Source organism: Shewanella sp. SP2S2-4 (assembly GCF_031932025.1).
Classification (GTDB): domain Bacteria; phylum Pseudomonadota; class Gammaproteobacteria; order Enterobacterales; family Shewanellaceae; genus Shewanella; species Shewanella baltica.
In genome coordinates this window covers 1-57,671 of sequence record NZ_JAUOER010000018.1, presented here as the reverse complement: position 1 = coordinate 57,671, position 57,671 = coordinate 1, and the positions used below count along the sequence as shown (strand labels likewise).

43 protein-coding genes and 1 pseudogene (1 of these 44 running past the window's edge) are annotated in these 57,671 nt (G+C 46.6%); 23 read left to right on the top strand and 21 right to left on the bottom strand.

Translation table 11 applies throughout. The features are described from left to right. The 3 genes in view from Q4Q54_RS14720 to Q4Q54_RS14710 are tightly spaced (at most 1 nt apart) and all read right to left on the bottom strand, a layout consistent with a single transcriptional unit that may run on beyond the window. Nucleotides 1-1,311, bottom strand: partial view of an MlaD family protein gene (locus Q4Q54_RS14720; protein WP_311988812.1) — the beginning only. The gene continues 1,329 nt to the left of window position 1, outside the view; only the first 1,311 of its 2,640 coding nucleotides appear in the window; the start codon lies at nt 1,309-1,311; the stop codon falls past the left edge of the window. Next, a complete protein-coding gene (locus Q4Q54_RS14715; protein ID WP_006086274.1) occupies nt 1,298-1,915 on the bottom strand; it encodes a paraquat-inducible protein A in 618 nt (205 codons plus the stop codon). The genes Q4Q54_RS14720 and Q4Q54_RS14715 overlap by 14 nt, the downstream gene beginning before the upstream one ends. A gap of 1 nt (nt 1,916) precedes the next feature. Then, on the bottom strand, nt 1,917-2,549 hold the full coding sequence (locus Q4Q54_RS14710) for a paraquat-inducible protein A (RefSeq protein ID WP_311988811.1): 633 nt from the start codon (nt 2,547-2,549) through the stop codon (nt 1,917-1,919). Nucleotides 2,550-2,756: 207 nt separating this feature from the next. Here Q4Q54_RS14710 and Q4Q54_RS14705 point away from each other — a divergent pair, with 207 nt between their 5' ends. The 14 genes from Q4Q54_RS14705 (at nt 2,757) to Q4Q54_RS14640 (ending at nt 24,748) form a co-directional block, all read left to right on the top strand. Further along, on the top strand, nt 2,757-3,056 hold the full coding sequence (locus Q4Q54_RS14705; RefSeq protein WP_006081913.1) for a YebG family protein: 300 nt from the start codon (nt 2,757-2,759) through the stop codon (nt 3,054-3,056). Between the two features lie 17 nt (nt 3,057-3,073). Further along, entirely contained in the window at nt 3,074-3,532 is a 459-nt protein-coding gene (locus tag Q4Q54_RS14700; protein WP_311988810.1) for a GAF domain-containing protein, read from the top strand. Between the two features lie 282 nt (nt 3,533-3,814). Further along, complete coding sequence (gene proQ, locus Q4Q54_RS14695; protein WP_006081911.1) at nt 3,815-4,444, top strand: RNA chaperone ProQ; 630 nt, start codon at nt 3,815-3,817, stop codon at nt 4,442-4,444. 28 nt (nt 4,445-4,472) lie between these two features. Continuing rightward, nucleotides 4,473-6,518 (top strand): carboxy terminal-processing peptidase, encoded by a 2,046-nt coding sequence (prc, locus tag Q4Q54_RS14690; RefSeq protein WP_311988809.1) that lies wholly within the window; start codon nt 4,473-4,475, stop codon nt 6,516-6,518. A gap of 84 nt (nt 6,519-6,602) precedes the next feature. Continuing rightward, nucleotides 6,603-9,152: an aminopeptidase N gene (gene pepN, locus Q4Q54_RS14685; protein WP_311988808.1), complete on the top strand. Its 2,550-nt coding sequence runs from the start codon at nt 6,603-6,605 to the stop codon at nt 9,150-9,152. A gap of 43 nt (nt 9,153-9,195) precedes the next feature. Further along, the gene (locus tag Q4Q54_RS14680) at nt 9,196-9,411 is read left to right on the top strand and encodes a DUF2835 domain-containing protein (RefSeq protein ID WP_006086278.1); all 216 of its coding nucleotides are present in this window, start codon (nt 9,196-9,198) and stop codon (nt 9,409-9,411) included. Nucleotides 9,412-9,749: 338 nt separating this feature from the next. Next, on the top strand, nt 9,750-11,792 hold the full coding sequence (locus tag Q4Q54_RS14675; protein WP_311988807.1) for a DUF1302 domain-containing protein: 2,043 nt from the start codon (nt 9,750-9,752) through the stop codon (nt 11,790-11,792). A 13-nt stretch (nt 11,793-11,805) separates the two neighbouring features. Then, nucleotides 11,806-13,170 carry a DUF1329 domain-containing protein gene (locus Q4Q54_RS14670; protein ID WP_311988806.1) on the top strand — a complete coding sequence of 455 codons (1,365 nt, stop codon included), beginning with the start codon at nt 11,806-11,808 and terminating at the stop codon, nt 13,168-13,170. Between the two features lie 54 nt (nt 13,171-13,224). Then, entirely contained in the window at nt 13,225-14,241 is a 1,017-nt protein-coding gene (locus tag Q4Q54_RS14665) for a YCF48-related protein (RefSeq protein WP_311988805.1), read from the top strand. 32 nt (nt 14,242-14,273) lie between these two features. Beyond that, nucleotides 14,274-16,589: an MMPL family transporter gene (locus tag Q4Q54_RS14660; RefSeq protein WP_311988804.1), complete on the top strand. Its 2,316-nt coding sequence runs from the start codon at nt 14,274-14,276 to the stop codon at nt 16,587-16,589. A 264-nt stretch (nt 16,590-16,853) separates the two neighbouring features. After that, entirely contained in the window at nt 16,854-21,698 is a 4,845-nt protein-coding gene (locus Q4Q54_RS14655; RefSeq protein WP_011846980.1) for an NAD-glutamate dehydrogenase, read from the top strand. Nucleotides 21,699-21,761: 63 nt separating this feature from the next. Continuing rightward, nucleotides 21,762-22,781, top strand: a complete 1,020-nt coding sequence (gene pyrD / locus Q4Q54_RS14650; protein ID WP_311988803.1) for a quinone-dependent dihydroorotate dehydrogenase — start codon at nt 21,762-21,764, stop codon at nt 22,779-22,781. Nucleotides 22,782-22,981: 200 nt separating this feature from the next. Beyond that, nucleotides 22,982-23,515 carry a cell division protein ZapC gene (locus Q4Q54_RS14645; protein ID WP_011846978.1) on the top strand — a complete coding sequence of 178 codons (534 nt, stop codon included), beginning with the start codon at nt 22,982-22,984 and terminating at the stop codon, nt 23,513-23,515. A gap of 609 nt (nt 23,516-24,124) precedes the next feature. Next, nucleotides 24,125-24,748 (top strand): hypothetical protein, encoded by a 624-nt coding sequence (locus Q4Q54_RS14640; RefSeq protein WP_259522649.1) that lies wholly within the window; start codon nt 24,125-24,127, stop codon nt 24,746-24,748. Between the two features lie 175 nt (nt 24,749-24,923). Here Q4Q54_RS14640 and Q4Q54_RS14635 read toward each other — a convergent pair whose 3' ends face one another. From Q4Q54_RS14635 to hisG, 12 genes are all read right to left on the bottom strand, one after another. Beyond that, nucleotides 24,924-25,259 carry a YdbL family protein gene (locus tag Q4Q54_RS14635; RefSeq protein WP_006081899.1) on the bottom strand — a complete coding sequence of 112 codons (336 nt, stop codon included), beginning with the start codon at nt 25,257-25,259 and terminating at the stop codon, nt 24,924-24,926. Between the two features lie 24 nt (nt 25,260-25,283). Then, complete coding sequence (locus Q4Q54_RS14630) at nt 25,284-25,502, bottom strand: YnbE family lipoprotein (RefSeq protein WP_006081898.1); 219 nt, start codon at nt 25,500-25,502, stop codon at nt 25,284-25,286. A 13-nt stretch (nt 25,503-25,515) separates the two neighbouring features. Beyond that, nucleotides 25,516-28,956, bottom strand: coding sequence for a YdbH domain-containing protein (locus tag Q4Q54_RS14625; protein WP_311988802.1), 3,441 nt, complete (start codon nt 28,954-28,956; stop codon nt 25,516-25,518). Nucleotides 28,957-29,282: 326 nt separating this feature from the next. Continuing rightward, on the bottom strand, nt 29,283-30,470 hold the full coding sequence (locus Q4Q54_RS14620; RefSeq protein WP_311988801.1) for an aromatic amino acid transport family protein: 1,188 nt from the start codon (nt 30,468-30,470) through the stop codon (nt 29,283-29,285). A gap of 543 nt (nt 30,471-31,013) precedes the next feature. After that, the gene (gene hisIE / locus Q4Q54_RS14615; RefSeq protein WP_311988800.1) at nt 31,014-31,655 is read right to left on the bottom strand and encodes a bifunctional phosphoribosyl-AMP cyclohydrolase/phosphoribosyl-ATP diphosphatase HisIE; all 642 of its coding nucleotides are present in this window, start codon (nt 31,653-31,655) and stop codon (nt 31,014-31,016) included. 134 nt (nt 31,656-31,789) lie between these two features. Beyond that, complete coding sequence (hisF, locus tag Q4Q54_RS14610; RefSeq protein ID WP_006081894.1) at nt 31,790-32,563, bottom strand: imidazole glycerol phosphate synthase subunit HisF; 774 nt, start codon at nt 32,561-32,563, stop codon at nt 31,790-31,792. Continuing rightward, a complete protein-coding gene (gene hisA / locus Q4Q54_RS14605) occupies nt 32,545-33,282 on the bottom strand; it encodes a 1-(5-phosphoribosyl)-5-[(5-phosphoribosylamino)methylideneamino]imidazole-4-carboxamide isomerase (RefSeq protein WP_259212399.1) in 738 nt (245 codons plus the stop codon). Before hisA ends, hisF begins: the two co-directional genes overlap by 19 nt. A gap of 70 nt (nt 33,283-33,352) precedes the next feature. Further along, nucleotides 33,353-34,132: an imidazole glycerol phosphate synthase subunit HisH gene (gene hisH / locus Q4Q54_RS14600; protein ID WP_311988798.1), complete on the bottom strand. Its 780-nt coding sequence runs from the start codon at nt 34,130-34,132 to the stop codon at nt 33,353-33,355. 31 nt (nt 34,133-34,163) lie between these two features. Next, a complete protein-coding gene (hisB, locus tag Q4Q54_RS14595; RefSeq protein ID WP_226058467.1) occupies nt 34,164-35,255 on the bottom strand; it encodes a bifunctional histidinol-phosphatase/imidazoleglycerol-phosphate dehydratase HisB in 1,092 nt (363 codons plus the stop codon). Between the two features lie 91 nt (nt 35,256-35,346). Then, complete coding sequence (hisC, locus tag Q4Q54_RS14590) at nt 35,347-36,546, bottom strand: histidinol-phosphate transaminase (RefSeq protein WP_311988797.1); 1,200 nt, start codon at nt 36,544-36,546, stop codon at nt 35,347-35,349. Nucleotides 36,547-36,590: 44 nt separating this feature from the next. Beyond that, entirely contained in the window at nt 36,591-37,892 is a 1,302-nt protein-coding gene (gene hisD, locus Q4Q54_RS14585; protein ID WP_311988796.1) for a histidinol dehydrogenase, read from the bottom strand. 3 nt (nt 37,893-37,895) lie between these two features. Then, nucleotides 37,896-38,795 (bottom strand): ATP phosphoribosyltransferase, encoded by a 900-nt coding sequence (gene hisG / locus Q4Q54_RS14580; protein WP_006086295.1) that lies wholly within the window; start codon nt 38,793-38,795, stop codon nt 37,896-37,898. A 1,103-nt stretch (nt 38,796-39,898) separates the two neighbouring features. Between hisG and Q4Q54_RS14575 the strand changes: the two genes are divergently transcribed. Further along, a complete protein-coding gene (locus Q4Q54_RS14575) occupies nt 39,899-41,908 on the top strand; it encodes an ATP-dependent DNA helicase (RefSeq protein WP_311988795.1) in 2,010 nt (669 codons plus the stop codon). A gap of 155 nt (nt 41,909-42,063) precedes the next feature. Here the strand turns inward: Q4Q54_RS14575 and Q4Q54_RS14570 are convergent, their stop codons facing one another. Then, nucleotides 42,064-44,052: a TonB-dependent receptor domain-containing protein gene (locus tag Q4Q54_RS14570; protein ID WP_311988794.1), complete on the bottom strand. Its 1,989-nt coding sequence runs from the start codon at nt 44,050-44,052 to the stop codon at nt 42,064-42,066. A gap of 431 nt (nt 44,053-44,483) precedes the next feature. Here Q4Q54_RS14570 and Q4Q54_RS14565 point away from each other — a divergent pair, with 431 nt between their 5' ends. Next, a complete protein-coding gene (locus Q4Q54_RS14565; protein WP_311905985.1) occupies nt 44,484-45,062 on the top strand; it encodes a DUF4440 domain-containing protein in 579 nt (192 codons plus the stop codon). A 15-nt stretch (nt 45,063-45,077) separates the two neighbouring features. On the opposite strand, the gene Q4Q54_RS14560 is transcribed toward Q4Q54_RS14565, so the two are convergent. Beyond that, nucleotides 45,078-45,743 carry a DUF938 domain-containing protein gene (locus Q4Q54_RS14560; RefSeq protein ID WP_311988793.1) on the bottom strand — a complete coding sequence of 222 codons (666 nt, stop codon included), beginning with the start codon at nt 45,741-45,743 and terminating at the stop codon, nt 45,078-45,080. A gap of 505 nt (nt 45,744-46,248) precedes the next feature. On the opposite strand from Q4Q54_RS14560, the gene Q4Q54_RS14555 reads away from it, so the two are divergent. Continuing rightward, nucleotides 46,249-47,538, top strand: a complete 1,290-nt coding sequence (locus Q4Q54_RS14555) for an FAD-binding oxidoreductase (protein ID WP_311988792.1) — start codon at nt 46,249-46,251, stop codon at nt 47,536-47,538. Nucleotides 47,539-47,695: 157 nt separating this feature from the next. Here the strand turns inward: Q4Q54_RS14555 and Q4Q54_RS14550 are convergent, their stop codons facing one another. Then, the gene (locus Q4Q54_RS14550; RefSeq protein WP_006081881.1) at nt 47,696-48,574 is read right to left on the bottom strand and encodes a LysR family transcriptional regulator; all 879 of its coding nucleotides are present in this window, start codon (nt 48,572-48,574) and stop codon (nt 47,696-47,698) included. A gap of 215 nt (nt 48,575-48,789) precedes the next feature. Here Q4Q54_RS14550 and Q4Q54_RS14545 point away from each other — a divergent pair, with 215 nt between their 5' ends. Both Q4Q54_RS14545 and fghA read left to right on the top strand, forming a co-directional pair. After that, nucleotides 48,790-49,929 (top strand): S-(hydroxymethyl)glutathione dehydrogenase/class III alcohol dehydrogenase, encoded by a 1,140-nt coding sequence (locus Q4Q54_RS14545; RefSeq protein WP_006081880.1) that lies wholly within the window; start codon nt 48,790-48,792, stop codon nt 49,927-49,929. A gap of 143 nt (nt 49,930-50,072) precedes the next feature. Continuing rightward, a complete protein-coding gene (fghA, locus tag Q4Q54_RS14540) occupies nt 50,073-50,915 on the top strand; it encodes an S-formylglutathione hydrolase (RefSeq protein WP_311988791.1) in 843 nt (280 codons plus the stop codon). Between the two features lie 125 nt (nt 50,916-51,040). Here fghA and Q4Q54_RS14535 read toward each other — a convergent pair whose 3' ends face one another. Beyond that, nucleotides 51,041-52,417, bottom strand: a complete 1,377-nt coding sequence (locus Q4Q54_RS14535; protein WP_106650679.1) for an L-serine ammonia-lyase — start codon at nt 52,415-52,417, stop codon at nt 51,041-51,043. A 385-nt stretch (nt 52,418-52,802) separates the two neighbouring features. Between Q4Q54_RS14535 and nagZ the strand changes: the two genes are divergently transcribed. Then, nucleotides 52,803-53,831: a beta-N-acetylhexosaminidase gene (gene nagZ / locus Q4Q54_RS14530; protein WP_311988790.1), complete on the top strand. Its 1,029-nt coding sequence runs from the start codon at nt 52,803-52,805 to the stop codon at nt 53,829-53,831. Nucleotides 53,832-53,910: 79 nt separating this feature from the next. Beyond that, nucleotides 53,911-54,450, top strand: coding sequence for an alpha/beta hydrolase YcfP (gene ycfP, locus Q4Q54_RS14525; protein WP_311988789.1), 540 nt, complete (start codon nt 53,911-53,913; stop codon nt 54,448-54,450). Between the two features lie 570 nt (nt 54,451-55,020). Here ycfP and Q4Q54_RS14520 read toward each other — a convergent pair. After that, nucleotides 55,021-56,046: a transposase gene (locus tag Q4Q54_RS14520; RefSeq protein WP_259212345.1), complete on the bottom strand. Its 1,026-nt coding sequence runs from the start codon at nt 56,044-56,046 to the stop codon at nt 55,021-55,023. Between the two features lie 93 nt (nt 56,047-56,139). On the opposite strand from Q4Q54_RS14520, the pseudogene Q4Q54_RS14515 reads away from it, so the two are divergent. Beyond that, nucleotides 56,140-56,400 (top strand): annotated as a pseudogene (locus Q4Q54_RS14515) (YqiA/YcfP family alpha/beta fold hydrolase); the annotation flags it as partial. A 261-nt stretch (nt 56,401-56,661) separates the two neighbouring features. Here Q4Q54_RS14515 and Q4Q54_RS14510 read toward each other — a convergent pair. Beyond that, nucleotides 56,662-56,814, bottom strand: coding sequence for a hypothetical protein (locus Q4Q54_RS14510; protein ID WP_311988832.1), 153 nt, complete (start codon nt 56,812-56,814; stop codon nt 56,662-56,664). A 354-nt stretch (nt 56,815-57,168) separates the two neighbouring features. Here Q4Q54_RS14510 and Q4Q54_RS14505 point away from each other — a divergent pair. Continuing rightward, nucleotides 57,169-57,671, top strand: a 503-nt coding sequence (locus tag Q4Q54_RS14505; protein ID WP_311988788.1) for a restriction endonuclease, incomplete at its 3' end; no start/stop codon positions are given.

Here is a 57,671-nt window from a genome sequence, read left to right as displayed (position 1 = left end):
CTCAGGTTGTAACTCGAGTTGGTATTCCACCGCCGATAAATCTTTGGTTAACTTAACCGCAAGCATTGAGCCAATAGGGATTTGCTTAAAGCGAACTTCGGCGCCCGCTGAAATGCCCATATTTTCGGCTGAGGTTAAGGTCAAGAAACGCTTCTTTGATTGCAGTAAATCAGGCGCTTTGGCTTGTAAGGCAAAACTGCTTGGCATCGCCGTTTTTGTATTAATGCCCGGCAGGAAGTTGATCACGCTGCCCGTCAGTAAACGCTCTGGATTTTTAATGCCTGAGAGGGAAATATCGGCACCTTCAAGCCAAAACACGCCGTCGTTAGTTAACAGTGAACCGTATTGAGGTTCAAACTTAGCCACAGCTATTACGCCATTGGCGGTGAGTTGCTTGCTTAAAATGCTGCCGATATTGATGCCGCGATAAACGATGCGAGTGCCTTTGTCTACACCGTTAGCATCAGCCATGGTCAGGTTTATTTCTATGCCGCCAAGGGCTGTGGTTTCTGAATCATAAAGCGAAAAAATGTCACCGTTTTTGGCAATATCCGCTTTATCATCAGAGCTAAAACTCACGCCGCCAGCCAGAATGGATGCCAAACTCTCAGAGCTGACTTTAACTCCAGTCAGTGATGCATCAATTTTTACGCCGGAGACATTCCAAAAGTGAGAGTTTTTCTTCACTAATCGCGCGTATTGCTCTTGAATGAAGGCGCTGATGATGACTCTTTGATTGCCATCTAAACGATAGCTGACCACACTGCCCACGGGGATTTGGCGGAAAAATATTGGCGAGCCAACATCCAACGAACCGAGTTTGTCTGAGGTCAGTTCGACCATTACACCTTCTGAGCCGATTTGCATCGGCGGCGGTTGGCGTTCAGCCTCGAAGAAGGTTGACGCATTACCTTTGCCCGGTTGAATCGCGATGTAGTTACCTGAGAACAACGCATCTAAACCTTCAACACCTGTAATACTGGCCTTAGGGGTGACAAGCCAGAAGAGGGTCTCCTTATTTAAGAAAGGCTTAGCGCGGTAGTCCATCATGACTTTAACGTTTACGCCCTTGAGATCTTCATCTATTCCTATGTCTTTGACTTTACCGACAGTCAAGCCTTGGTATTTGACTAAGGTTTTACCTACGTCAATCCCAGTTGCACTCGGAAAGTGAATTTGAATTTCAACGCCCGATTCTTTAATACTCTTAATGCCCAGCCACGCACCCAATGCCAACGCGACAATAGGCAGCAGCCAAATGGGCGAAAAGAGTTTTTTCTTTACAACTTTCGGCGATTCAATTTGTGTCATCTTGAGGTTCCAATCGATCCCAGAGTAAACGAGTGTCTAACACTTTTGCGGCTAACTGAGTTAACAGAATAACCAAGGCAAATGCGGTCGCTGCAGGCGCGGGTTTAGCGTCGAGTAGTTGTCCCATATTCACTAATGCCACTGTGATTGAGATGACAAATAAATCGAGCATTGACCAACGACCAATCCATTCGATGATGTGAAAACCCACCATCAATTTCTTTTTTGAAATCGGAATATCAAAGCTTATTGCACACAGATAAATGGATAAGCCGATGATTTTAATCCATGGCACTAAAATACTGGCAGTAAAAACTATCACGGCAATGGGCAACATATCTGAATGCACTAGATGCAAAATGCCCGAAAAAATGGTGTCGTGCCGCACTTGCCCTTGGTTGGTCAGCATAGTGATAGGGTAAATGTTGGCAGGCACCAGCAAAATGGCAGCGGTAATCAACAAAGCCCAACTTTTTTGCAGGCTGGAATAGTCCCTGACCTGCAACTCAGCTTCACAGCGCTGACAGTGGCTGAGGTCACTACTATTGAGCTGGCGGCAGACCTTACACAGACACAGGCCGATATCTTTACCTTGTTGCTTCATATCAGCGATGACCTTCCAATAAAGTCCACATGTGCTCTAAGTCGTACTCTCGTTGTAGAAACAAAGTCACGAGAAACAACATAGTGAAGCAAAATGTGCCCATGCCAAAATAAATATCCGAAAAATCAGATAGCTGGAATGATGAAACCAAAAAACTGATCACATAAATTTCTAGCATAGTGAGCTGCGACAATACGCCATGAAACTTCAATAATTGCTTTAATGAGTTACGCCAAAAAAGACGACTCAGTCCCCATTTCACAATCAAAATCTGCGTCAGTATCGATAACAGTAATAAGCCTGGGCCAATCACAGCGGCGGCAAGCACGGCTAAACCAACGACCCAATAACCTTGGTCAAATACTACAAACGCGCCCTGAAAAACTGTGGTGGTGCGAATACTGCCGAAAAAGTGAATTTCGAGTACGGGTAAAAAATTGGCAGGAAAATAAAACACTAATGCCGAGATACATAGGGCGAGCATGCCATTTACAGAGCAGTAAGGAGTGTCATAAAGTGCAGTACTGCAACGGGGGCAAAGGGCTCTGACACCGCTTGGCAAGGCACGTTTGCGGACTGCTAAATCGCAGGAACGGCAAAGGATTACTGAATTTTCTGCTGCGTTTTCATGCATATAAAAATATATATTAGCCTAAATAGGAGTAATAACAGCGAGAACGGTGCAAAGTGTAGTGCTAATCAGCCGTTCTGCACAGTCTAGCGCTTTATAATCTTGGCAACGAAAGTACGCTAATAATATCAGATTAATCAGAACACTTGCATCACAAGTTCAATCTATGTCACTCTAGTTACTGTATATAAAAACAGTGCGAGGGCAGTCATGGCAGTAATAACACAGTTTGTCGTGGTCAGAGAAGGGGTTGAAAAGATGACATTCACATCTAAGAAGGAGGCTGATGCCTACGATAAGATGCTCGATATCGCCGATAACCTTATCCCCTTCATTCAAAAAGCTGATTTAGGTATAGATGAAAGCGTGGGCGAAAAGCTCGCATTCTATTTTGCTAACAATAAAGATGAGCTGACGAACTTGCTTAAAGGTGTCGTTCAGGTTAATAGTACGCCAACGAATCCACCTGCTGCGAAAAAAGCGGCTAAAAAGACCGAAGCAGCAGAATAAAATTGTTAGGAAATGTAATGAAATCGAAATTTTATGAGTCACTTAACCGTCAAGCCTTGGCCTTATTGGAAGGGGAAGACGACCTTGTTGCGGCAATGGCGAATTTTTCAGCCTTACTCAATGATAATTTGACTGAGCTGAACTGGGTGGGATTCTACGTTATGCGTGGCGAACAACTCGTACTAGGCCCATTTCAAGGTAAAGTGGCTTGTACACGTATTCCGTTAGGAAAAGGCGTGTGTGGTACGGCGGCATTCACCAATCAAACCCAGCGAGTGGCCGATGTTCATCAATTTGATGGCCATATTGCCTGTGATTCTGCCAGTAATTCTGAAATCGTTGTGCCAGTTCGTGTCCAAGGTAACGTGATTGCTGTGCTCGATATTGACAGCCCAATCTTCGATCGTTTCGATGAAGAAGACCAAAAGGGGCTGGAATTACTGGTTAAAAGTTTTGAAAACTGCCTATTTGATTAATTTGCGTACAATAACGCATAATTCATAGTCGCAATCGGTGGCGTGCGCCTTATAATATGCGCCTGCACGCATTAAGCTGGTTTGATTGGCATGCAATGAATAAGCTTAGTGTTTTGAGCTGTAAAAATTTGTTAAGGTATATTTTTTTTAACTTTAGTAAACGCGGCTAGGATGCTAATTTGTACGTTGACTCAATATTGAGTTTAACGAAGATAAACGACACGTAAGAAGTTGATATATATCACCTCGAATCGATGTCCCTTTTTGACTGTGGAAGTAATGATGGAATCAACAGAAAAGTTGACCGACACCAATGCAATTTTGGCGTATTTGTATGAAACATTTCCTTTGTGCTTTATTGCTGAAGGTGAAACTAAGCCATTAAAAATCGGATTGTTTCAAGATTTGGCTGAAAGGTTGGCTGATGATTCTAAAGTCAGTAAAACTCAGCTCAGAGTTGCCTTAAGACGTTACACCAGCAGCTGGCGCTATTTAAAGTGCGTTAAAGCGGGCGCACAACGCGTTAATCTGGATGGCGAACCTTGCGGCGAGTTAGAGCAAGAGCACATTGACCATGCTCAAGCCATGTTGAAAGAGAGTCAGGATAAAGCGAAAGCGAAACGTGCAGCACTCGCACCTAAGCCTGCGGCGAAGAAAGCACCTAAAAAGGTGGCTGTTCCTCAACGTGCTAAAACTGAGCGTCCTGCTAAGCCTGCGCCTAAAGCTGCAGCGCCAGTCGTAAATTATGTCCAAGCACAATTGACTGATTTAACGAAAAAACAACGCGTCAATGTTAAGTTAGGTATGACACCCGTAGCCGGTGTGATTACTGATATTAACAAGGAAGATATTCATGTTCAGCTTGATAGTGGCCTAACGATTAAAGTTAGAGCAGAACATATCCTGCTGTAATCATTTTTTAAAACGGAGTAACTTGTTGATGCGAAAACTCACTTTGGCTACCTCGATCGCCACTGTTTTTGTCGGATTCTCGGCTTGGGCCGTACCACCCACGATTCAAATCAGCGAGTTACCCACTCTCAAGCAGGAAGCGCAACATAAGGTCGCGAGCAAAAGGGTAACGGACTTATACACTCGTTCGCACTATCATAGATTTAATCTTGATGATGCCTTTTCTACGCAAATTTTTGACCGTTACCTGCAGCAGTTAGACTATCGCCGCAATGTGTTAACCCAAGCGGATGTCGATAGCTTTAAACCTTATGCTACCCAATTCGATGACATGCTCAGTTCTGGTGAACTTGAGCCTGCCTATAAAATGTTTGATATCGTCCAAAAGCGTCGTTATGAAGGCTTTGTCTATGCTTTATCCCTTCTGGACAAAGAGATGGATTTCTCCGCCCCTGGCGATGCCTATGAGTATGACCGTGACGATGCGGCATGGCCAAAAGATCAAGCCGAGATCAACGAGTTATGGCGTCAACGTGTTAAATACGATGCGCTAAATCTAAAACTCACTGGTAAAAAATGGCCTGAGATTGTTGAGATCCTGCAAAAGCGTTACAACAACGCCATCAAACGTTTGACTCAAACCAACAGTGAAGACGTGTTCCAAGGCGTGATGAATGCCTTCTCACGCAGCATTGAGCCGCATACGAGTTACCTGTCACCACGCAATGCTGAACGTTTCCAAATGGAAATGAATTTAAGCCTTGAAGGGATTGGTGCTCAACTGCAACTTGAAGACGATTATACTGTTATTAAAAGCTTAATTGCTGGCGGCCCTGCGGCTGGCAGCGAAAAACTGTCGCCAGAAGACAAGATTGTCGGCGTCGGTCAAGAAGGCGGTGAAATTGTTGATGTGATCGGCTGGCGTTTAGACGACGTGGTTGATCTGATAAAAGGGCCTAAGGGCAGTAAAGTCGTACTGCAAATTTTACCGAAGAAAGGCGGTTCGAATGCTAAGCCATTCGACGTTACCTTAGTACGCGATAAAATTCGTCTTGAAGACAGAGCGGCAACCTCTAAGGTGATTGAACCTAAAGACGGCGAGTACGCTAATCGCAAAGTCGGCGTGATCCATATTCCTGGTTTCTACATGAACCTGTCACAGGACGTTGAAAAAGAGCTAGTGAAGTTAAACGAAGCCAAAGTTGAAGGCATAGTCATCGACCTTAGAGGTAACGGTGGTGGTGCATTAACAGAAGCTGTTTTGCTGACAGGACTCTTTATCGATATGGGCCCTGTGGTGCAAATTCGTGATGCTGATGGCCGTGTGTCTGCGCACCGTGATAACGATGGTAAAACCAGTTATTCGGGCCCTTTGACTGTGATGGTTGACCGTTACAGTGCTTCAGCCTCTGAGATTTTTGCTGCCGCATTGCAAGATTATGACCGCGCGCTGATTGTTGGTGAATCTAGCTTTGGTAAAGGTACAGTGCAGCAGCATAAGAGCTTAGGCCGTATTTATGATATGTATGAAAAGCCAATTGGCCATGTGCAATACACGATTCAAAAGTTTTATCGGATCAATGGCGGCAGCACTCAGCTTAAAGGTGTGACACCAAACATTGCTTACCCAAGTGCGTTAGAGCCAGGTGAGTACGGTGAAGCTGAAGAGAAAAATGCCTTGCCTTGGGATAAAGTGCCAATGGCGCAATATGGCACGCTCAATGATGTGACGCCTGAGTTAGTGACTAGCCTTGAGGCCAAGCACCTTAACCGCATCAAAAGCAGTGTAGAGTTTGCTTATATCAATCAAGATATTGCCGACTTTAAAAAGCACCACAAAGAGAAGACAGTTTCTCTGGTTGAAAGTGAGCGCATTGCCTCCCGCGAAGCCGATGAGAAGAAAGTCCTCGATAGAACGAACGAGCGCCGAGTTGCCAATGGTTTAGCACCGGTTAAATCAATGGAAGACATTAAGGACGAAGCCGAATTGCCAGACGCATTTTTAGATGAAACGGCTTATATCACTTTAGATATGGCTGATGCGCAAAAACTGGCTAAAACTAGTGCTAAGTAGGCGCTAGTCGAGTCGATTTATCCAATATCAAAACGCGCTTATGGCGCGTTTTTTCTTATTTAGATCAGCGTTAAAGGGATCGAAATGACACAAGCTCAAGCAAAATACTTAAAAGATTATCAAGCGCCACTCTTCACGATAGACACGATCGACTTAGCCTTTAATCTGGCGGGCAATGAGACTCAAGTGCAGGCGATAAGTCGGGTAAAACGCACTTCTAAGCATACCCAAGCCTTAGTATTGGATGGTGAAGACTTGACTGTGATCTCGTTGACGGTTGACGGCGAGGCAGTGCCTTACCATGTTAGCGCGGGTCAATTAGTCTTAGAAACGGCGCTTGATGAGTTTGAGCTGAACATCGTCACTAAGCTCGATCCCGAGGCCAATTCGAGCCTTGAAGGCCTGTATATGTCCGATGGTGCCTACTGCACGCAATGTGAGGCTGAGGGCTTTAGACGGATCACTTATTTCCTCGACCGTCCCGATGTATTAGCCAAATATACTGTGCGCATCGAAGCCGATAGAGCCGCATTCCCGTTTTTACTGAGTAACGGTAATTTGATTGATCAAGGCGAATTAGAGGGCGGCCGCCATTATGTTTGCTGGCAAGATCCGTTTCCAAAACCGGCTTACTTGTTTGCCTTAGTCGCTGGCGATTTTGATCTGTTGCAAGATGAGTTCATTACCCGCAGTCGCCGTAAAGTGATCCTGCAAGTGTTCGTCGATAAAGGTAATTTACATAAAGCGCACCATGCGATGGCGTCGCTTAAAAAATCCATGGCTTGGGATGAGAGTCGTTTTGACCTCGAGTACGATTTAGATATTTACATGATAGTTGCCGTCGACTTTTTCAATATGGGAGCGATGGAAAACAAAGGCTTAAATATCTTCAACACTAAATATGTGCTCGCAGATACCTTAACGGCCACCGACGAGGATTATCACGGTATTGAATCGGTTGTAGGCCATGAGTATTTCCATAATTGGACCGGAAACCGCGTGACGTGCCGTGATTGGTTCCAGTTAAGTTTAAAAGAAGGCTTAACGGTTTTTCGCGATCAAGAATTCAGCTCCGATTTAGGTTCACGCGCGGTGAATCGAATTCACGCAATTAAAGTGATCAAGAATCAACAGTTTGCTGAAGATTCTGGCCCTATGTCCCATCCTATTCGTCCAGAATCTGTGATTGAGATGAATAATTTCTACACAGTCACTGTGTATAACAAGGGCGCTGAAGTGATCCGCATGATGCACACTTTGCTCGGCGAAGAAAAGTTTCAAGCGGGGATGAAACTGTATTTTAATCGCCACGATGGCCAAGCGGTCACTTGCGATGATTTTGTGGCGGCAATGGAAGATGCCAGCGGCGTAGATTTAACCCAATTCCGTTTATGGTATAGCCAAGCAGGCACGCCGATTGTGACTGCGATGGACAGTTTCGATGCGCTAACTGGCGTTTACCAATTAACCCTTAAGCAAAGTTTAGCGAACTGTGCATCACCTTTGCATATTCCTTTTAGCATCGAACTGTTAGATGCCAAGGGGCATTCTTTAGTGAATGAAGTTCTCGACTTTACTCAAGTGGAACAAGTGTTTAGTTTTGAGGGATTAAGCCATAAACCGGTGGCTTCGTTACTACAAAACTTCTCCGCGCCCGTTAAATTGCAATATCGATTCAATGTGGATCAACTGGTTCACTTGATGCGTTTTGCCAGCAGCGAAGTGGCGCGCTGGGAAGCCTCAGTGACCTTAGTGAGCCAAGCGATTTGGCAAAATGTGGCGAGTTTACAGCAGCAACAAGCCATGACACTCGATCCCCGCGTGCGCGATAGTTTTAAAGGCGTGTTGTTAGACACTGAACTTGACCCTGCATTGATTGCCGAAATCTTAGCCATACCTACGGCATCTGCTTTGATTGAGCAAACAGACCGCGTTGATCTCGATGCCTTAGCCTTAGCCCGTGAATTTGTGTTAACTGAGCTGGCTTCACACTCTGAAGATGAATTAATTGCGCTTTATCGCTCTTTGGTATCGGTCGATAGCACGCAGGCAAGAGCGCTTAAAAATCAGTGTTTAACTTGGCTAGCCAGGGTGTCGGATGAGGCAGAAGCGTTAGTCATTTCTCAGTTCGATAAAGCCAACAATATGACTGATTCCCTCGGCGCACTGACTGCGGCAAATGTGGGTGATTTGCCTTGTCGCGATGAGCTGATGACCACATTTGAGCTGCGTTGGCAGGACACGCCATTGGTAATGGATAAATGGTTCATGTTGCAAGCAACCCATAATGCACAAGATGTGATTGAACGTCTGCATCAATTACAACAGCATAAGCGATTTAGTATGAGTAATCCAAACCGAGTGCGTGCTTTAGTGGGCAGTTTTGCGGCGGGGAATATTTACCAATTCCACCGTCAAGACGGTAAGGGTTATGCCTTCTTAACTGAATGCTTAATGACCCTTAATAAGCTCAATCCGCAGGTTGCGGCACGCATGGTGACGCCATTGATCCAGTTCCATAAATTCGACTTAGGCCGTCAAACCTTAATAAAAGCCTGTTTAGGGCAACTTTTGGCTTTACCTGACTTATCTAAGGATATGTACGAAAAAGTCTCTAAGGCATTGGCAAAATAGCGGTTTGTAGGAGGAGGGCGGCAATCGATGCCGCCCTGATATTATGGAATTGTATTTCAAACTAACGATCAGCTATCGAGATTTCTTACCCTATTATCAAGGGCTTGCTGATAAAATTGAGGTCCGCGAAACGCAAGGACGTATTTTGTGGATTAATGGCCGTCATTTCAGACGTTTTTTAACCGAAAATGGCATTCAAGGCTATTTCAAATTGGTTTTAGATGACAAGGGACAATTTGTTTCATTAAATCGAGTCTAGTCTGAATTTGTTTATTTACGCTTAGAGTAATTACTTTAAACGGTCGGCTGATTATCAGGCTCGGTTTGTGATATTTAGTTTTTAAATATGTTAATGAATTATATGATTTTTTGATATCTTTTCCCGCTTCATTTCTCTCCCGCTTTTCTCTAATTTAAATCCCACCTTTTCAACTGCTGGCACAAATGTGTCTACATGCTTAATTCTTTAGAAAATTTTCTCTAACTGCGCCTTGCCCAAGGGGATTAATTGCTGTAACAATGATGTTACCTGTGAGCTAACAAGATGTTGGTTGTAATTCCTAAAACAAAGAATCCAGCAGGGTACGGAGAGCTAAAATGAAAATTGTTAAAAATAGTTTTAACAAATCGGCGCTTGCTTTGGGGGTGGCGTCGGCATTGAGTTTGTTAATGATCCCAAGCGTTAATGCAATATCTTTTGATTGGGGAGAGGTTGAGGGCACATTTGACTCAACTTGGACTGCTGGTGCGAGCTGGCGTGTTGGGGCGCGCGATTGGGAAGGTCAAATTGGTAAGGTGAATCAACCCCAATTCGATTGGTCTAATTACAGCGCATTTGGCAATACAAAATATACTTCAGCTGAGATTTGGGCCCAGCCTGGGTCGTATTCCAGCAACAATGACTTAAGTAACTTACTTTATTCTCAAGGCGATACTACGTCTGAGATCGTCAAAGGTTTGCATGAATTATCGTTGAAATACAAAAACTACGGTTTATTCGCCCGCGGTATGTATTTTTATGATCGTAAACTGAACGATGGCAATTATGACTACAACGATCCGATCACGGGTAAAGAATTTGACCCTTGCGAAGATAGCCGCGCTTCAGAAGTACAATGTAAAGATATCCGTTTATTAGATGCGTTTGTCTATGCCAACTTCGATTTGAATGAGGGTGCGAATCCATTATCTATTCGTGTTGGTAATCAAGTGGTGTCATGGGGTGAAAGTACACTGATTGCCCATGGGATCAGTGAAATTAACGCCGTGGATTTGAACATTCTTAACGCACCTGGTGCTGAGTTAAAAGAAGCGTTTAGACCGCAAGGTATGGTGTGGGCATCCCTTGGCCTGACAGATTCGTTAACGGTTGAAGCATTCTATCAATATGATTGGCAACCTATTTGGGTCCCAACTCCGGGCTCCATTTTTGCGACTAACGATTTTGCCGGTTTTGGGGGTTATGCTCAAAACGCTCAGCTTGGTTTTAACGCTAACCCTGACATCAACTTAGATTTTGTGATGCAAGAATATGAGCGTTTAGCGGGCATGATCGCCAGCGGCCAATCTATTCCGACGCAGCAATTGGTTTCTATGGCTTTAGCCTACCCAACGAAAGTGACGCTAGTGCAGGATGAAGAAGAACCAAGCAATGATGGCCAATACGGTATCAAGCTGGGTTATTACGCGCCTGAGCTAGGTGAAACCGAATTTGGTTTCTATTTCATGAATTACCATAGTCGTCGTCCACTTATCAGTGGTACTGCTGCCGACTTTAGCACGGGTGCATTGTTATCTGACTTGGCGACGGTAGGCCAAAACTCGGGCAACATTAACCGTGAATTGCTGCTCAGCCTGAAGAGCTTCTCTAAGGCGCAAATCGTCTATCCAGAGGATATTAAACTCTACGGTTTCAGCTTCAACACCTTGATTGGTGATACGTCTGTCGCGGGTGAGATTGCCCATCGTCAAGATGAGCCACTGCAGATTGATGACGTTGAGTTGCTGTTCGCCGGTATGCCACAACAGTTAGCCAATGCGGGGCTTCGTCCCGATCTTGATGGTATTTCACAGATTAAAGACGTTCAACCGGGTGAAACCGTGGATGGCTTTATTCGCGTTGATACCACACAGGCGCAGATGACTTTCACCCATCTATTTGGTCCAACCTTAGGTTTAGATAACTTAACTATGTTGGCCGAGGTTGGTGGTGTGTGGATCCACGATATGCCTGGTTTCGATGAGCTACGTCTCAATGGTCCTGGTACGTCACGTTCTGGCGGCAATCCAGATATGCCAGGCATCATTCAAGCCTTGCACAATGGTCCTGAAACTAACCCGTTCCCTACTGACTTTTCTTGGGGCTACCGTTTAGTGGCAAAAGCGGATTTCAACAACGTTTTCGCTGGGGTCAATATGTCGCCACGGGTCATTTTCTCCCATGACGTTGACGGTATTACTCCAGATCCTATGTTCCTGTTCACGGAAGGACGTAAGTCTGTCGCGCTAGGCGTTAACTTCGATTATCAAAACCGTTGGGGTGCAGATATCTCCTATAACAATTTCTTTGGCGGTGTCGGTACGACGAATGCGATGGCAGATCGTGATTATGTTTCATTCAATATCAAGTATTCGATCTAAAAGGACTCAAACAATGAAGAAACTGACGATATTGGCGAGTGCAGTGATGTTTGCACTCGTAGCGCCAGTCGCTATGGCTAAGGTATCAGAGGCTGACGCGGCTAAACTTGGCAATGAGCTCACCCCTTTAGGTGCTGAAAAGGCGGGTAACGCTGATGGTTCTATTCCTGCGTGGGATGGTGGTATCACTAAGCCTGTGGCGGGTTATACCAAAGGGATGCATCACCCAGATCCTTTCCCTGAGGATAAGATTGAATTCACCATTACCAATGCTAACAAAGCGCAATATAAAGACTTTTTAACACTGGGTCAGATGAAGTTGTTCGAACTTTATCCTGATACTTACAAGATGAATGTGTATAAGACTCGCCGTAGCGCATCTGTGCCGCAGTTTGTCTACGATGCGACTAAAGCTAACGCGACACGTGCAGAATTGATTGCACAGGGCAATGGTATTTCTGGCGCTGCTATTGGTATTCCATTCCCGATCCCTGCAAATGGCTTAGAAGCGATTTGGAACCACATTTTGCGTTTTCGTGGTATCGACATCGAGACTTCCCGTAGTCAAGCAGCACCAACGGCCGATGGAAGCTTTAGTTTGGTAGAAACGGCTGAGGAAATTCGTTTCGAGTATTCTCGTCCTGAAATGACTTTAGATCTGCTTAAAGCCAGCAATACGCTGTTCTACTTTAAGCAAGTGGTAACTCAGCCAGCCCGTTTAGCAGGTACTGCGTTATTGGTGAAAGAGACCATGGATCAAGAGGCCTTGCCACGCCAAGCTTGGACCTATAACACAGGACAACGTCGTGTCCGTAAAGCGCCAAACGTCGCTTTCGATACACCGGGTACAGTGTCTGACGGTCTGCGTACGACGGATGATTTCGACATGTTTAACGGCTCTCCAGTGCGTTATAACTGGGAACTGGTTGGCAAGAAAGAAATTTACATCCCGTACAACGATTACAAACTGCACTCAGACAAGCTGAAATATGACCAAATCTTAAAACCTGGGCATGTTAATCCTGAGTATGTTCGTTGGGAAAAACACCGCGTATGGCAAGTGAAGGCGACGTTGAAAGACGGTATGCGCCACATTTACAAAGTGCGCGATATGTACCTTGACGAAGATTCATGGCAAGTGTCGATAGCCGATCTCTACGATAACCGTGATCAGCTGTATCGTGTGGCTGTTGCACATGGCTTGAACTACTACGAAGTGCCAACTCAATGGGACACGCTGGAAGTCTTCCATGATTTGCAATCCCGTCGTTATCTCGCCATGGGTTTAGACAACCAAAGTGGTATGTATAACTTCGATGCCAAACTGACTGAAGCTAACTTTACCCCCGATGCATTGCGTCGCGAAGGTATCCGTTAATACGCCACAAATAAAGGGGCGCTCTGCGCCCCTCATTAGTTTAAGGAAGTTTGTATGTCGTTTCGCATCCTTCAGTGTGTTGCTGCATTAAGTTTCGGTGGCGCTTTTTTCCCTTCTACGTTATCTGCAACCCCCTCTGATCCGATTTTTTCTCAAATTCAACCGCTTGCGGCTTCATCCTTGATTTTAGATATTGCCAACGTGGGCAAAGGGTTAGTGGCTGTGGGTGAACGCGGTCATGTTCTGGTGTATGACGGCAGTTGGCATCAAGTGGCGACGCCCGTGAGCTCGCAGTTGACCAAAGTGTTTTTCCTTAATGACAAACTCGGCTGGGCCGTGGGCCATGATGCGACCATTTTACATACTCAGGATGGCGGTCAAACTTGGCAGCAGCAGATGCATTCGCCCGAGATTGAAAAGCCATTCCTCGATGTGGTCTTTTTAGATGAAAAAATGGGTATCGCCATTGGGGCTTACGGTTTGTTTTATCGCACCAACGATGGTGGCGCCCATTGGAGCGACGAATTCCATGAAGAGCTGTTAGCCGAAGAAGATGTGTCCTATTTAGCGGAGTTGAAAGGCAGCGATCAATCAGCCTATGTGAGCGCACGCGCTTCATTATTGCCGCACTTTAATCGTATTTTAACCTTGACTAACGGACGTTTATTACTGGTCGGCGAGTTGGGTTTAGTTGCCGTTTCAAGCGATCAAGGCCAAACGTTTGCGCGTACCAGTTTTGATTACGATGGCTCTATGTTTAATGCCATTGAAACGAAAGATGCCGTGTATGTGATGGGCCTTCGCGGTCATATATTCAAAGCTGACGTGAGTTTAAGCCAGTGGAATGAAATCGAACTGCCCGTGCAATCTTCAATCAATGGGGCGATGTCAGTATCGGACGATGCGGTTTATCTCGTGGGCAATGCAGGGATAGTGATTAAGCTGAATGGGGATGATACCAGCAGTATTGTCACTCGTCGCCAAGGGGAAAACTTAGTCTCTATTGCGAAGGATAATCAAGGGAATATGTGGTTATCCGGCAGCCAAGGGCTGTTTATTCTTAAGCCATAAAATTTTAAAACTACAATAACAGGGCCGAGAAGATGTTAGAAAAACTGGTCAACGGATTTGAGTCATTTTTATTTCGCAATCGTGCGTGGGTCGTCGGCATTTTTGTGTTTTTGACGTTGTTTTTAGGCTTTCAAGCCAGTCAACTCAAAATGGATGCGGCCTTCATAAAAAACATTCCACTGCATCACAGTTATATGCAGACCTACCTGAAACATCAAAAAGATTTTGGTGGCGCCAACAGCATTATGGTGGCGGTGGAAGACACCAGCGGCAATATTTTTAATGCGAACTATTTTGATACCTTAAAAAACGTGCACGATCAGCTGTTTTTTATACCTGGGGTTGATCGCGCGCAGGTGAAATCGATTTTTTCGCCTTCCACTCGGTTTACCGAAGTCGTTGAAGATGGTTTTGCTGGCGGGCCCGTTATTCCTGCGGATTTTTCGACCTCAGTATCTGGGCTCGAAACCGTGCGCGATAATATTGAAAAAGCGGGCATCGTTGGCCGATTAATTGCTAACGATTACAGTGCGGCCATGGTGTCGGCGCAGTTAATGGATTTTGACCCACAAACAGGTAAACCCTTAGATACCATTGCCTTTGCGGCGCAGCTCGAAAAAGAACTTAGGGGCAAGTTCGAAACCGACAAGGTTAAAATTCACATCATAGGTTTTGCCAAGATGGCGGGGGATGTGGCCGATGGTGCTAAGGGCGTATTGCTGTTCTTTGTGATCGCCATTTTAATCACCGCCGTCATGGTTTACCTCTTCTCTAAATCGATCATTCTGACCGTTTTACCCCTAGTCTGCAGTTTAACCGCTGTGGTCTGGCAGCTTGGTTTATTGACTGTGATTGGTTTTGGTCTTGATCCCATGTCGATTCTGGTGCCGTTTTTGGTATTCGCCATCGGGGTCAGTCACGGGGTGCAGATGATCAACGCGGTAAGGCGCCGCGTGATGGACGGACAAACCACCAAAGCGGCGGCTGCTTCGGCATTTCGTAGTTTATTAGTACCGGGCGGTGTCGCATTACTGTCTGATACTGTTGGTTTTATTACCCTGTTGTCGATTGATATCGGAATTATTCGCGAGCTCGCGATTTCGGCATCACTCGGTGTGGGCGTGATTATTTTCACTAACCTTATCCTGTTGCCTTTGGTGATTTCTTTTACTGAAATCAAAGTCAATAAAACCGCAGAGCCGACGGCTGAAGAAGTCCGCACTAAAGCGATTTGGCATTTCTTAGCACGTTTCGCGACGCCTAAATACGCTGTGGTGGTGATTATTGCCACTGTGGTGTTGTATTTTGCCGGTCTGCAACAAGCCAATCAGATGAAGATTGGTGACTTACAGGGCGGGGCGCCAGCGTTACACCAAGATTCGCGCTATAACCTCGATACCTTCTTCATCACAGATCATTTCTCCATCACTACCGACGTGATGACTGTGATTGTTGAGGCGGCGCCCGAGGCTTGTACTTACCACGATGTGCTGACTCAAATTGATGAGTTTGAATGGTTAGTGCGTAATACGCCTGGGGTCGAGTCGACTGTGAGTCTGGCGTCGGTTGCTAAAAAAGTGAACGCAGGCTTTAACGAAGGTAATCCAAGGTGGGAAGTGCTGCCGCGCACGACCGCGAGTTTAGTGCAGGCCATTGGCCAAATTCCGACGACCTCTGGTTTGTTAAATGGCGATTGTTCTGTCATGCCTGTGTATCTGTTTATGAAAGATCATAAGGCAGAAACCATAGAAACTGTGGTCGCTAAGGTGAAAGCCGTCGCCGCGAAAATGGATAACGACAAGCTGCAGTTTAAACTGGCATCGGGTCCTGTAGGCGTGATGGCTGCGACCAACGAAGCGGTAGCTGAAGCGCAATTACCTATGATGTTATACGTCTATGGTGCCGTGTTTGTACTGTGCTTAATCAGCTTTAAATCCTTGAAAGCGACTGTGGCGGTAATTATCCCGCTGTATGTGGTGTCGACATTGGCGCAAGCCTTGATGACGCAACTGGATATTGGCTTAGCAGTCAGTACCTTACCAGTTATTGCGCTGGGTGTCGGTATCGGTGTGGATTACGGTATTTATATCCTCTCGACCATGTCGTCTAAGCTCTCGAACGGTATGCCAGTGCAACAGGCATACTATGAGGCGTTGGTCGAACGGGGCAGTGCGGTGATCTTTACTGGCCTCACATTGGCGATTGGTGTCAGCACTTGGTTCTTCTCGGCACTTAAATTCCAAATGGACATGGGAATATTGTTAACATTCATGTTTGTGGTAAATATGCTCGGTGCCATAATTATCCTTCCTGCATTGGCCGCCGTTTTCTGGCGCCAACCTAAGTAGGGTCTACGAATGGGGAGCTTAGCTCCCCATTTGTTTTTGAATACTTAGTCTGCTTTATCGATTGTTTGGTCATTTGTCATTCATTGTTTACGCGAATACTGGATTTCAAGAGGATGTACCACTAAAATTTTCCTCGAAATACAGCGGTTTTAGTAATAAACTTCGCGCGATGATCCAGATCACATTAATTTATCTGAGATCGTTAAGCCGAAGCATCCAAATAATGAAAAAAGCGCTGCCATAGACGCTTAAGGAAACAGCAACATGGCCTTGAAAGATGCAATGCCTTCAGTACTACTTGAAAATGTAGTCAGTTTAATTCACGCTAAAGTCCCTAATTCACAAGCCAAGCAAGTTGAACAGTTCGCCACCTGCCTTTATGCCCACATGTCGAAAGACGATCTCAATGCGCGTAATGACAGTGATTTATACGGTGCGGTTCTCAGTTTATGGAACGCCCTGAACAAAACGCCAAAAGGTAACACTCACTTACGAGTGTTCAACCCTAGCCAGGCCAAACACGGCTGGCAATCTACCCACTCGATCATTGAAGTTATCCAGCCTGACATGCCATTCTTGGTAGATTCAGTTGGTATGGCATTGAATCGTATGGGTATTACTGCTCACATGATGTTACACACTCCGCTGGCCATTGAGCGTTCAGATAGCGGTGTGACCAATGTCACTTATCTTAATCAGAGCCCAGAAAGCACTGAACATGTCGCCGTATTCTTGATTGAAATTGACCGTCAAAGCAGCACAGTCGATATCAAAGCATTAGAGCGCGAAATTCAGTCTGTGCTTGCCGATGTTGCTTCATCAGTCAATGACTGGGAAGCCATGTCTGCCAAGTTGGGTGAGATGATCAAGGAATTGCCAAAACGTCCGTTCCCGGGCGATAAGCAAGAGTTAGAAGAAGCGATTAACTTCCTGACTTACTTGAATAATCATCACTTTACGCTGTTAGGTTACCGCCAATACGATTTGAATCGTGTCGAAGGTGACGTTGAGTTAGTGCCTAATATCGCCTCTAGTTTAGGTTTGATGAACAAGCACACTAAAGCGCAACCTGAGCAAGGTTTGTTGCTATCTAGCTTCTCCGATAGCGCCCGCAAAGAAGCCTTAGATCACAGCTTGTTGATCCTCACTAAGAGCAGTGCCAAGAGCCGCGTACATCGCCCAGCTTATGTCGATTATATCGGCATCAAGCGTTTCGATAAGAAAGGCAATGTGGTTGGTGAAGATAGATTTATCGGTTTATATGCGTCAAATCTGTATAACCGCAGCCCACGTGAAATCCCACTGCTGAACGAAAAAGTCCAGCGTGTGTTAGATCGTTCAGGCTTAACCCCACGTTCACACGACTATAAAGCCCTGCTAAACATTCTAGAGAATTTACCTCGTGACGAGCTAATTCAAGCTAATGTTGATGATTTATCGCACATGGCCCATGGCGTGTTAGAAATGCAAGACAGAGACAAGCTGAAACTCTTTGTACGCAAAGATGGCTTTGGCCGTTTCTTATCCTGTTTAGTGTACGTTTCTAAGGATCGTTACAACACTAAACTCCGCCAAGATACTCAACGTATTTTGGCCCAGCATTTTAACAGCAAAGAAGATGTAGAGTTTACGACTTATTTCTCCGAGTCGACGCTAGCCCGCACTCACTACATAGTCAAAGTTGATAACAATAATATGGATGTAGATGTGGCTGCCATAGAGAACAACTTAATAGAAGCGGCACGTTCGTGGGAAGATAAGTTAAGCACTGCGCTTAACAGTGCACTCGGTGAAGAAGCTGGCACTCATCTGACAAAGCGTTATTTCAATGCGTTTGAGCAAAGCTATAAAGAAGATGTATTGCCAAGCTCTGCCGTCGTTGACATGCAACAGCTCGAAGCACTGGATGACGAACACAAGCTCGGCATGTTGTTCTATCAACCGCAGGAAGCTGCGCTGAACGACAACAAAGTGCGTTTAAAGCTATTCCATAAAGATGAGCCAATTCATCTTTCTGACGTGCTGCCAATGCTGGAAAACTTTGGTCTGCGCGTGATCAACGAGCGTCCATATGAAGTCACGACCTCAGACGGTTCTACCTTCTGGATCTTAGACTTCTTGATGACAGTTAAAGTCGTCAACACAGACAATATCGCTGATAGCCAAGACAGATTCCAAACTGCACTGTCACAAGTGTGGCAAAAGAAGTTAGAAGATGACGGTTTCAACCGCATTATTCTGGCGTCAGGCTTAACGGGCCGTGAAGTCTCGGTACTGCGCGCGTATGCCAAATACATGCGTCAAATCGATGCGACGTTCAGTCAGTCTTATATCGAAGAAACCTTCGGTCGTTACCCACAAATCGCTGATTTGTTGGTGAAGATGTTCATCCGTAAATTCAATCCAAAACTCAAGACCCGTACTCTGGGCAAGTTTATGGAACAGATCAATTTACGTTTAGACGAAGTGTCTAGCTTAGATGATGACCGTATTATTCGTCGTTATTTAGACTTGATTAACGCCACTCTGCGTACCAACTTCTACCAACAGGATGCTAAAGGCGAATCTAAGAGTTATATCTCGTTTAAATTCATGCCTTCACTGATCCCTGAAATGCCACGCCCACTGCCGAAATTCGAGATCTTCGTTTATTCACCACGGGTTGAAGGTGTGCATTTACGTTACGGTAAAGTGGCCCGTGGTGGTCTGCGTTGGTCAGATCGTCGTGAAGACTTCCGTACTGAAGTACTAGGTCTGGTAAAAGCACAGCAAGTGAAAAACACTGTGATCGTGCCTGTGGGTGCTAAAGGTGGCTTTGTTTGTAAACAATTGCCAACCGAAGGCGGCCGTGAAGCTTTCTTCACCGAAGGTCAAGAATGCTACCGCATCTTTATCCGTGCTTTGCTCGATATTACCGATAACATTTTGAACGGTGAAATCGTCCATCCATTGGATGTGGTTCGTCACGATGAAGATGACCCATATTTAGTGGTCGCAGCCGATAAAGGCACAGCGACATTCTCTGATATCGCGAACTCGATTTCTCTTGAATACAACTTCTGGCTCGGTGATGCATTCGCATCAGGTGGCAGTAACGGTTATGACCATAAGAAAATGGGTATCACGGCCAAAGGCGGCTGGGAATCTGTTAAACGTCATTTCCGCGAAGTCGGTATTGATTGCCAAACCACAGACTTTACCTGTTTAGGTATAGGTGACATGGCGGGCGACGTATTCGGTAACGGTATGTTGTTGTCTAAGCACACTAAACTGGTTGCAGCCTTTAACCACATGCATATCTTTATCGATCCAAATCCGGATACGGCATTAAGTTATGATGAACGGGCGCGTTTATTCGCTCTGCCACGTTCAAGCTGGGAAGACTACAACAGTAAGTTGATTTCTAAAGGTGGCGGTATTTTCCTACGTTCATCTAAATCCATTCCATTATCGGCAGAAATTAAGCAAATGTTGGCCACAGAGAAAACCTCTATGACCCCAACTGAGCTGATGAAAGAACTGCTGAAAATGCCAGTGGATTTGATCTGGAACGGCGGTATCGGTACTTATGTGAAATCTGCACGCGAAACCCATGCTGAAGTCGGCGATCGTGCCAACGATGCATTGCGTGTCAACGGTGGCGAACTGCGCGCTAAGATAGTCGGCGAGGGCGGTAACTTAGGTTGCACTCAGTTAGGTCGTATCGAATATGCGTCTAACGGCGGCCGTATCAACACTGACTTCGTGGATAACGTTGGTGGTGTGGACTGTTCAGATAACGAAGTGAACATCAAGATTTTGCTGAACGCTATGGTAACTGAAGGTGAACTAACGTTGAAACAACGTAACCGTTTACTGGAAGAAATGACTGAAGAAGTCGGCCACATCGTACTGCAAGACTGTAAAGATCAAACGCGTACTATCTCAGTGACTCAAGTGCGTGGTGCTGAGCAGTTAAAAGAGCAGATCCGCTTTATCCAGTATCTGGAAAAAGAAGGCAAGTTAGACAGAGCCTTAGAGTTCTTACCGTCTGACGACGAATTGGCTGAGCGTTTAGCCAGTGGTCGTGCATTAACACGTCCTGAGCTATCAGTACTGGTTGCCTATGCGAAGATGGTGCTGAAAGAGCAATTAGTGACGCCAGAAATCACTGAAGATACGCTGTTAAGCCAATTGCTTATCGCCTATTTCCCGAAAAAACTTCAGGAAAAATACAGCGACAAAATGGCAACCCATCCACTGCGTGGCGAAATCATTGCGACCTCACTCGCCAATGAACTCGTTAACGACATGGGCTTGAATTTTGTTCAACGTATGCAAGATGAGACAGGTGCCTCAGTTGCTGATGCGGCAATTTGCTATACTATGGCCCGCGAAGTATTTGGTTTAGCTGAATTAACTAAATCGATCACTGACTTAAACGGCATAGTTCCTGCTGTGGTTCAAGGTGAAATGCTGCATCAGTTACGCCGCAATATGCGTCGTGCTAGCCGCTGGTTCCTCCGTCACCGTAACCGCACTGGTAGCATCGAACAGACAGTTGCCTTCTTCAAACCCGTATTTGAACAAATTAAAGATAACGTTCATTTATATCTGGTCGAAGAAGAAGCGAAGGGTATCCAATCTGAGATCAATGCTTTGGTCAAAGAAAACGTACCACAAGCTGTGGCAACCATTGTGGCTAACATGAGCACCTTGTTCTCTGCCTTAGACATTGCCCAAATTGCCCAAACAGAAGATAAGACAGTTGCGCTAGTGGCTGAAACTTACTTCAAACTCGGCGCCCGCGTTGAGCTGCACTGGTTCTTAGAACAGATCAGCGCTCAACCTGTGGCTAACCATTGGCAAGCACTGGCTCGTGCCGCCTTTAGGGAAGAGTTGGATTGGCAACAACGTGCATTAAGTTCAGTGGTACTAAGAACCTGCAGTGCAACCTGTGATGCCGAAAGCGTGATTTCTCAGTGGATTGAGATCAATCAAGGCTTATTGGAAAGATGGTTCCACATGCTAGCTGACTTCAAAACGTCGCAAAGCCATGAGTTTGCTAAGTTCTCTGTCGCCCTACGTGAACTTAACCTTCTGATCCTTCACTGCGAAGGCCAAAAGTAAACTTATTATAACAATCAGAAGCCCTGGCGATCGCCGGGGCTTTTTTTAGGTCGAGGAAAGTACATGTTTTATAAAATCGCACAGAAAGTCATGTTTCAGATGGATCCTGAGCGAGCTCACCATCTTGCTATAGGCAGTCTAAAAATGACCGCCAATAGCCCGTTAACGTGTCTGTACGGACAAACGATTGCACCGGCTCCCGTGAGCGTTATGGGGCTGACTTTTCCTAACCCAGTGGGACTCGCTGCGGGTATGGACAAGGACGGCGAATCGATTGATGCCTTTCATGCGATGGGATTTGGTCATGTTGAAGTGGGCACTGTGACCCCAAGACCACAACCTGGTAATGATTTACCCCGCCTATTTAGATTAAAGCCTGCTAAAGGCATTATTAATCGCATGGGGTTTAATAATAAAGGTGTCGATAATCTGGTCAAAAATTTGATCGCTAAAAAGACCGATATTATGGTTGGCGTCAATATTGGCAAAAATAAAGACACGCCAGTAGAACAAGGTAAAGACGATTATTTGATCTGCATGGATAAAGTTTATCTCCATGCGGCTTATATTGCGGTGAATATTTCATCACCCAATACCCCAGGATTACGATCGCTACAATATGGCGATCTATTAGATGAATTATTGAGCGCAATTAAAGCCAAGCAACTTGAATTGGCCGAAAAGCATAAAAAATACGTGCCCATCGCGCTTAAAATTGCTCCAGATTTAACCATCGAAGAAATTGAAAATATCGCAGAGGCGCTGATTAAAAACAACTTTGATGGCGCAATTGCGACCAATACCACTTTAACGCGTGATGGTGTTAGCGGTCTTGCCAACGCCAATGAAAGCGGCGGCTTAAGCGGTAAACCGCTGACAGAGCTGTCTACCAAAGTGATCAAGCAGTTAGCGATATGCTTGAAAGGGCAGATCCCGATCATCGGCGTGGGCGGCATCAATAGTGCCGAAGATGCCTTGGCCAAATTTGATGCGGGCGCCACTATGGTGCAGATTTATTCGGGTTTTATTTATCAAGGTCCGAAGTTAATTAAAGAAATTGTGAATGCATACCGCTTAAAATAATGATCTTAAGATCAATGTAACGATCTAAAATAAGATCTTATTCTTTAACAGCGATCTAAAAGGATCCCTAGATCGCTGTTAAGATCCTATATTAGATCGACTAAGTAACTGTTAAATAATTTGTATTTTATTATTTTTATTTTGATATTGGATAAAATATCTACTATTATGTCCCAGTGTTCAAATATTGGGTCACCGTTATGTTATTAATGCCACAAAAAGATTGGCAATGGAAATATAACGATTCGTATGGTGTTTTAGGCGTATCGTTAGGTTCCGAGATAGAATTTCTGACGTCTTATAAAGCAAAATTACTCATTCCAGATGCCTTATCAAGCATGGAATTTAATATTGCGCACGCCAAATTCTATATGAGCTTACTCGATAGATTACCTAAAACCCTGTCTTTGTCCGATGCTGCAATTGTTCAAATTGCCCTCAATGCCACTGCAGCCCATTTTATGCTGACACCGCAAATGCCTAAATCATGGTTTTTTGATACCAGTGATGTCTGTGTTTATAGCGATGTGGGTAAAGTCTTCGAGCTTAAATGCCAAAAGCAAAGAGTGCTCGCCCTCGTGGTTGAAAATACCCTACAGTCCGCGCTAGTGATGTTATTGTCACCTGAATGTGTCTTGTCGGGCGCGAAAACCATGGCGCAGTTTGAAACCATCAAAGTGATGCATAATCGCTTACACCCACTGCGTGCGCAGCGCCACGTGGTTGCGGCATAGCGTGGTTGCAGATCAATAGTCATTATTGGTTTTTGATATCTACCATTAGCCATACATCACGATTGCTTTTGATATTAACCACTTGCTGATAATTCGCTCAAATCCCCATGGCGTTAGTGCGCTATACGTACTCTTTTCTGCTAAGAAAGCCTTTTCCTAAAATTAGTCACGTGAATCTTCGACACCTTTCTATCGAATGCTACCCAACGATAATTTGTGAGTCTTATTACTCTTTATTGGCTCTGCTTTTAGTATCAAACTCACTACGCAGTCTGGTTTGCCATGGTTTTGACTCGTCGACTCGCAGCGAGTCCATCCTTGGATGCTCGACCGCCCCGTCCATGGGGCGGACGGTCGTCTCGCTAATCACCATGGCGCACCTTTCAGCATTTGCGTAGTCTGTTGATTCAAAAGGCAAGTGCCAACATTGAACAATTGATGGATCACTAAATTTTTCTAGCTTTGTAGTATTTTAGTGCCTAAGTTACTTACGCTGACTCGCCGTTACTTGAATCCAAGCCAAAAGTGCATTATGTTCTTGTTTTACAATGGGTGGTTGGATTTTCGCTACTAAAATTTAACAGAATGAAATATTTAAGAGGTTAATCTTTGGAATTTCAAATTGAGTCGTTCTCTAGTCATTACAATGTCAAAATTAATGAACAGCAATCATCGGTGATGATTCATGATTTACATACCGGCAAAGAATTGAGTCTAGATTTGAATGAGTTTGAAAATGTTAATCCCTCACATCAGTTAGAATCTATATTTGGTCTTGATTGTAGAACTATTCACTGTGACATAAAGAAAGCTTTATCAACTCCTCCAGTTTCAACCGTATTAGATGAAACCTTGATTATCGGTGTCTTGGATTTGATGCTTCAAGATTATAGGACTATTTATGGTAATAATTTATCTACCCTCAAGTCTCGGGTTTACCATGCTGCTGCAGTAGACTTTTGGGAAAAAATTCCAGGTATTGTGCAGCGTCATGGATATGTTACGGATAATAAAATTATGGACGTCGCAAAAGAACTTGAGCATAGAAGGCTCATTGATTTTAATGAGGCTCGTAAGGGATTTATATTGACAGAGTTAGCTTTGGCCCCGCCAGTAATAGTAACAGATACCAACTTTATTGATAAGGCAAACGCATTTTTTAGTAAGCATCAATTTTTAATGGCAATACTAGCATTAATTGGTTTAGTGTTTACTGTAATCGGTTTTTTTTAAGTATGTAAATAATGATGCGCCACGCTTAACTGCAACTTTATCTCAAGTGTTGAAGAGTATCTAGGTTTATGTGGCACCACATGATGACAGATGCAACAAAAACGCCTGCTATTGCAGGCGTTTTTGTTTATTTCTATTCGCTTTACTTTTACGTGCTAGAGCCTTAGAAAGCAGACTACTTTTTAATCCATTTGCCTTTGGCATCTTGCACATAGTTGCCTTTATCTGTGGCGGCTATGGCTTTTTCGCCGGCGAGTTTAGCGACGTCGGCGGGGGAGAGTTTGTTCTTCTTGGCGATGGTTTCGTAGTGGGCGCGACGTTTGTTATTTACGTCGTCCATCACGGCTTTGGCTTCGGGATTGGCTTGCACTAATCCTAAGTAGCCGTTGGCTTGTTCGCCTAAATAGCCCTGTGATTTAGCGTCTTGAAGTGACATGGCAAAAGCACTGAGGCTTAAGACGCTGAGGGTTAATAGCAATAATAACTTTGTTTTTAGTCGGATTGATTTCATGGTGATTCCTCAATTCTTAATAAATTAGAACAGCTTATCGTCTGACAGGAGTTGATCTAATTCCTTATCCACTTTGATCCGTATCTCATGTTCAATTTTCACATTGAGATTGATAACGATAGGTTTATCCGGCGGTTCTATTTTTACTGTGGGCGCACAGCCCTGCAATGCGGCGAGTGCGAACAATGCGACAAGCGCGCTGCGGGCACCTAGGCTAACTTGCTGTAATTGAATTATCTTCACTGAGGTTTCCTTGTTACTTCACTGATTTTTCGATTCTGTCCTGCAAGTCATTACCAATTTGCAGACTTCTAAATAATTGCAGCATGTTCTCTTCATGAGAGTAATTCAAGTGAATAGGACGTTCAACCCCTTGGCTGCGGCCTTTCACTTCGACGAGTAGCTTAGCATCACCGGCTTGGTCCATGTCAAAGCTGCTCGATAATTGACTGTATTGTAAGTGTTCTAGCGTCGAAAAGACAAAATCTAGGTATGGCTGGGATTGGCGCATTTGTTCAACCGCGGGATTACCCGAAATGGCGATTAAGCCACCGGGGGCACGGGCGGCTAATTGACCGCCTGTGATCGAGACTTTGCCGTTGATTAAGTCTACGGGTAATACGCCATCGAATATGCCATCGGCATAGACGCCAATTTGCGGTTGAATGCGCAGAACCTCTTCCAGACTCATGGCCTGCAGCAGCAGATACGCATGGGATTTATCCTGTAACTTAAGATTAAATTCTGGTAGCAGGAACTGGCCGCTGAGCACTTTACCTTTGGCGGTCATGGAAACATCGGTGTCACTTAAGCCTGTGAGTTGTTGTATCCAATTGTCGGGCAGCTTCTCGGCATCTTTACCAAGGGCGATATCGGCTTCCACTTCGATATCGGTCAGCGGAAAGCCAGGATCAAACAGGTTAAAGGTCATCAGTGTCTGCGGACAATTGAGCCTACTGAGACTGCTAAAATAGCCTTTATCCTGCTGTTTTTTATGAGATTGGCCCCAAGTAAACTCACATTGCGCCTGCAGTTTCCCCCCCTCAAAGGTGGTGTCCTTATAAAAACCTTCTAGTTCGGTCATCGACTGGGTAATTTGCATGGCAAATTGGGTCTGATCGCGCTGTTGGGTTAAATTAAACTGTGCCTGTAATTGGTTATGACCCGTGACATTAAGCTCAGCAGGCAAGGGCTGGGTTTGATTGAGCAAGGACAGCGCCTCGGTCATGCTAGTGTCGACAACCCATTGCCCCGTCAGCACTAAAGGTTTGCTCGCAGTGGCAAGGTTCAGCTTGTGTTGGCTTTGCAGCTCAACAGTGCCCACTTGCCAGTGCTCATCACCAAAGAGCATGTTATTTTTCCAATTTAAGCTTTGTGCCAGCGTTAACTTGTCCAGCTTGAGTACGGTTTCTTTGCGGCTGCGACCTTTGCTGCTGAGCTGCTTTTCGATATTGAGCTGATTGGCTTGCCATTCAAGCTGATTCTGCCAAGTGGCTGTGAGCAGCGAGTCGAGTGGGGCTTCGACCTCGGGCTTAAACTCAAATGACATGGCTTTTTGTAATGCAATCGAGAAACTGCCCGCGCTCATGTCGGTTTTAGTTGTGATGCTCGTGTTTGTGCTTTTGTCAGCGCTAGCTTCTGTCACTTTCGTTTCAACAGCAGCCGTTTCACTAACAACCGTCTGTGTGGTTTGCGAAAAATGCAGCTGCTCCAGTGCCAAGTTCAAAGGCGGTAAGGCCAGTGTTAATTGGTTTGCAGTATCGGACGCGGGCACTGAAGTTTGTGCTGAGCTGGTATTTGAGTTGCGCTGCGAGCTTACGGTAAGCGGTGCAAGGGCGTTTATTGTGACACTGCCAAGGCTCACATCGGCATGTTTAGCCGCATTGTTATCTTGAGCGCTGAGCTGTTTAAGCTCGCCCACAGTGAACTGCAGCGTGTCGCCGGCATTTTGCTGTGTTTGGGTCGCAGCACCGATAGGCGTGGTAATGAATTGCCAGTCGGTTGAGCTTAGTGTCCGATTAAAGCTCAATCTGCCCGCAGTGGTTAACTGGCTGCTATTCCAGCTGAGATCTTGGGGCATATTCGCCCACAATTCAGATAATTGCAGTGAGCTCGTTTGTTTAGCGTTAAGGCGCCAATCTGTTTTGAATGACAGCGTTTCGGCGGACTTGACCAGTTCAACATTGGCCAAATCGATTTGGGTATCGAGTTTACTGCCTAAGGTTTTTAGTTGAATTAGGGGAAGCTTGAAGCTAAGCGGCTTATTATCAAGCGGCTCATTCTTAAGCGGTTGACTCTGTGCATCTTGCTGGATTTGAGTCAGCGGATAATGCAGGGCTTCACTTAATGTCAGCGCGATCCCCACTGGTGCATCTGTGCTTTTGAGCCCTGACAGCAGCTTAGCGATTTGACCTGCTGTTTGACTTGCAACTTGTTCCGGCACTTGCTCCGAAGCGGACTTGGCTGCCGAGTTGGATGGAGGCTGAGACAAAGGCTGAGTTAAAGGCTTAGCCAGCGTCTCATTGAGCAGCTGCATCAATCGCTGTTGCTGGGCTGCATTTGGCGTCAAGGCTAAGGTAAAGGGCTCAAGGCTTAGGTCAAGTTCGGCTAAATGCCCAGCAATATTAAATGCTAACTTAGGTTTTGATACCAACTCGGGTTTTGGCGCAAGTTCTAGCGCCGCCAACTGATTAAAGGTCAGCTTAGGATCAATTAACTGGTGCTGGCTGATAAGCTCGCCCGAAGTTAATGTAATACGGCTGTCGGACACTAATTGACCTTGTAGATCAATCGCTAACGCTTGCCACTCTTTATCAAGCTTAGTTAACGGGCTCAGCACACTGTCTTGCGCTTGCCTCAGGCTGATTTGATGCAAGCTTGTAAGCAGCGGCGCGAGTGCAATTTGACTTGCCAGTTGCCACTGTTGGGCTGTGAGTGTGGCTTTGAGTTTGGCGATGCTTTCACCTTCGTGGCTAAACTCGCTGTTGATTTGCCCCGCGCCGTTAAGGCTCAACTTGTCCATCACCAAACGATAGGCGGGTAAATCATTTTGGGTGTCGAGATGGCGAGCTTTGAGAATAAGGCTGGTTTTGCCGATATCGATGAGGGGTAATGATTTGATATCTAAGGCCAAGGCGGGGCCTTGTTCATCGATGGCATTTCGATTGGGTAAAAATAGCGATTGCCCTAACTCGACTTCAATATCACCTGTGGAGATTTGGGTGATTTTTTGAGTGAGGTAAGCGATTTGGCTGAACTGTTTCAGCTCGGCAAAGCTCTGCGGCCAGTCAAGTTTTAGCTGGATACTCACATCATTAAGCGTGATATGGCTGTCATGCACCCTAAGATTGGCAGAAGTAATGCGCCAATGTTCTAACTGACTTTCCCCTAATTCAATGTCAATCAGTTCGCTGTCCATGCCTACGAGGGCAAAGTTTGCCGCCTGCATGATCAGTTTTTCAGCCTGGGTATTCACAATCCAAACAGTTAACGCCACCCCCGCCAAGATGCCCGTTAAGCTGGTCGCCAATAAAGTCTTTTTCAGGGGGAATTTACGGCGGCTTTGTGTTGCAACATGAGTATCCGTCCCAGAACCTGCAGCACCTCTGTGAGGGCCAGCGGATGTCTCCGTTGCCTCGTGTTGAGGTGCCTTGCTATCAGAAGCACTGCTACGGCTTGGTTTGTTGTGGATTGGCATTGGGTTCGATTTCTTTCCTTCTTCACTGAGCCCTGATCAAACTCGTGCCTTAGCATTGAACAAATACAATCACGCCTGCTTTGCATCGGTATCTTGCTGAGGTACTTTTTTAGTCACTGACTCTAGGAGCCGTCTTCTTAGCCGCTGTCGCAGCGTGCACGAGCATCAGAGGCAGTTTAACACTCAAGGGCTTAGCTGACTAATGTGAAAGGATCATCGAATAGACAAGAGCCCGCTGTCAATAGTTGAAGCTTTACAGGCTCTTGTACCTAATCTGTTATTCGAGCTAGCGAATAGGGCTAGTGAATAGGGCTAGTGAATTAGAGCTAGCTAAACATCTGCGCGGCGATAACCACGATACCGCAAAGTGTGGCGAGCATTAAGGCAAACTTGCCGCCCGCGACCCGATATCCCGTCGGCATATTGGCCGCATCTCGCTCCTGGCGCTGTGTCCACACCATGGCCACAGGTAGAAAGATAGCGAGGATCACCAGCGCAATCGCTGCGTAACCCAAGGCTGTGATAAAACCTTGTGGGTAGAAGAGGGCAAAACCTAAGGGCGGTAAAAAGGTGATGGCAGCGGTCAAACTACGACCAGAAAAATTATCCTCACGTCTTAAGGTTGAGGCCATAAAATCAAACAAGCCTAAACTCACCCCTAAAAACGAAGTCGCAAGGGCGAGATCGGCAAACAAACTGATCGCACTGCTTAAGTATTCGCTGTGTAGTACGCTTGCCAGTTGATTGATAAAGCTCGATAAACTTTGGTTTTCGAGCAATTGGCTTTGGCTCAATACGCCTTGGCTACCTACTTGCCACAAAAGATAAATGACCAGAGGTAAGGCCGAGCCGAGCAGCATGATCCTGCGCAGGGATTTGACCTCAACGCCTAAGTAGCGCACCACTGATGGAATCGAACCGTGGAAACCAAAGGAGGTAAAAATCACCGGAATAGCCGTGATAATTAAACCTTGGTTAAGTGGGAGTTCGAGTAAATGTGGGCTTTCTACCTGCGGCAGTAACAAGGCCAACATAAGCAATAATGCCAATAGCTTAAGGGCAAATAAACCGCGATTGATAAGGTCCACACAGTGGGTTCCCATGCCCACAATCGCCCCAATCAGCAGGGTAAACAGGATCGCGCCCGCCTGTGGTGGCAAACTTAGCCCTAGCCAAGTGCTCAGCTTTTGGTTCACTTGCTCACCGCCACCGGCAATGTAGGCGGCGCAAAGGGCGTACAGTAAAAACATCAAGGCGCTATTGGCGATCAACTGGCCTTTACGGCCCAATAAGCGTTGCGCCAAGTGATTAAGGCTGGCATCGCTGGGGGCGAATTGATGGATTTCCACCATTAGCAGTGCCGTGTAGGCCATTAGCGCCCATAGGATCAACATGATGGCGGAGGACGTACCAAAACCAAGTCCCGCCGAAGCGATAGGCAAAGCCAGCATACCCGCGCCGATTGTGGTGCCTGCGATAAGCAGCAAACTGCCGAAAATTTTATTCTGTGTCATAACATGATCTCAAAAGCGTGTTGCAAGAAAATGAGCTAAAGATTTGATCCTAAAGCAACTGTCTTAAAGGATTTTGATGCGCTTCAAGCACAAAATGATTTAAGCAAATGAGACAGTGGCGCTCAGCGGATCCGAAAGGATATGGCCACAATGGAAGGTCAGGCGAGGGAGCCTATCTATGCCATTGCGGCTACAGATAGGGATAATAAAAGGGTGTGAAACACATAAAACTTGCCTTAGCGTGTGTTGAGTAAAAACGGATAAGTGTTTTCCATGCCTTGCCTTAATAACCTAACGGCAACGGAGGCTACCATAGGGAGTTGAGGTGTACTTGTCAACCATTACGGCAGTATTTTGTTTGTTTTTTGTCATATGGCTAAGCTGGAAGACATGCCTAACTCACACTGAGTTTATGGTCAACGAGGGGAAGGAAAGAGGAGTTACCTAGATTTATGGCAAGATAACAAATGCCGCAGACTTGGCTTAAGTGTGCGGCATTTCTAGATGTAAGCGACCAGCGTGATATCAGAGCCTGTGAGCCGTTTATGCTTTGCTCTGCAGTGCCTTTTGATGTCTTGCCAGCAAGTTTGCTGTGATGTCACTGAGGCTTAAATCTTGATCTTCAAGCAATACCAACAAGTGATAGATAAGATCTGAGGCTTCGTTAACCAGTTCTTCTTTATCGTGGGTCGCAGCGGCAAGGGCGGTTTCAAGGCCTTCTTCCCCGACCTTTTGGGCTATACGTTTAGTGCCGCGCGCAAATAAAGACGCTGTATAGCTTGAATCGGCACTTTGCCCTTTACGTGAGGTGATTAAGCTGGCGAGATTGTTCAAAAATGGGTGTGCATTGTCATCTAACCAGCAACTTTCGGTGCCTTTGTGGCAGGTTGGGCCGTTGGGGATCACTTGCACTAACAGGCTGTCGTTATCGCAGTCTTTATCGATAGCCACCAATTTTAGCGTATTGCCTGAGGTTTCCCCCTTAGTCCACAAACGCTGTTTTGAGCGGCTGAAAAAGGTCACATCACCTGTGCTTAAGGTTTTTTCCAGCGCGGCTTTATCCATATAACCGAGCATTAATACCTTGCCCGATAAGTGATTTTGGATCACGGCAGGAATAAGTCCATCCTGTTTGTCCCAATCCAGCTCGCTAAAATCCGATTTAGTGTGTGTTTGCGTTGACATAGTGTTCACTCTTAATTTGTTGATGCTTTTTAGCGACGTATTGTGGTTGCTAGCTCTTACTCATGCTCTTACTGTAGCTGTAGGCGCCATTAGCTCGCTATTCACGATTAACCGCGAGCGGCTAATTGCAATAGCTAGCGCCTAATCGCAATGCCTTCGGCCGCTAAATAGGCTTTTAACTCACCAATGTTGATAATCGCCTTGTGGAATACGCTCGCTGCCAGCGCCGCATCGACCTTGGCTTCAATAAACACATCGCGAAAATGCGCCATAGTCCCAGCGCCGCCCGAGGCAATTAAAGGCACATCGCAGATGGCGCGAACAAGACTTAACTGCTTGATATCGTAGCCGCCGCGCACGCCGTCTTGGTTCATTACATTCAGCACGATTTCACCACAACCTCGTTTTTGCACTTCTTCAACCCAGTCTTGGGTAAACCACTGCGTATCCTTAGTCGCCGCTTCATCGCCAGTAAATTGCTTTACCTTATAGCTGTTGCTGGTGGCATCGAAAAAGGAGTCGATGCCAATCACGATACACTGGCGGCCGAACTCGTCCTGCAGGCGTGAGATCAAACTCGGATCGGTTAAGGCGGGCGAGTTAATTGAAATCTTATCCGCCCCAAAGGCTAATAATTCTCGGGCTTGGCTAATTGTTTTAATGCCACCTGCCACGCAGAAGGGAATATCAATCTGCTCGGCCACGCGGCTCACCCAAGATTTATCGACCACACGTTCGTGGGCGCTGGCGGTAATGTCATAAAACACCAGCTCATCGGCGCCTTCTTCGGCATAACGCGCGGCTAAGGGCACGATATCACCGACAATTTCGTGGTTACGAAACTGTACGCCTTTCACTACTTTACCGTCTTTGACATCTAAACAGGGGACTAGTCGTTTGGCCAGCATTGGATTGCCTCCACCACGTTAAACTGATTGATAAGCAAGGCTTTGCCTATAATGATGCCCGCCGCGCCGCTATCACGCACGGCGGCAACATCCTCAAGGGTTGCAATACCGCCGGAGGCTTGCCAAGCGATATCGGGATAACTCGCGGCAATTTCTTGATAAAGCGCGGTATTCGCGCCCGTTAAGGTGCCGTCACGGCTAATATCAGTTACTAGCGCATGCTTTAAGCCGACCGCGCTAAAGGTTTCTACGAGGGATTCTAAACTCTTACCGCCGCCACTTTGCCAACCGGATACGGCGACAATTTTCTCGCCGCTTTGGTTGATATTGACATCGAGTGCGAGGCAAATCGCTTCGCTGCCGTATTTGATAAACCATTGTTTGACTAACTCAGGTTCTTTCACCGCCAGTGAGCCAATCACCACGCGTTTTACGCCGATAGCTAATAATTCAGTGACTTGTTCTTCCGTGCGAATCCCACCGCCAACTTGAATATTAGCGTTTAGTCCCGCCACGAGTTGACTGATAAGGAGAGTTTGGCGTTTAGCGGGATCTTTCGCACCTGTTAAATCAACAATATGTAACCACTTCGCGCCTTGTGCCTCATAGGATTGCAGCTGCGCCAAAGGACTTAAATCAAAGGTGGTCTGCTGGCCGTAATCACCTTGATAAAGGCGGACAACATTGCCATCAATTAAATCAATCGCAGGAATAATCATAGGTTCACATCCTTGATTGATTTGTTTATAAATGATTCATTAGTAACTGTTTTTTTAATAAGTAATTTATTCATTGGTCAGCCTTCTTTACACCCGCTTGGCCTTGCAGCGCTTCGTTCATCAGAGCTTTGTTCATCTGTAACTCGTCCATCTGTAAAAAGTTACGCAGAATTTGCGCGCCCACGGCGGCACTTTTTTCGGGGTGGAACTGCACGCCCATAAAGTTGCCTTTGCCGATGGCGGCGCTAAAGCCTTCGCCATAAGTACATTCGGCTAAGGTGAATTCGCTCAACGGCGCGCGGTAACTGTGGACGAAATACACATAGCTGCCATCTTCAATACCCGCAAACAGCGGGTGAACGTTAGGGCTGTTGGCGCCTTGTGAGTTTGTTGTTAGCTTAAGTTGGTTCCAACCCATGTGTGGCAAAGGTAAGCTTTCAGCTTTGAGTAACTGCGTATCCAGCTCACAAATGTCGGTTGGGATTATGCCTAAGCACTCACAATCTTGACCTTTGCCGCCGCGCTCCTTAGAAATCGCCGCTAACATTTGCATGCCAAGGCACACGCCTAGTACCGGTTGAGTCAGGCCTTGAATGAGTTCGACCAAGCCTTTTTCATGTAAGGACGCCATGGCGACACCCGCTGTGCCTACACCCGGCAGCACCACACGTTTTGCCGCTTTGATTTTAGCTTTATCGTCAGTGACCAATACCTTAGCGCCTAAACGCTCGAAGGCGAAACGTACTGAACTTAAATTGGCGCAGCCCGTGTCTATGATGACGGTTTCAGCATCTGATGATTCATTTGCTGTTAATTGCTGACCAGCTGTTAATAGAGTGTCTTGTTGCATCCTAACCTCTTAAACGATTTATGCTGATGCCTTAAAGCACGCCTTTGCTCGATGGCAGAATATCGCCTTCGACTTTAACTGCTTGGCGTAGCGCGCGGCCGAGCACTTTAAACAGGGCTTCAACCTTGTGGTGATCGTTATCACCTTCGGTCGACACATGCAGCGTACAGCGCAGGCCATCGGCGAAGGAGCGGAAGAAGTGTGGCACCATTTCAGTGGCCATTTCGCCTACGTGCTCACGCTCAAAATCGGCCGAGAATTTGATAAAAGGACGGCCAGAGATATCCAGCAGGCATTCGCCCTTGGCTTCGTCCATCGGCAGGCTAAAGCCGAAACGGGCAATGCCGCGTTTGTCACCGAGCGCTTGGCGCAGGGCATCACCTATGGCTAGCGCAGTGTCTTCGACGCTGTGGTGATCGTCGATTTCTAAATCGCCATCGACTTTCACATCCATTCTAAAATTACCGTGGGTGGCAATTTGATCGAGCATATGGTCGAAAAAGCCAATGCCAGTGTCAATTTTACCTTTGACTGAACTGTCGAGATCCACAGTCACACGAATATCGGTTTCTTTGGTGGTACGCACGACCGTTGCGGTGCGGCCTTTATTGAGCAGCGCATCGGCGATGGCGTTCCAACCTAAAGTGTCGCGTTGATATTTCAGGCTTTTAATGCCCATGGCATTGCCCAACTCTACATCGGTTTCGCGATCGCCAATCACAGCTGATTGGGTGAAATCGATACAGCCTTGGGTGAGATAGTCTTTTACTAGCCCAAGCTTAGGTTTACGGCAGCTGCAATTTTCATCGTTAAAGTGCGGGCAAATCACCACATCTTCGAAGTTCACCCCTTGGCTTTTGAGGATTTGCATCATCATATTGTGGGGCGCGTCGAAATCTTCCTGCGGGAAAGACGGTGTGCCAAGGCCGTCTTGATTGCTGACCATGACCAAACGAAATCCTGCCTTTTGCAGACGTAGCAAAGCTGGGATCACCTGTGGCTCGAACACTAATTTAGCCAGACTATCGACCTGTTTGTCGGTGACGGGCTCTTCAATCAAGGTGCCATCGCGGTCGATAAACAGAATTTTTTGTGCAACGTTCGGGATAAATTGTGGGTTCATGGCTCTACCTTCAAATTCAATTCGTTTAGCTAATGCTTAAGCTGATTTTACCTTCAGCGCGGCATTTGCTTTTTATTAGTTTTATGTTCAGTTACTTATTATTCGTTTCTGGTGATTGCTCAGTGCGTTGCGATTCAAATAAATTCACTAACACATCGGTATCCGCCTTTGAACTAAAGCTAAAGCGGATAGCCTTGGCAAGCCTTGGATCTTTGTAGGCGCGGGCGACAACACCGCTGCCTTGCAGTAACGCTGCAACCTTGGCGACATCATCAAATTCAGCCAGTACATAATTGCCGTTAGGCTTAAGCACGCGGGCGCGAGAATCTGAACTATTCGATTTTGAACAATAAGCGCTGATAGCCGCTGTGAGTCTGGCGCCTTGCTCATTTAATTGTGCAACTTGCACTTTCATCCGCGCAACGCCTACGCTTGATAGCGCTTGGGTGGCGACTTCACTCACTGGCAGCGGCACAGGATAGGGCGCAATCACGCGCATAATAATTTCGACTACGGCCTCGTTTGCTAGCATAAAACCACAACGTGCGCCGGCGAGTGCAAAAGCTTTTGACAGGGTGCGCAGTACCACCAGATTCGGATAGCTTTCCAGTAAATCCGCCACACTGTATTCAGGGCAAAACTCAATATAGGCCTCATCGATCACCACAAGCGCGTCGGGCAGGGCTTTGATTGCTTGCTCGATAATGGCTTTGTCGATCACAGTCCCGGTCGGATTATTGGGATTGCAGATAAACACCAGTTTTGCGCCGCGAACGTCCTCGGCATAGCTTGTCGGCAAGCCATATTCCGCGCTGAGATTTAACGCTTTAACGCCCACATTAAAGGTGTTCGCACTGATGGCATACATGCCGTACGTCGGGCCAAAGCAGGCAATGCTGTCGACGCCTGGAATACAAAAGGCGCGAATTAACAGTTCTATCGCTTCATCGGCGCCGCGGCTGGCGACTATCTTGCTGGCGCTTACGCCGCTGTATTCGCTGTAGGCATTGATAAGCTGCGGCGGTTGGCATTCTGGGTAACGATTCAATTTCGATAAATCGAGCGCAGCCGTATCGACATTATTAAACGGCGATTCGTTGGCATTGATCCAAATATCACCACGACCGCCCAGTCTGCGAGCACTCTGATAGGGCGTTAAATCCAGTAATTCAGGGCGCGCTAGGCGCTCGGCTAAATTTAGCGACGCCGATTGCGCTAACGTTGATGGTGCTAACGTCGATGCTAATGCTGCGGGTTCTGCTGTTTTTTCCATGCTGCTCACTTGGCTCATTTTCTTCACTCAGCTCTATTTTCAATCACTTAAGATTAAGCGGATCATTTCTCTAGGCTAGCTAGACGAATGGCTACGGCATTTTTGTGCGCATCGAGCAATTCGTTACTGGCTAACGTCATGACCGCTTGCCCCAATCCGATTAAGCCCTTAGCACTGAGTTCCTGCACGGTAAAGCGGCGGCTAAAATCGGCTAATGACAGGCTCGACACGGCGCGGCTGTAACCGTAAGTCGGCAGCACGTGGTTGGTGCCACTGGCATAATCGCCAACAGATTCAGGTGTATAGGGGCCTAAAAACACTGAGCCAGCGGCGCGAATGTTTTTCAGCACCTCACGGGGAAAGCGCGTTTGAATGATCAAGTGCTCAGGCCCATATTGATTGGAAACCTGCGCGGCTTGCAGCATATTGTCCACAACCAAAGTACGACTGCTCAGTAGCGCCGTTGCCGCGATATCACAACGCGGCAGGACGGCGAGTTGTCTCGTCAGCGCATCATTCACACCATCGGCGATAGCTTGCGAATCCGTCACTAAAATCACTTGTGAATCAGGGCCGTGCTCCGCTTGTGAAAGCAAATCGGCGGCGATAAATTCGCAATTGGCGTCGCTATCGGCAATCACTAACACCTCAGAAGGGCCAGCGGGCATATCGATACACACAGTGCAGCGACCATCCTGTGACACTAAGCGTTTAGCCTCAGTGACATAGCGATTACCTGGGCCAAAAATCTTATCAACTGCGGGAATCGTTTCCGTGCCGAAGGCCAGTGCCGCAATGGCCTGCGCGCCGCCCACTTGATAAATTTCAGTGATCCCACAGGCGTTAGCCGCATAGATAATGGCATCGTTGATCGGCGGTGGGCTGACCAATACTCTTTGTTCGCAGCCTGCGATCTTGGCGGGCAGGGCAAGCATCATCACGGTAGAAATTAATGGTGCGCTGCCACCGGGGATATATAAACCCACTTTTTCAATCGGTTCGCTACGTAGCTCGCAGCGTACTCCCGCCTCGGTTTCCATATCAATCGGGCGAAATTGCTGGGCGCTGTGAAACACATCTATGTTCGCCATGGCTTTGGATATCGCCGCTTTCAGCTCTGGCGATACCCGTGCGCTTGCCGCAGCTATTTCGGCTTCGCCCATACGGAGTTCACCAATCTTAGCGCTATTGAAGCCATCAAATTTTTGATTAAATTCTTGAATGGCGGCATCACCCCGCGTCGCCACCGCATCGAGAATGGCGCGAACGCTTTGCTCTAAGCCACTGTCACCGATTAAGGGCGAGCGTTTCAGCGCCGTTTTCTGCTCGGCGGTTGATAAGGTTGACCAAGTTAGGATTTCCATACATTACCCCATCATTTTTTCAATCGGCATGACCAGAATCGAGCTGGCACCGAGTGCGGTCAGCTGTTCCATGGTATCCCAGAACAAATCTTCAGTACTGACGGCGTGGATAGCGACGCGGTTAGTATCATCATTTAATGGCAATACGGTGGGGTTTTCAGCGCCGGGCAGCAGGGCGACGATTTGATCTAAGGTTTCGGTTGGCGCGTGCAGTAGGATGTATTTGCTCTCACGGGCGCGGATAACGCCATTGACGCGGGAAAGAATCTTGTCGATGAGTGCTTGTTTAGTCGGCGTTTGGGTTTGGGTCGATTGAATGATGCAGGCCATAGAGCGGTAAATTACTTCGGTTTCGTATAAACCGTTGGCTTCTAAGGTGGCGCCCGTCGACACAAGATCACAAATACCGTCGGCAAGGCCGGCACGTGGGGCGACTTCAACCGAGCCTTTTAACATACAGTCGCGATAAGTTATGCCTTTTTGTTGCATAAAACGGCGCAGCAGGTTCGGGTAAGAAGTGGCGATGCGTAATCCTTCTAAAGAGGAGGCATCGGCATAACTGAATTCTGTTGGTACGGCTAACGAGAGGCGACATGAGCCGAAATCTAACTGACGCAGTTTGAGGCAATCTGCGGGCTTGTTCAGGGTTTGACGCTCGATTTGTTCTTCTTCGAGCACGTTTTCACCGATAATCCCCATATCAACCACGCCGTCCATCACCAATCCTGGGATATCGTCATCACGAACGCGCAGTAAATCGATAGGCATATTGTCGGCGTGAGCGATAAGACGTTGTTCATTAATGGAAAATTTAACACCACAGCTTTTTAGCAGTTGCTGAGAGTCAGTAGAAAGACGGCCAGATTTTTGGATGGCGATGCGTAAACGGTTCGATTCAGTCATAGTGTTATCTCGCTCAAAAGTATCAAAATTAAAAGATTCAAAATGTGTTGTTTAATCGGTTTAATACGCCTTGCCGTTCAATGGGCTCTAGCTAAGAGCTCTAGCTAACGTATTGATAAGTTATAAAATACCTAAAATTTTTATTTAAATTAAAATCAAAATTAAAACCAAAATTAACGCCTAAATGCAAAAACCCCCGGAATTCCTTCCAGGGGTTTATGATCATCTTGAATCAGTCCGCCAGAAGGATATAGTCCTCCGGCAGTGAGCGTCCGAAGGCTACCGCATATGGTGGTGATGGTGGTGGATAGCGTTCAGTAGTGGGCTCATTTTACTCTCTCGGTATTTAACGTTATTGACTCAACTGCTCAAAATACAGTAAAGCGTTGAATGCGTTGTTACGGACGTCTATCCGTATAAGTGGATTTAAACTAACCGCTTTTATGAGCCTTTGCAACAGCAATTTTGAATTAAATGAGAATATTTATGCGTTTTTTTGGAAAGGCAGGTGGTTATCGCTAAATAAAGCGATTGAGTCTATTTGTTGGCGGAATGTTTAAAGTGGGCCGAAATGTGTTGGTAAGTCGTGCCGAACTAGTATCAGCGTAATCTGTTCCAATGACTGAGAAAGTCGTGAAGTCAATGTGTATGTAATCATTAAGCACAGTCATTCCAGTGACACGCCGTGAATATATCCATATATGCCGCCGTCGAGCCTTCAGCAACGAGTTTATGGCGAGTCACTGGGGAAACAATGGCAATTAATGCTGCGCGTACTCAAGTATCTTGTTTTGGGAGCTTTGTATCAAAACTGACGACCCATAATGAACAGCTTTAAATGGCGGCTCATGTATGGCGCGAGGGAAAGAACCCGCGAAATTATCCTTGCTAACTTGTAGTCTTATCTCAAATCAGCATAATGCTTCGAGCCGTTAAGCTTAACGCTATCGTTTACGGCCGCGGTTTGCGGTACTAACCAGTGCATGTGGCTAAAAAATCATCACGATGCACTCGCTCAGCAGCCTCGCAGCAGCTTATAGTGTGGCCTTACTACATTGTTTTATAACGCTCCCTAACACCTTGATAAAGGATTGATTCTCCCTTTGACTCGCTCCCGCCAACCTAACTCAAAGCATGCTTCCTCTAAAGAAATAGTGGCTAAGCCTGCTGCCTCAAAAGGCGCTGCTGCGGTGAGCCGACTCGCGGGCGAAGTGCAACGCGCATTTTTGCCCGATGGAGTATTGTCTAAGCACATTCAAGGGTTTAGTGCGCGCACAAGCCAAATGCAGATGGCGCAGCAAGTGAGTGAGGCGATAGCGTCTAAGAGTAATGTGGTGATTGAGGCGGGCACAGGGGTGGGTAAAACCTTTGCATATTTGATCCCCGCGATATTGAGCGGCAAGCAAGTTATCGTCAGTACGGGCAGTAAAAACCTGCAAGAGCAGTTGTTTTTTAAAGACTTACCCGCGCTGGTCGCCATGTTGGGGATTGAGCCCAAGCTGGCGTTGCTAAAGGGGCGTAATAATTATCTGTGCCAGTGGCGACTCGAGAAGCAAATGAGCGAGGCGACACATATTGATGCGCGTTTGTTGGATGATTTGTTGAAAATCAATCAGTGGGCGAGCACCTGTAAAGATGGCGATATTGGCGGTTTAACCTCAGTGCCGGAGAATTCCTCGGCGCTACCGCTCGTGGTTAGTACCAAAGAAAGCTGTATTGGTAAGCGCTGCGATTTTTATGATGCCTGTTTTACCCGCAAGGCACGCAGCCGGGCCATGGATGCCAAAATCATTGTGGTTAACCACCATTTGTTTTTCGCCGATAGCGTACTGAAAGACACGGGTTTTGCCGAGTTACTGCCCGATCCCGACGTAGTGATTTTCGATGAAGCGCATTTATTACCCGATATTTGCGTTAACTATTTTGGCCAGCAATGTTCGAGTCGCACTATCGATGATTTTATTCAAAAGCTACTCGCTATTTATCAGACCGAACTCAGTGATACGGGGCAACTCGCCCAATTTTGTCAGCGTTGCCTCGCTAAATTAAGTGACTGGCATAATCAGTTATATTCCTGCGGTGAATCCGACTGGCGTTTAGTGCTGGGCAATAAAGCGCTCGCGGCGGCGTCATGGGATTTATTAGCGGAATTAACTGCGTTGCAGAATTTATTAATGGCCCATATTGGCCGCAGTGAATTGTTAGATGATATCGCCATCAAGTTGGCGGAGCTGAATAATAAGCTCAGTGTGTTTTTTAACTGCGATAATAATCTGGCGGCCTACAGCATTGAATTTGGTAGTCGTTTTGTGGTGCTGCGAATTTCACCCATCAATATTGCCCTTGAGTGCCAGCAGTTATTTGTGCCGGAAACCAGCTGGATATTTACCTCGGCAACCTTGCAGGTTAGCCGTAGTCTCGCCCATTTCGCTCGAGAAATGGGCATCGTCGATGCGCAGCAAAGCATTCTCGATAGTCCCTTTGATTATCCCCGCCAAGCGGTATTTTGTGTGCCGAGACAACTTGGCAGCGTGACCAATCAACAGCAAGCATTAAAACAGCTGGTGGAGGTGTGCGTGCAGGCGATAGATGCGGCGCAGGGACGGACTTTTATTCTTTTTACCAGCCACAAAATGCTCGAACAAGCGGCGCTGGCACTGCGAACTCGCACTCAGTATCCGCTGCTGGTACAAGGTCAAGCGGGTAAACAGAGTCTGCTGACGAAGTTTCGCCAACTCGGCAATGCGGTGTTGCTCGGCACCAGTAGTTTTTGGGAAGGGGTGGATGTGCGCGGCAAGTTGTTAAGCTGCGTGATTATCGACAAATTACCTTTTGTGTCGCCCGATGAGCCCTTGTATCGCGCCCGAGCCGATAATGTGAGTCGTCAGGGACTCGATCCTTTTACTGAAGTGTCCTTACCTCAGGCGATTATTGCGCTGAAACAAGGTGTTGGCCGCCTTATTCGCGATGAAAAAGATCGCGGTGTGCTGATCCTTTGCGATAATCGCATCGTGAATCGCTACTATGGCCAAGCCTTTTTAAACTCACTGCCGCCGATGGCGCGCACCCGCGACCTAGATAAAGCGCTGGAATTTTTAAGACAGATCCCTTAAAGCCGATCTCATAATACAAATCCCTTAAGGCTGCTCGCTTGGGGAAGTGTTCTAAAAGTTCGAAAGCTTAAAACTGAATTCATAAAAAACGGGCTTGCGATAGATTCGCAAGCCCGTTTTTACCTAGATAAACCCATGTCTGTGGCTGATTGCTATTAGAAACTTGCCGTCACGCCCGCATAAATACTGCGGCTCTTTTGAATGTAATCAAGATCGGTAGCCACTTGGTCGCGCTCAGCATCCGTTAGGTTAGTGACGCCGAGTTTGACTCTGAACATAGGATTAATTTGGTAATTTGCCCCTAGGTCGAGTGAACCATAACCTTCTGATTTTACATTGGTGCGTAGATACTGATCGCCAGTGTAGTGGTAGGCGATAAAGGTGGATAAGCCCTCCAATGCCTGCCATTGCAGTTTCAGGTTGTAGCTGTCATCCGGCGTTAGGGTAAAAGGCGCGCCATTTTGCTTATCTTCGGCATCGGTTTTACTGTAATTACCGCTAAAGCTGACCGTGTCGGTTACATCGTACCAAGCCTGTAGTTCCCAACCGGTGATCTTGGCTTCGTTCACGTTTTGGTAAGTTAACACTGCGCCTGGCGTTCTATCCCAGGTTTCTGTGATGATTTTATTTTCTACATCGTTGTGGAAGTAGGTGATTGAGCCACCAAAATCTGTGGTTTGATATTGGGTCGATAACTCGTAGTTCACTGAGGTTTCGGGCTGTAGATCGGGATTCCCCGCAACGGTGCAGGCGCCGCGACAAGCGGGGATAATATAATCGGCTTGGGATTGCGACATATTTGGCGCTTTAAATGCCTTGCCACCGCCACCTTTGATCACCCATTCAGAGCTTAAGTTATACACCAAATACACGCGTGGGCTAAATTCGGTGCCGTACACATCGTGGTGATCGATGCGCCCCCCTAAGGTGATATTGAGTTCGCCTAAGCTAAATTCATCTTGTAGATACAAGGCCGACTGGCTGTCGTCTAAGGTGCCATCACCCAAAATATTGCGGCTGTTTTCAAGCTGAGTCCAACGGTATTCCGCGCCGCTGGTTAACATGTGATCCCCAAGCAGGACTGTGGTTTGGCCGTCGAGATTGTGGTTGGTTTGGGTGATATTACCAATTTCGGCGATTAACGCTGAGTCGTCAGTTACCTCAACATTTTCATAGTAATAGCGCAGGCGAGTATCGCCCCAGTTCCAGTGGCCATTGTGGGTTAGACCTGAGCTTATCCGCTCGGCTTGTTGGTTATTGGTGAGGATAGTGCCGTAGTTATTCCAATCTGATTCACGTTCGTCATTGGCGTAACTTAAATCAAATTGCAGATCTTGCTGGCTATCAATCAACCATTGCAGGTTAGCGAGAGCACTGATTTCATCTCTGTCTTCTAACGCATCAATGGTGGGTTTTAAGTCTGAACGCCATGCATCGCGTTTATTGCTGTCGATGATTAAGTTTGCCAGTAATTTATCTTTGATCAGCGCGCCGCTGGTGTAGAAATTGTACTTAGTGCTGTCGCCACCTTTGCCGCTGGTGGGCGTATCGTATTGCACGCCTACACTGGTCTGCCAGTCGTCAGTGGGTTGGCGCAAAATCACGTTAACCACACCGCCTAAAGCTTCGGAGCCATACAGGGATGACATAGGCCCGCGCACGACTTCGATACGCTCAATCGCAGACATGGGAATAGAGGACAAGTCAAAATCGTTGCCATAACCGGAGGTTAGTGCTTCGCGGGAGTTGACTCGGCGGCCGTTGATTAAGATCAGCGTGTAGTCCGAATCCAGTCCGCGTAGGCTAATTTCATTGCGACCATAGGGCGTGCCTTCACTGATATTCACGCCCTGTAAATAACGTACTGCGCTGGCCAGATCGTCAATCACTAGCGCTTCAAGTTCACTGCGGTTTATCACAGACACAGATGCTGGCGCCGACAGTTCCGAATGCTTCGTTTGTGTTGCTGTGATCACCATACGTTCCATTTCTGGCGTGGCATCTTGGGGAGCTGCGGCAGTTGCCCATGCAGCGGGTAACAACAGGCTTAAGCCTATGGCGCGCGATAGCAGGCTCAGTTTAGGAGACAGAGCTGCACCGGATGTATGACTTGTTTTGCGAGTACGGCGGATAAAGCGGGACATATCATTCTTCCTTGGATAATTTCGGCGAATGATAATTATTCTTAAATAGCGCTTCAAGATCTAAGATCGCGCTTTTGTGTAAAGACTATGTAAATTTTACTCTTTAATAACAGTATGATGGTGGGTATGTCAGTTGTGGATCGAAGCGTTCACCACGAAACTGATATTGCTGAGAAGCAAATATGAGAAGCGAATACGAAAAAGCGAAACGCTGGGGTGGGGTAAATCGCGTAGAGATAGTGAAACTAGCCATAAATTGTCGGCAGATGCAGCAGGGAAATTCAAGTTTTAATTATATTGTTCTGATTTAAAAGGATAATTTAATTGGCATACGCTTTGCTGACACTTCTGCTTCAGATTTGTGGCGTTATGCAGGTTTGTGATGTGCATCGTCGCCATAAAAATTTACAGCCAACATTCACGGAGAGAATATGAATCCAGCATTTTATAGCCTAGCCACAGTCGCCGTTTTAACTTTGTCACTCGCCACAACCGAACCCGCTGTTGCCACAGATGCGCCCGCATTAGCTAAAGCAGCATCGGATAAAACCGCTGAGGCTTCACATGCAGGCACTGCGCAACCCGCTGCTGCCTTAGAAGATACCTTATCTACCCAAATTGCAGCAGTGGATTTTGCCGTGTTTGACAGTTTCAATAAGTGCGCAGCCCCCGCTGAACTCAAGAAACACGCAGCGTTTTTCACTGAAAATGTGGAGTTCTACCACGATACAGGTGGCGTAACGTGGAACCGCAAGGACATGATCGCCAATACCGAAAAATACGCCTGTGGCCATTACCGCCGCGAGTTAGTTGCGGGCACGATGAAAGTGTTTCCGGTGAAAGAGTTTGGCGCAATAGAGCAAGGCGTTCACCGTTTTTGCAGTTTTGAAACCGGCAGCTGTGATGGCCTAGCCGACTTTGTCATTGTGTGGCGCAAACAGGGCGAGCAGTGGAAAGCCACTCGAGTGCTGAGCTATGGACACAGAGCCGCCGAGGCCAAAACGGACTAAACCATTAAACTAAAGCTAGCTTTTAACAAGAAACGAGCCTTTAACAAAATGCAGTAGTCTATTATTGGCGGGCATAGCCACATCTTGCTTCAGTGTGAAGCCTTGTCCGCTGGCTAAACTGCAAATCCATTCAATATCGCGAATACCGCTGGCGGGATCGCGCTGTTTTAAAAAGGCATCGAATTGGCGATTGCTGTCACTGCTGAATTCGCCTTGGTAGTTGAAGGGGCCGTAAATGCACAGTGTTTTGAGTTGAGGGAGATACAGACCAAGACCAGTAAAAAGCGCTTCTACCATATTTTTGCTCATAATATGCAAAGTGTTCGCAGTAAATACGCCATCAATATCAGGTGTTAATCCCTCCACTGGCCATGGCGCGGTAACATCAAGGATAAGCGGTAAAGCTAGATTTTCCCCAGCATTGAATAGCCCGCCTTCTTGCTCGCATCTTGCGCTAATGCCACCAACATACTCAGCTTGATCGCTGGTTTGCCAGATTAAATGGGGAAGATTTGCTGCAAAATACACCGCATGTTGGCCCGTGCCACTGCCGATTTCGAGTACATGTTGGTTGAGTGAGAATGCCTGCGTTAATACGGCTAAAATCGGCGCTTTGTTGTTTTCGCACGCTTGTGAAAACGGCAATTGGGTAAGTGGCTGGACAATTGGCAATCGTGGCATAATGGACTCTAGGTTGCTGAGATTAAAAGAGGATGACGCCGCACAAGCCTATCTTAAACCAGCAAAAAGCATAAGGCTTAAAAGATAAAATGAGCCACGCCTTAATATTCGGCGCCTAAGCTCATGTTCTTAATCTCTGGCTGCTTAATCTCTAGCTCCATAATAACAGGGCCGCCATTTCAGATACTTTCATCTCAAGCTACTCCATTTCAGGCTCGTCAAGCAGGAGCCAGCCCAACTCCCTTTGTTATGTCCAGCAAGCGGTTAGCACAATCCACTGTTGACCTCGATCTCAACTCAGATATACTCTCAAATTCTGAACGCTTGTAAAAAATATAAAACAACCGTCGGCGGAAAACGTGTTAACACTCGCGCCTATAAACTAAGACTCAACACCCATTACCAGCACACAGCTTTTAGTACTTAACGTTCAACACTCAACTTTTAATATTTAACTTTTAATATTTAACTTTTAATATTTAACTTTCAACATCAAGGAATGACTATGCCAGCAGAGCGTTGCGCCTCCTACTACAATGCCACCATAAACCAAGAGTCGAATTATCCTCAGTTAGAAGGAGACATTCGCGTCGATGTGGCGATTGTCGGTGGCGGGTTTACCGGTGTAGCAACGGCGCTGGAATTATCCGAGAAGGGCTACAAGGTGGCGCTTATTGAGGCCAACAAAATTGCGTGGGGCGCAACCGGACGCAACGGTGGGCAGGTGACCGGCAGTTTGTCTGGCGATGCCGCGATGACAAAACAACTGCGTCGTCAGATTGGCAATGAAGCTGAAGATTATGTGTGGAATTTACGTTGGCGCGGTCATGACATTATTAAAAATCGGGTGGCCAAGTACGGCATAGACTGTGATTTAAAGTTTGGTCATATTCAAACCGCTTACCAGATGCAGCATATGCAGGAGCTCAAGGCGATGCATGATGAAGCGCAACGTCGCGGCATGGGGGAGTTTATGACCTTGGTCTCCGCCGATGAAATGCCCGCCTATTTAGGCTCGCCCTTGTATCACGGTGGCTTAGTCAATCGGCGCAACATGCATTTACACTCAGTGAATTTATGTCTTGGTGAGGCCCGCGCCGCAGCAGGTCTTGGGGCGTTGATCTTTGAAAACTCGCCCGTGCTCGATATTGAGGAGGGCGATCTTGCTACCGTTGTCACCGCCAAGGGAAAAGTGCGCGCCAATAGCGTGCTGATCGCGGGGAATGCCTACCATAAACTTGCGCGCCCTCAATTGCGTGGCATGTTATTTCCTGCGTCCTTAGGCAATTGTGCTACTGCAATTTTGCCTGATGAGATCGCTTCGCAAATCAATCCGCAGGATTTAGCCGTGTACGATTGTCGCTTTGTGCTGGATTACTATCGCCTGACTGCAGATAAACGGTTGATGTTCGGCGGCGGCACTAATTACAGCGGCCGCGATCCTAAAAATGTGGCGGCGGAATTACGGCCTGCAATTGAGCGCACGTTTCCGCAATTAAAGGGTGTTGATATCGAATTTGCGTGGGCGGGAATGGCGGGGATTGTGATTAACCGTATCCCGCAGCTCGGCAAAGTGTCGCCTAATGTATTCTATTGCCAAGGATATTCTGGGCATGGGGTGGCGACATCACACATTATGGCTGAGATCATGGCCAATGCGATGGATGGGCAATTACGTGAATTTGATCTGTTTGCCGGCATGCGCCATATCCGCATTCCGCTAAATGAATGGTTTGGTAATCAAGCGTTGGCGTTAGGCATGTTGTATTACACTTTACGGGAAAACTGGCGCTAGTTTGCGGCGTCTTGTCTGTTATCGCTTCGTTTGTTTAATATGCTCAATAACAGACGGCACCACAATACACCTCTCAGCAATAGATTGTTCAACAACAGGCGCTTCACAAGATGCTGTTAGCAACAAACTGGTCAACAAACGATCGCTCAACAACACATTAGTCCTGTTCGATGAGTTTTTCGGCGAGGTAATCGACTAATACGCGGATCTTGGCCGACAGGTGGCGGTTTTGCGGATAGAGCGCCCAAATGCCTTCTTTGGCTTCGCGGTGACCGTCGAGTAAGGACAGCAAACGTCCCGCATTTATATCATCTTCAATATAGTAATCAGGCAGTTGTACTATACCAATTCCTTTTAGCGCCGCATCCCTTAATGCGTAGCCGCTGTTACAATTGAGATTGCCGCGCACTTTGATATTGCGCTCGCGGCCATTCTCCACAAAGCGCCAGTAATTGTGATTGCCAATCAAGCAGTTGTGCTGGCTAAGCTCTGATAGCGTATGGGGCTGGCCGTATTTTTCCACATAACTCGGTGAGGCGGCCACATAGTGAGTACGGCTGCTTAAGGGTTTGGCCATTAAACTCGAATCGGCGAGTTTGCCGAGGCGAATCGCCAGATCGTAACCGCCTTCAATCAAGTCTAAGGTGCGATTGGTCAAGTCGACGCTAAATTCAACGCTGGGATATTGCACCATAAAATCATTAAGTAACGGCATGATAAATTTCTCGCCATAGGCCACGGGCGCCGTGAGTTTGACTAAGCCTTGGGGTGAGTCCTTTAGGTTTGAGATGGCGCGCTCGGCTTCTTCTAACCCGGTTTGTAATTGGCGGCAATGACGATAATAAATGGTGCCTTCTTCGGTTAACGATACTTTGCGGGTGGTGCGGTAAAACAGCTTAGTGCCGAGGCGATTCTCCAAGGCGCTGACTTGACGGCTCACGTGGGCGGTGGAGATATTCAGTCGCTGCGCCGCTAAGGTAAAACTTTCAGCCTCAGCCACTGCGACAAACTCAGAAATGCCATCCCAGAGATACATTGTTGTTGCTCAGTAAAAATGAATTGCATGAATACTAGATTGTCTCTCACTGAGAAACAAATACAATCTTCCTATATAGTAACATCAGTGCAATCGGCATCAGCGTATGCAGAGCCCTTATTCTGAGTCTGTATGCTTGAACTAATATGCTTTAGCTTAAGTAGAATCGATTACAACAATAATTTTCTCCTATTACCTATCAAGGGACGGTAACAATGTCGAACGAAAAACCGCAGTTTATTAAATCAAAGGCCGCTGTTGCTTGGGGACCAGGACAACCACTGAAGATTGAAGAAGTGGATGTGATGTTACCAAAAGCGGGCGAAGTCTTAGTGCGCATTGTGGCCACGGGCGTGTGTCACACGGATGCCTTTACCCTGAGCGGTGACGATCCTGAAGGGGTATTCCCGGCGATTCTAGGCCACGAAGGCGGCGGTATCGTTGAGCAAGTGGGTGAGGGCGTGACCAGCGTGCAAGTGGGCGATCATGTGATCCCACTTTATACTCCCGAGTGTGGCGAGTGTAAGTTCTGCTTATCGGGCAAAACTAACCTGTGCCAAAAAATTCGCGCGACCCAAGGTAAAGGCTTAATGCCCGATGGCACCACGCGTTTTTATCTCGATGGCAAACCTATTTTCCATTATATGGGTTGCTCGACCTTCTCTGAATATACTGTGCTGCCTGAAATCTCATTGGCTAAAGTCAATAAAAGTGCGCCATTAGAAGAAATTTGTCTGTTAGGTTGTGGCGTGACTACCGGCATGGGCGCTGTGATGAACACGGCCAAAGTGGAAGAAGGCGCAACCGTGGCGATTTTCGGCCTCGGCGGTATTGGTTTATCGGCGATCATTGGGGCGACGATGGCAAAAGCCAGCCGCATTATCGCGATTGATATCAACGAATCTAAATTCGAGTTAGCCAAAAAACTTGGTGCGACCGATTGCATCAACCCTAAATTACTCGATAAGCCCATCCAAGAGGTGATTGTTGAGATGACCGACGGCGGCGTAGATTACTCATTTGAGTGTATCGGCAACGTCAATGTGATGCGCAGCGCTTTAGAGTGTTGTCATAAGGGTTGGGGCGAGTCGGTGATTATCGGTGTTGCCGGTGCAGGCCAAGAGATTTCAACTCGTCCATTCCAATTAGTTACTGGCCGAGTGTGGCGCGGTTCTGCTTTTGGCGGCGTGAAAGGGCGTTCTGAACTGCCACACATTGTTGAGCGCTACATGGCGGGTGAGTTTAAGCTCGATGACTTTATCACTCACACTATGGGGCTGGAGCAAATCAATGAAGCGTTCGAGCTGATGCACGAAGGTAAGAGCATCCGTAGCGTGATCCATTTTGATAAATAAGCGGTTTCGCACTGTCAATTGATGCTTCAGCTTGATGTGACAATTTGTCTGCTGTGTTGCACTGAGCAGATGACAAACGCCATGACTAACTCTAAGACAAGCGCTATGACCAAGCGCTAACAGATTGAGCTAAAAGGACTTGTATGACCATAGAAAATATCAGTTGTAACAAGAGTTTCGGCGGTTGGCATAAGCAATATCGCCATCAATCTCAGTCGTTAAACTGCGAGATGCGCTTTGCGATTTATCTGCCGCCCGAAGCGGTGAATAAACCTGTGCCTGTGCTGTATTGGCTCTCAGGCTTAACCTGCACCGATGAAAACTTTATGCAGAAGGCAGGCGCCCAGCGCATGGCGGCTGAACTTGGGATGGCGATTGTTGCCCCTGATACCAGTCCTCGCGGTGACGATGTGCCCGATGCGGCGGATAAAGCCTACGATTTAGGCTTAGGAGCTGGGTTCTACCTCAATGCGACCAAAGCACCGTGGAATCGTCATTACAAAATGTACGATTACATAGTCCACGAGTTGCCAGCGTTGATTGAAGCCCATTTTCCGGTGACTACCCAGCGCGCCATCTCTGGCCATTCGATGGGTGGCCACGGTGCTTTGGTGATTGGCCTGAGTAATCCGCACAGATATAGCTCAATTTCGGCTTTTAGCCCGATTTCGAATCCGAGTAATGCGCCTTGGGGCATTAAAGCCTTCAGTGAGTACTTAGGTGAGAATCGTGAACATTGGCGCCAGTACGATGCCTGCGAGTTGCTTAAGCTCGCGATTAGCGAAGTGCCAGTACTGATTGACCAAGGTGAAGCTGACAGCTTTTTAGACACCCAATTGATGCCACAATCGCTGGTGGATATCGCCCATACCAAGGGTTATCCCTTAGATGTGCGGATGCAGCCGGGGTACGATCACAGCTACTACTTTATCGCGAGCTTTATTGAAGAACACCTTAAGTTCCATAGTTTGTACTTTAAGCCCTGAATCGTCGATTCAGCAGTCACGCCGATCAGCTAAAACAAAAATGCCGCAACTCAGTGAGTGGCGGCATTTTTTATGGTGCGATTTAAGCGGTTAGCTAGAGTGAACTAACACTCAGCACTCAGCACTCAACACTCAACAATGTTGACCGCTAGACCGCCTTTGGCCGTTTCTTTGTATTTGCTGCGCATGTCTCTGCCGGTATCCATCATGGTTTTGATCACTTTATCCAGTGAAACCTTATGGTTACCATCACCACGTAGAGCCATACGAGAGGCGTTGATCGCCTTGATAGCGCCCATTGCATTACGTTCGATGCATGGTACTTGCACTAGGCCGCCCACAGGATCGCAGGTTAAACCTAAGTTATGTTCCATGCCGATTTCAGCTGCGTTTTCAACGTGCTCAACCGTGCCGCCCATGATTTCAGTCAGTGCGCCAGCGGCCATAGAACAGGCTACGCCAACTTCACCTTGGCAACCCACTTCGGCGCCAGAAATTGAGGCATTCTTCTTGTACAAAATACCAATCGCGGCGGCGGTTAACAGGTAACGGGCGCAGACATCGATATCCACTTCTTGTACGAAGGTATCGTAATAGCATAATACTGCAGGGATAATTCCCGCAGCGCCGTTTGTTGGCGCCGTGACGACGCGATCACCGGCCGCATTTTGCTCGTTGACCGACAGGGCGAATAAATCGACCCAATCCATAGCGGTTAATGGATCGACATTGTTACGGCCTTCGGCTTTCAAACGACGGTACAGGGCAGGGGCGCGGCGACGCAGTTTTAAGCCACCAGGTAAAATGCCTTCTTTTTGATAACCGCGTTCGATACAGGTTTTCATCGTCTGCCAAATGTTCCACAGCTTGGCTTTGACTTCATCTTCTGTGGCTAAACTCAGTTCGTTCGCCATCATCAAAGAAGAAATACTCAGACCTTGTTCGCCACACAATTCTAATAATTGCGCTGCGCTGCCAAAATCAAAAGGTGCCGCTTCGATTTGTGATGCAGGGGATGCGTTACGTTGGCTGATTTCGTCTTCATCTAAGATAAAGCCGCCGCCGACAGAATAATAAGTACGCTCGAAAAGACACTCATTTTTACAATAAGCGTACAGGGTCATGGCGTTGGCGTGGGCTGGCAAGGTTTTGCGTCTGTGGTAGGTAATGCCTTGCTCGCGGGTAAATTTAACCACTTTGCCACAGTGCAGCGTTAAGGTTTCGTCCTTGGAGACGTGCTCTAAAATGCCGTCGATACTATCAGTGTCTACGGTTTCTGGATCTTCACCCATTAAACCTAAAATCACTGCTTTGCCCGTGCCGTGGCCTTTGCCTGTTTGGCCGAGGGAGCCAAAGAGCTCGGCTCTTAATTCATCAATCTGGGTCACGAGTCCTGAGTCAGTCAGGTTTTGCATAAATATTTTGCCCGCTTTCATTGGGCCGACAGTATGTGAACTCGATGGACCTATGCCGATCTTGAACATGTCAAATACGCTAATCATGATAGAAGTCCTGTTGTGTCTTGTTTATTATTTTAGTCTGAGTGCATGGGATTGCTCGCTCTGCAGATTGAAGCACGCTAATCTTCAACGTGATCTCTGGTCAATGGCGGCGTTCTTTCATGCGAAATCTGCTTGTGTGATACTCTAGCTTCAGTATCCCATAGATTAGCGTGACAATTCACATTAGTTTTTTTAATTCGTTATAGTTCGGATAAGCTGAACTTAATTGGGACTTTTTTGCTGACCATTTTATGGCCAAGAATACAGGATTTAAAAGCGCTACAAGGGCAGGTGGTTCGCTTTTTTGGGCTTTTTTGTGAGCGCGACCCACTTATGGCTTGAGTGGTTATTTTTTGAGTATTAATGAAAATTTTTAGGGAGAAGTATGAGCTATTTAATGTTGGACCTACTGTCGTTGGACGTCAGTGAGGCAGAATCTGAGATGCTACGTCATCCACAGGTGGGTGGTTTAATTCTATTTTCCCGCAATTTTTCAAGCCGTGATCAGTTGATCCGTCTGGTACAACAGATACGCCAAATCCGCCCTGAACTATTAATTGCCGTCGATCATGAGGGGGGCCGAGTACAACGCTTCCGCGATGGCTTTACCATTATTCCCGCTATGGGCGACATTTTACCCGCAGCAAAGGGCGATATGGTATTGGCCAAGCGTTGGGCCTGTGAGCTCGGTTTCTTGATGGCGATTGAACTACTGGCCTGCGATATCGATTTAAGTTTCGCGCCCGTATTGGACTTAAACGGCGTAAGCCAAGTCATAGGTAAACGCAGCTTTAGCCCAGAGCCCGCTGAGGTCATTACACTGGCCGAAAGCTTTATTGCGGGCATGGCGGCCGCAGGCATGGGCGCCGTGGGTAAACATTTCCCCGGACACGGCAGTGTGGTGGCGGATTCGCACTACGAGAAACCGATTGATGAGCGCGATGCCGAGGCGATTTTTGCAAAGGATATCCTGCCGTTTAAAGAATTGATCGCAAAAGAAAAGTTATTAGGCGTGATGCCCGCGCACGTGGTTTACCCTAAAGTTGACCCCAACTCTGCAGGCTTCTCTGAATACTGGCTAAAACAAGTGCTGCGCAAAGAGCTTGGCTTTAACGGCGTGATTTTCTCTGACGATCTTGGCATGCAAGGCGCAGGATTTGCTGGCGATTATCGTGCAAGGGCCAGCGCGGCGTTAGCTGCCGGCTGCGATATGATTTTGGTGTGCAATGACAATGCGGGCGTGATGTCGCTACTCGATGGCTTTACATGGCCAGCGAGCGCGCCGCAGTATCCAGCAAGTTTACTTAAACCCAATGCCGCACAAACGGCCGCAGCGATCGATAATACCGCCCGTTGGGAAAACGCGAAGCAGCTTGCCGAGCAAATTTGTTTGGCCCAACAGGCGAAAGTTTGATGTAGCGCAAGGTGCGAGATCACTCTTTTGCTAGGGTTAGTTAATTCACTGTAATCAAAAATGATTAAAAGGCCTTGATATGATTTTCTATCTTCATGGATTTGATGCGACTAGCCCAGGTAATCACGAAAAAATGCGTCAGTTGCAATTTATTGACCCTGACGTACGTTTGGTCAGTTACAGCACTTTGCACCCTAAGCACGACATGCAACACTTGCTCAAGGAAGTCGCTAAGCAAATGCAGCATAGCGACGATCCCGCGCCGTTAATGGTCGGCGTAGGACTCGGTGCTTATTGGGCCGAACGCATTGGATTTTTGAATGGTCTTAAATCTGTGCTGATTAACCCCAATTTGCATCCAGAAGAGAATATGCAGGGCAAGATTGACCGCCCAGAAGAATATGCAGATATTGCTAATAAGTGCGTGTCGCAATTTCGTGAAAAGAATACTCACAAGGCCATGTGCATATTTTCGGTTAATGATGAGATGTTTGATAATCAGCAACTCGCCAGTGAATTAAGTGCCTATTATTCGATTGAATGGGATGACATTCAACCCCACAAATTCCCCCAACTCGCCGCACATCTCCCCAAAATAAAAGCCTTTAAGTTGGCTTGATTGACATCGATTGAATAAAAGTATCACTCCTCTTTTTATATTTAAGAGGGGAGTGGATTTATCTTATCGGCTATTTCGTCTTATGATTTTGGCTTTCGTACTTCATGTGACGCACATTGCGACTGTGAATATGACTGTGACTATTGGGATCTTTTTAAGTAGCGCACATTGAGGGCTCTAGATTGTAAAATCGACTGTGTTGATTTTGGACTTAAATGTGTATGAAAGTAGTCTAGGGTGGCTGCGACTTTTGGTTTTTTTTTAGGGGATTAGCGTTGGCTGGTATCTACATGCACAGGCTTGCCATGGCATTGACTCACCGACACGCAGCCAGTCCGTCCGTGGATGCTCGACCGCCCCGTCCATGGGGCGGACGGTCGTCTCGCTAATCACCATGGCTCGCCTTTCGAGCGCATGCGTAACCTCTAGGTTTTAAAGACTAGATCTAATCTTAACGATTATTAGGCACCACTCTTATTGGACAAAAACGTGCTATGTTTTGCGCGGAATTATCTTCATTTCGGATCAACAAAAATAATTCCAAGCGCTGAATCGTGGACAATAATGAACTTAAGGATGTAACGCTTGGCTTGAGGCTTTACCTTTACACCATTTGCCGCTGTTGTGCTGCTTTTTAAACTCGCACATACTATCCCATCGACCACTTATGCCACTGTATTGACGTCGAAACTCTTTAGCTGAAGTGAGCCACGCATCGGGCGAAATTCCTAATTCATTGAGTAGTTTTGGCCGTTGATTATCGATATAGCCTTTTTTATCAAGGCGTATAGCTCGTCCCGTCCAATCTATCAACTCAAGATAATCTGCAAAATGAAACGGAATGCCTGTTTGCTGGCTCAGAAGTGTTGAACCATCAAATTTTGCGAGGGCTTTAGATAGGACTGGCTGTAGGTTATCTGCGGTAGTTTTGACCAGTTGGGGCGAGTTGATATGAGGATTAAGCGCATTCACGCGCTCCTGAATCGATGTAAAATCAGAGGATTGCACGGAGTCGGCAATCCCTGCTCGAATAGGATTTAAATCGACATACATCATGCACGCCAGCAGTGCTTGCTCATCTAACAACGCTTGTGACTTAAAACGGCCTTCCCAAAAAGCGCCTTTACACTCATCTTCACGATTGGCCTTACGGGCAATTTCTTCATTTAAACAGCGCATAAACCAAGAGATACTGCTCAGTCGCTCATGCCACTCGGCGAGTAATGCATCAAGTAACATCACTTCACCGTCGATTAAATCATCACCATTCATATACTTAGTGGCGACAACATGGCCCTTAGTGATTTGACACCAGCAACTAATAATATCTTTTTGCGTTAGCGATTTCGCCTTGTCGACATCAATTTTAAGCACTAAATGATAGTGATTACTCATCACCGCATAGGCGCAAATATCAATGCAGAAAATCGCAGATAATGCCTTGATTTTATCAACAATCCAGCCGCGACGATGCTCATAACTGCGGCCCGTGAGTTTATCCTCACCACACAAAAAAGCCCTTCTAACACAGCGATTTATCACATGATAGAAAGGCGTTGCATTGGCATCAATTAACTGTCTTCTGGCCGAGGTCATAAGACACTCCAAAACGACAAAAGCAACATAATGTAAAGCTTAGTCAAAGAAGCTAAAAAACACAAAAATATGTGGCTGTCCTCTTTATCTTTTCCAGAAGATAATATGCAGGGCAAGATTGATCGCCCAGAAGAATATGCCGATATTGCCAATAAGTGCGTGTCGCAATTTCGCGAAAAGAATACCCACAAGGCCATGTGCATATTTTCAGTGAATGATGAGATGCTCGATAATCAGCAACTCGCCAGTGAATTAAGCGCCTATTATTCGATTGATTGGGATGACGTTCAACCCCACAAATTCCCCCAACTCGCGGCCCATCTCCCCAAAATAAAAGCCTTTAAGTTGGCTTGATTGATATCGATTGGATAAAAATATCACTCCTCTTTTTCTATTTAAGAGGGGAGTGGATTTATCTCATCGGCTATTTCGCCTTATGGTTTGGCTTTAATACTTCATGTGGCGCACATTGCGACTCTGAATATGAGTATGACTATGGGTATATATTTCAGTAGGGCATATTGAGGGCTCTAGATTATAAAATCGACTGTATTGGTTTTGGACTTAAATGTGTAGGAAAGTAGTCTAGGGTGACTGCGACTTTTGGTTTTGTTTTTAGGGGATTAGCGTTGGTGGATATCTACGCATATAGGCTTGCCATGGCATTGACTCACCGACACGCAGCCAGTCCGTCCGTGGATGCTCGACCGCCCCGTCCATAGGGCGGACGGTCGTCTCGCCAATCACCATGGCTCGCCTTTCGAGCACATGCGTAACCTCTAGGTTTTAAAGACTAGAACTAATCTTAACGATTGTAGGCACTACTCAATTAGACAAAAGCTAGTTACTAATTCCCACAGGCTGTGAGTTCTTGGATAACTACAGCTATGACAAAACATTCAATTCACCAACAAACTAGCGACCAGTTTTAAACCACCACTACAGCTTCACCTTGTGCAGCAGCACTTGAAATCGGTCACTATATGGTATTCTATGATGAGGAGCTTAACCATCAAGGAATCAACGATCTCCCCCTGATTAAGCCCGTTACATGAGCTGGGTTAACCATTGGTCAATACTTCTAAGCGCTGTTAGTAAACTTACATAACAAAGAGAATTCAAATGTATAACACCGTTAGTGATGAACAAATCGATAATGAAATTGAATCAAGATATCGACCACATGCAATGAATGCAAGCAGCCGAGATTTGCCACTATGTGAGCTAAGCGATAGAGACTTCGAAATACTTACCTATCAATTAATTAAAGAAGAAATAACTGATAATGAGCATAATGGATATGACAACATATCTCTCATGCAAGGTGTCGGAGAAAGAGGTAGAGACTGCGTAATTTACTCTAATGATGAAGTTGTTGCTGTTGTTCAGTGTAAGAAATACAAATCTAATATAACTAGACCTGCACTTTTGAAAGAGTTAATAAAGTTTCTTTTGCATCTAACCATTGATGAAAGTCTTTTTAGCGGGAATAAGGTCAAATATCTTTTTTACGTATCTAAATCACTTACTGAACCTGCAGCCAAGCTAATCAATCAGTTTAGTAAGGAAATATTAAACGATATTAAAGAGGGTAAAGTTAGAGGTTACATAAAGGCAGTTGTCGA

What these genes read in the sequence shown, in the direction of transcription:
- Q4Q54_RS14550 (WP_006081881.1), bottom strand. Translation starts at nt 48,574, where the DNA reads ATGTATCTCTGGGATGGCATTTCTGAGTTTGTCGCAGTGGCTGAGGCT.
- pepN (WP_311988808.1), top strand. Translation starts at nt 6,603, where the DNA reads ATGACACAAGCTCAAGCAAAATACTTAAAAGATTATCAAGCGCCACTC.
- Q4Q54_RS14545 (WP_006081880.1), top strand. Translation starts at nt 48,790, where the DNA reads ATGTCGAACGAAAAACCGCAGTTTATTAAATCAAAGGCCGCTGTTGCT.
- hisC (WP_311988797.1), bottom strand. Translation starts at nt 36,546, where the DNA reads ATGAGCCAAGTGAGCAGCATGGAAAAAACAGCAGAACCCGCAGCATTA.
- prc (WP_311988809.1), top strand. Translation starts at nt 4,473, where the DNA reads ATGCGAAAACTCACTTTGGCTACCTCGATCGCCACTGTTTTTGTCGGA.
- hisA (WP_259212399.1), bottom strand. Translation starts at nt 33,282, where the DNA reads ATGATTATTCCTGCGATTGATTTAATTGATGGCAATGTTGTCCGCCTT.
- ycfP (WP_311988789.1), top strand. Translation starts at nt 53,911, where the DNA reads ATGATTTTCTATCTTCATGGATTTGATGCGACTAGCCCAGGTAATCAC.
- fghA (WP_311988791.1), top strand. Translation starts at nt 50,073, where the DNA reads ATGACCATAGAAAATATCAGTTGTAACAAGAGTTTCGGCGGTTGGCAT.
- hisG (WP_006086295.1), bottom strand. Translation starts at nt 38,795, where the DNA reads ATGACTGAATCGAACCGTTTACGCATCGCCATCCAAAAATCTGGCCGT.
- hisH (WP_311988798.1), bottom strand. Translation starts at nt 34,132, where the DNA reads ATGCAACAAGACACTCTATTAACAGCTGGTCAGCAATTAACAGCAAAT.
- Q4Q54_RS14565 (WP_311905985.1), top strand. Translation starts at nt 44,484, where the DNA reads ATGAATCCAGCATTTTATAGCCTAGCCACAGTCGCCGTTTTAACTTTG.
- Q4Q54_RS14570 (WP_311988794.1), bottom strand. Translation starts at nt 44,052, where the DNA reads ATGTCCCGCTTTATCCGCCGTACTCGCAAAACAAGTCATACATCCGGT.
- Q4Q54_RS14555 (WP_311988792.1), top strand. Translation starts at nt 46,249, where the DNA reads ATGCCAGCAGAGCGTTGCGCCTCCTACTACAATGCCACCATAAACCAA.
- Q4Q54_RS14535 (WP_106650679.1), bottom strand. Translation starts at nt 52,417, where the DNA reads ATGATTAGCGTATTTGACATGTTCAAGATCGGCATAGGTCCATCGAGT.
- Q4Q54_RS14700 (WP_311988810.1), top strand. Translation starts at nt 3,074, where the DNA reads ATGAAATCGAAATTTTATGAGTCACTTAACCGTCAAGCCTTGGCCTTA.
- hisB (WP_226058467.1), bottom strand. Translation starts at nt 35,255, where the DNA reads ATGAACCCACAATTTATCCCGAACGTTGCACAAAAAATTCTGTTTATC.
- Q4Q54_RS14715 (WP_006086274.1), bottom strand. Translation starts at nt 1,915, where the DNA reads ATGAAGCAACAAGGTAAAGATATCGGCCTGTGTCTGTGTAAGGTCTGC.
- Q4Q54_RS14660 (WP_311988804.1), top strand. Translation starts at nt 14,274, where the DNA reads ATGTTAGAAAAACTGGTCAACGGATTTGAGTCATTTTTATTTCGCAAT.
- Q4Q54_RS14635 (WP_006081899.1), bottom strand. Translation starts at nt 25,259, where the DNA reads ATGAAATCAATCCGACTAAAAACAAAGTTATTATTGCTATTAACCCTC.
- pyrD (WP_311988803.1), top strand. Translation starts at nt 21,762, where the DNA reads ATGTTTTATAAAATCGCACAGAAAGTCATGTTTCAGATGGATCCTGAG.
- Q4Q54_RS14620 (WP_311988801.1), bottom strand. Translation starts at nt 30,470, where the DNA reads ATGACACAGAATAAAATTTTCGGCAGTTTGCTGCTTATCGCAGGCACC.
- hisF (WP_006081894.1), bottom strand. Translation starts at nt 32,563, where the DNA reads ATGCTGGCCAAACGACTAGTCCCCTGTTTAGATGTCAAAGACGGTAAA.
- Q4Q54_RS14670 (WP_311988806.1), top strand. Translation starts at nt 11,806, where the DNA reads ATGAAGAAACTGACGATATTGGCGAGTGCAGTGATGTTTGCACTCGTA.
- Q4Q54_RS14710 (WP_311988811.1), bottom strand. Translation starts at nt 2,549, where the DNA reads ATGCATGAAAACGCAGCAGAAAATTCAGTAATCCTTTGCCGTTCCTGC.
- hisD (WP_311988796.1), bottom strand. Translation starts at nt 37,892, where the DNA reads ATGGAAATCCTAACTTGGTCAACCTTATCAACCGCCGAGCAGAAAACG.
- Q4Q54_RS14655 (WP_011846980.1), top strand. Translation starts at nt 16,854, where the DNA reads ATGGCCTTGAAAGATGCAATGCCTTCAGTACTACTTGAAAATGTAGTC.
- Q4Q54_RS14560 (WP_311988793.1), bottom strand. Translation starts at nt 45,743, where the DNA reads ATGCCACGATTGCCAATTGTCCAGCCACTTACCCAATTGCCGTTTTCA.
- Q4Q54_RS14520 (WP_259212345.1), bottom strand. Translation starts at nt 56,046, where the DNA reads ATGACCTCGGCCAGAAGACAGTTAATTGATGCCAATGCAACGCCTTTC.
- hisIE (WP_311988800.1), bottom strand. Translation starts at nt 31,655, where the DNA reads ATGTCAACGCAAACACACACTAAATCGGATTTTAGCGAGCTGGATTGG.
- Q4Q54_RS14675 (WP_311988807.1), top strand. Translation starts at nt 9,750, where the DNA reads ATGAAAATTGTTAAAAATAGTTTTAACAAATCGGCGCTTGCTTTGGGG.
- Q4Q54_RS14625 (WP_311988802.1), bottom strand. Translation starts at nt 28,956, where the DNA reads ATGCCAATCCACAACAAACCAAGCCGTAGCAGTGCTTCTGATAGCAAG.
- proQ (WP_006081911.1), top strand. Translation starts at nt 3,815, where the DNA reads ATGGAATCAACAGAAAAGTTGACCGACACCAATGCAATTTTGGCGTAT.
- Q4Q54_RS14705 (WP_006081913.1), top strand. Translation starts at nt 2,757, where the DNA reads ATGGCAGTAATAACACAGTTTGTCGTGGTCAGAGAAGGGGTTGAAAAG.
- Q4Q54_RS14680 (WP_006086278.1), top strand. Translation starts at nt 9,196, where the DNA reads ATGGAATTGTATTTCAAACTAACGATCAGCTATCGAGATTTCTTACCC.
- nagZ (WP_311988790.1), top strand. Translation starts at nt 52,803, where the DNA reads ATGAGCTATTTAATGTTGGACCTACTGTCGTTGGACGTCAGTGAGGCA.
- Q4Q54_RS14665 (WP_311988805.1), top strand. Translation starts at nt 13,225, where the DNA reads ATGTCGTTTCGCATCCTTCAGTGTGTTGCTGCATTAAGTTTCGGTGGC.
- Q4Q54_RS14645 (WP_011846978.1), top strand. Translation starts at nt 22,982, where the DNA reads ATGTTATTAATGCCACAAAAAGATTGGCAATGGAAATATAACGATTCG.